This window comes from Streptosporangium vulgare, from assembly GCF_042428775.1.
GTDB lineage: Bacteria > Actinomycetota > Actinomycetes > Streptosporangiales > Streptosporangiaceae > Streptosporangium > Streptosporangium vulgare.
The window spans coordinates 1-57671 of the sequence record NZ_JBHMBS010000029.1; the positions used below are offsets into that span (position 1 = coordinate 1).

The window sequence follows — 57671 nt, forward strand, 5'->3', positions numbered from 1 at the left end:
TGGCCATCATGATCCCGGTCATGGCGATCAACACCGGGAACTTCACCACCGGCGCGTGGATCGGCTGACACCGCCCGCGCCCGGCACTCCGCCCGCGTCCACGATGGCGAGACCGTCGCCGCCGGCCCGGCCCGCCTCTCGCGGGTTCGCCGCCCGCGTACTGCGCCGACCGGAATCGAGCCGTGGAAAAACCTATGGCCAGGCGGTCAGCTGGAACCAGACGGACTTGCCGTAGGGGTTGAGGGTCCAGCCCCAGTTGTGGGAGAGGTCCTGGACGATGGCGAGACCACGGCCGGAGATCTCCAGGTCGCCGGCCCGCCTCAGGCGCGGAACCGCGATACAGGCGTCGTGGACGTCCACGGTCAGCAGTTCCCTCTCCCGGCCGACCGTGACGCGGACGGGGCTCATGGGGGAAACGTCCGACGAGCCGTACGCCAGAGCGTTGGTGACGAGCTCCGAGGCCAGGAGCTCGGCGATTTCCGGGATATCCCTCGTCGCCTTCCAGTCGGTGGCGACGTCGCGCACGAACCGGCGGGCGGACGCGACACTTCCCGGTTCGCGCGGTATCCACTTCTCCCCCAGCGGGGAAAGGCCGGGATTCATCGTGTAGCGATATTCGGTCAGCGCCGCGCTCGCCTTGAGTGCCTCTTCCATGGTTTCTCTCTCCGCCTCGGATTTCGTATGTTCAGCGTGCCGAGACGTGACTACCCTTGGTAGCCGAACGGTTACGAAATCTGCGAGCTGGAGTTCACGGGCCTTTTGTTGAACTCCGACAAGGAGGGCATCATCTCCAGTCTCTATACACCTCAGGCGATCTGGGGCAGGGAGCTGCGCCACTACCGGAAGGCGGCGGGCCTCACCCAGGGCCAGCTGGCCGAGCGGATCCACTTCAGCGAGTCCCTGATCAGCGGGGTGGAGACGGGGCAACTCCCGGCCAGCCCGGAGTTCGCCGACACCTGCGACGAAACCCTTGAGACGGGCGGCGCCCTCCGTCGGCTCCTCGACTGGAGGAAAGGGCAGGTCTTTCCCTCCTGGTTCGGGAAGTGGAGAGACAAGGAGCAGGAGACTACCGCGCTACGCGCCTATGAACCGCTCGTCTTCCCAGGGTTGCTCCAGACAGAGGCGTACGCTCGCGTGCTGCTGCGCGGGAACGAGACAGCCGTGGAAGCTCGTCTGGATCGTCAAAGCATTCTCATCCGTGAGGATCCCGATCCCCCGATCCTCCGCTGCGTGGTGGACGAAGCGGTTCTCCATCGCCCGATCGGCGACCCCAAAGTGATGAAGGAGCAACTGGAGCACCTCATCTCGGCAGTCAATCCACGGCTGAGCTTTCAAGTCATCCCCCATGGAATGCACTCAGGTTTGATGGGTGGATTCGCAATCGCCACGTTGGACGGGGGAAGCAACGTACTGTATGCGGAGACGGCCGTTCGCGGCATCACCACGAGCGACCCGGAAGACGTCACGATTGCCGTGGAGCGTTTCGAGGCCATCCGGAGCGAAGCGCTGCCGGTGAGCATGTCCATCGATCTCATCCAGAAAGTGGTGTCAGAAAAGTGGACCTGAGTAACGCCACGTGGGTCAAGTCAACTATGTCCGGCGACAACGGCGGAAACTGCGTCGAGGTCGCGAACCTCAAAGACACCAGCAGCCACCCCGTTCTGATCGCCGTACGCGACTCCAAGGACCCCGAAGGCCCCAAACTCCTCTTCACCCCCACCGCCTGGAACACCTTCCTCAACGCGGTGAAAGCCGAGGAAAAATGGACCTGAACAACGCCACGTGGGTCACGTCAACTATGTCCGGCGACAACGGCGGCGACTGTGTCGAGGTCGCGAACCTCAGGGACACCGCCGACCACCCCGCCCTGATCGCCGTACGCGACTCCAAGGACCCCGAAGGCCCCAAGCTCCTCTTCACCCCCACCGCCTGGAACACCTTCCTCGGCGGCGTGCGGGCCGGTCGGTTCGACCTCGGTTGAGGGGGGCGCTCCCGGTGGTCGTCCGGGCCGGAGTACGCCCGGCGGCCGGCTCGCGAGGGGTCATCGGGTTCACCGGCACGGGACGTCCTGCTCCGCCGCATCGGCGCCGGAGCGCTCACCATGGTGGAGGGGATCCGACGTGAGAAGCACGACCTCGTCCGGCGCGGGCGGCCGGTATTCCCGCCTGTCGGTCACCGACCGGATGATGCTGAGGGTGGAACGGCCGTCGGCGCCCCAGCATGTCGCCGGGCTCTGCGTGGTGGAGGCGGCGCCGCTGCTCGACGCGGCCGGCGAGCTGGACCTGGACGCGATCAGGGACCGCCTCGAGCGGCGCCTGGTCCGCGTCCCCGAGCTTCGGCGGATGCTGCGCCCGACGCCCCCGCTGTGCGGGCCCCCGCTCTGGGTGGACGACCCCGGCTTCTCGATCGAACACCACGTGCACACCGTGCGCGTGCCGTCGCCGGGTGATGAGGCGGCCGTCCTGGAGACCGCCGAGCGGCTGCTGCGCGACCCGCTCGACCGCTCGCGGCCGCTGTGGGACCTGCGGTTGCTGACCGGCCTGGAGAACGGCCGTGTCGGCCTGCTCGCCAGGGTCCACCACGCGCTCGTCGACGGCCTGGCGGCGATCGCGTTGATCACCGCCTTCCTGGACATCGAGGCCGGGGCCGCCGACCCGCCCGCGACCGCGTGGCGGCCCGCACCGGCGCCCTCGGACCGAACGCTCCTCCTCGACAACGCGCACGGGCGGCTGTCGGCGCTCGGCTCGGCTCTCGCGCACCCGGTACGGACCGCGCGGGCGCTCGCCTCCGTGGCGGGCTTCGCGGCGCGCCTGCTTCCCGGCGTCGACGCCGCCCCGCGGACCTCGCTCAACGCGCCGATCGGGTCCGGTCGCCGGCTGCGCGTCGTACGGCTGGACCTGGAGACCGCCGCGAAGGTGGCGCGTGCCCACGGGGCCAAGGTCAACGACCTGCTCCTCGCCGTCGTCATGGGAGGTGTCCGCGAGCTCCTGCTCGGGCGCGGCGAGTCCGTCGCCGGCCTCGATCTGGTGATCGCGATCCCGGCGTCGATACGGCAGGCGGACGAGGCCCGCGAGCTGGGCAACGCGGTGGGCGCTCTGTACTGCCGGATACCGGCCGGGGAGCCGGACGCCGCCCGGCGCCTGGACCTGGTCTCCGCCGTGACCCGCGACGCCAAGGCCACCCAGCACCTGTCCCAGGAGGGCTCGACCCTCATGTACGGCCTGCTCGGCTGGGCCGCCGCGCTCGGGCTGTCCCTGGAGGACCACCAGCGGTCGATCAACTTCCAGGTCGCGAACGTCCCGGGACCGGAGGTCCCGCTCTACCTGCTGGGTGCCCCCATAGAGGACGTGATACCGATCACGGAGCTCGCCGGCAACCTGACCGTGACGGTGGCCGCGCTCTCCTACCGCGGGCGGCTCACCCTCACGGTCACCGCCGACCGCCGAAGCTGCGCCGACGTGGACGTCCTCACCGACGGGATGCGTCGGGCATGGACGGAACTGGCGGGGGACGCCGCTTCCTTGGAGAGCTCCACGCCGGGGACCCGGCGGCCGACGTGAGACTGACGGATCGACGGGCCCCGGGCGGCCCGGCCGGACCGCCCGGGGCCCCGCACCCGCGCGTCAGGAACCGTCCGGGGGCGTGGAGCGGCGGACCAGCCTGACCACGACGCTCTTGGAGGTGGGGGTGTTGGAGGTCTCCGCGACCGAGTCGAGCGGCACGAGCACGTTGGTCTCGGGGAAGTAGGCGGCGCAGCAGCCGCGCGCGGTCGGGTAGGCGACCGCGCGGAAGGACTCCGCCCTGCGCTCCCCGTCGGGCCACTCGCTGACCAGGTCCACCATGTCGCCGTCGGCCAGACCCCGCTCGGCCAGGTCGTCGGCGTGCACGAAGACCACCCGGCGGCCGTTGCGGATGCCCCGGTAGCGGTCGTCCATGCCGTAGATCGTGGTGTTGTACTGGTCGTGACTGCGGACCGTCTGGAGCAGCAGCCGCCCCGGCGGGACCCGCAGCACCTCCAGGTGGTTGACGGTGAAGTTCGCCTTGCCCGTCGCGGTCGGGAAGCGGCGCTCGTCGCGGGGCGCGTTGGGCAGCGTGAAACCGCCCGAGAGGCGGGCGCGCAGGTTGAAGTCCTCGAAGCCGGGGACCACCCGGGAGACGCGGTCGCGGATCACGTCGTAGTCGGCGAACCGCTCCCAGGGCACGTGCGGGTCGGCGCCGAACAGCTCCGTCGCCAGGCGGCGGACGATGTCCACCTCGGAGAGCAGGTCGCCGGAGGCGGGCGGCAGGTTGCCCCGCGAGGCGTGGACCATGCCCATGGAGTCCTCGACCGTGACGAAGCGGCCCGCGCCGCCACCGGGCGCGACGTCGCGTTCGGTGCGTCCCAGCGTGGGGAGGATGAGCGCCTCCCGCCCGCACACGGCGTGGGAGCGGTTGAGCTTGGTCGAGACCTGCACCGTGAGCCGGGCCCGGCGCATCGCCTCCTCGGTCACCGCCGTGTCGGGGGTCGCGGCCACGAAGTTGCCGCCCATCGCGACGAAGACCTTCGCCCGCTCCGAGCGCAGCGCGCGGATCGCCTCCACGGTGTCGAAGCCGGGGTCGCGGGGCGGCTCGAAGCCGAACTCGGCGCGCAGCGCGTCGAGGAACCAGGCCGGCGGCCTCTCGTAGATGCCCATGGTGCGGTCGCCCTGGACGTTGGAGTGGCCGCGGACCGGGCACACCCCGGCCCCGGGGCGGCCCACGTTGCCGCGCAGCAGCAGGAAGTTGACGACCTCCCTGATGGTGGCGACGGAGTTCTTGTGCTGGGTGAGCCCCATCGCCCAGCAGACGATGACCGACTTCGCGCCGAGCACCTCCCGGACGGCGTCCTCGACGGCGGGGCGGTCCAGCCCGGTCGCCTCCTCGACCTCCGCCCAGTCCAGGGAGCGCAGGTCCTCGGCCCACTTGTCGAAGCCGTGGGTGTGGGTCTCGACGAAGTCGCGGTCGACCACGGTGCCGGGGGCGGCGTCCTCGGCTTCGAGCAGGAGCAGCGACATGGCCTGGAAGAGCGCGAGGTCGCCGTTGAGGCGGATCTGCAGGAACCGGTCGGCCAGCGTGGTGCCCTTGCCCACCAGTCCGGAGGCCTTCTGCGGGTTCTTGAAGCGGAGCAGCCCGGCCTCGGGCAGCGGGTTGACCGCGATGATCCGGGCACCGCCGCGCTTGGCCCGCTCCAGCGCCGACAGCATGCGCGGGTGGTTGGTGCCGGGGTTCTGGCCGACCACGAAGACGAGGTCGGCCTGGTACAGGTCCTCCAGCGAGACCGTGCCCTTGCCGATGCCGAGCGTCTCGTTGAGCGCCGAGCCGCTGGACTCGTGGCACATGTTGGAGCAGTCGGGCAGGTTGTTGGTGCCGAACCTGCGCACCAGGAGCTGGTACGCGAAGGCGGCCTCGTTGGAGGTGCGTCCTGAGGTGTAGAACAGCGCCTCGTCGGGGCTGTCGAGGGCGCGCAGCTCGCGGGCGATGATGGCGAACGCGTCGTCCCAGCTCACCGGCACGTAGTGGTCGGAGCCCTCGGGCCGGTGCATCGGCTCGGTGAGCCGCCCCTGCTGGCCGAGCCAGTAGTCGGTGTGCCGGGCCAGGTCGTCCACGGTGTGCCCGGCGAAGAAGTCGCGGGTGACCCTGCGGACGGTGGCCTCCTCGGCCACCGCCTTGGCGCCGTTCTCGCAGAACTCGGCCGGGCTGCGGTGCCCGCCCTCGGGCCAGGCGCAGCCGGGGCAGTCGAAGCCCTCCTTCTGGTTGACCACGGCCAGGGTGCGCAGGGTGCGGCCGACGCCCATCTGGGCGTTCGCGGCCCTCAGCGACCGGGTCACCCCAGGGATGCCGGCGGCCCACTCCTTGGGCGGGCCGACCTCGAGGCCGTCCTCGTTGACATCGTCGCGCGGGGCCTTCCTGGCCATCCTCGCGCCTCCTTCCGGACGGTGACCTTCGAAAGTGCACAATACAGGCGCTCAGCCGGGCCCGGTCCCCAGCCTGTCGAGCACCCATTCGTGGAAGGCCCCGATGTGGTGCTCGCTGGGCACCAGGACCCCACCCTCAGCGTACGCCCGGGAGTTCATCGCGGGCTGGCAGCGCTCGCATGCCTCGAAGTCCTGCACGTTGACGCGGTGGAAGAGCTCGACGGACGGGCCGAGGTCCCTGCCCGAGTCCACGACGTCGCCGAGGAAGAGCCAGTCGCACTCCACGATCGTCCGGTCGGCCGCCAGCGGGAACATCCGGTGCAGGATCACGTGGTCGGGCACGAGGTTGACGAAGACCTGCGGCTTGATGGTGATCGCGTAGTAGCGGCGGTCCTGGTCCTCGCCGACCCCGGGGATGCGGTCGACCCCTTCGGAGCCGTCGACGGTGAACCCCCGGATCTCCTCGCCGAACTCCGCGCCGTGCCCGACGAAGGACTGCGCCGCGTACCCGTCGGCGAACTCGGGCAGCACCTCGGTGAGCTCAGGGTGGATGGTGGCGCAGTGGTAGCACTCCATGAAGTTCTCGACGATGAGCTTCCAGTTCGCCTTCACGTCGTAGACGATCCTGCGGCCCACCCGGAGGTTGGCGATGTCGTAGTTCTCGATGGATCTCTCGTCGCCCAGCCTGTGCGTCGCCTCGGCGATCACGTCCGCCTCGAACGACGGGGGCTCGTCGGCGAGGCACACCCACACGTACCCGATCCACTCGCGCACGTGCACGTTGATCAGGCCGTACTCCACCCGGTCGATGTCGGGCATCCTGGTGAGGTTCGGCGCGGCGATCAGTTTGCCTTCGAGGTCGTAGGTCCACGCGTGGTACGGGCACTGGAAGGACCGCTTGACCTCGCCGGACTCCTCGGTCCGTATCCGGGCGCCCCGGTGGCGGCACACGTTGAGGAAGGCCCGGATCGAGCCGTCCCTGGCCCGGGTGACGAGGACGCTCTCGCGGCCCACCTGGACGGTCCTGAAGGCCCCCGGCCTGCCGAGGTCGGACGCGCGGGCGACGCAGAACCACATCGTCTCGAAGACGCGGGCCTGCTCCAGGGCGAAGATGTTCTCGTCGGTGTAGTAGCTGCCGGGCAGGGTGGCGATCACGCTGGGGGGCAGGCTTCTCGCGGTCACGATCGCTCCTCTTCACGCGGGTCTCGCGTCCTCGCGCGGCTCGCGTCCTCACGCGGCGCTCGCGTTTCCACGCGGCCCGTGTCGTTACGCGGGTCTCGCGTCCTCACGTGGCTCATGTCGTTACGTGGTGATCGCGTCCTCACGTGGCTCGCGTCGTTACGTGGTGATCGCGTCCTCACGTGGCTCGCGTCGTTACGTGGTGATCGCGCCCTCACGCGGTGCTCGCGCGGACGCCGGGCGGCAGGTTCGGGGGTTCCTCGGAGGGGATGACGTAGACGGTGCCGTCCTCGACCACCACCCGATGGGTGCGCAGCGGCAGCTTGGCGGGAGGAGAGCTCGGCCGTCCCGTCCGCAGGTCGAAACTCGACGAGTGCAGCGGGCACTCGATCTCGCAGCCCTCCAGCCACCCGTCGGCGAGGGAGGCGTCCTGGTGGGTGCAGGTGTCGTCGACGGCGTAGATCTCTCCGTCCTCGGTGTGGAAGACGGCGATGGGCGGGTCGACGTCGAGCCGGTGGGCCTCACCTGGTGGCAGGGACGCGAGGGGACAGGCAGGGATCATCGCAACAAACCCCAGTTTCGCAAGACGGAACGGGCAGCGCTATACGCAACAGCGTGACCCCGGGAAATCCCGATGTCAAGGGTCGGCACCGAGGTCTATCCCATGGTCACGCGGGGTGTGGTCCTCACGACCGGATGTCCCCTCAGGCGGCTCACGCGTAGGCGTCGAAGCCGAGTTTGATCGCGACGAGCAGGCCGCAGACGGCGGCGCCGAGCCGGAGCGCGCGGCCGGGCAGGCGGCGGGCGATCGGCGGCCCGAGCAGGCCGCCCAGGAAGAACCCCAGCGAGAGCGGCGCCACGGCCGACCACTCCACCGGCCCGAAGAGGGCGAAGCCGATCGTCGCCACGCCGTTCGCCATCGAGGACACCACGGACTTGATCGCGTTGACCCTGACCGGCGTCTGGTCGAGCACGGCCGAGAGCACCGCGAACATGAGGATCCCGCCCGCGGCCCCGAAGTAGCCGATGTAGACGGCGACGCCGAAGAGCGCGGCGCGCGCCGCCCACCCGTCCTCGCCGCCGAATCCCGCTCCGGCCCTGGGCGGGCGGGCCAGCAGCAGCGACGCGACCACGATCAGCCACGGCGCTATCGCCTCGAACGTGTCGGAAGGGGTCATCAGCAGCAACGCGGACCCCACCGCCCCGCCGAGCAGGGTCATCACGCCGAGTCGCAGGACCCTGCCGCCCTGCCCGGCGAGCTCGGGCCGCGACCCGAGCACCGCGCCCACCCCGTGGAAGGTCAGCGCCACCGTGTTCGTCACGTTCGCGGTCAGCGGCGGCAGGCCGAAGGCGAGCAACGCCGGGTAGGAGACGATCGACGCCAGGCTCACCACCGTGCCGACCACCCCGGCCAGTGTCCCGGCCCCGAGCAGTCCCAGCACTTGAGCGACGTCCACGGGGCCATAGCCAATCACACGCCCCCGCACGACGCGCCCCGCCCCCCGCCCCCGCCCTCGGCCTTCCGTCCGTCGCTTGAGGCTTCAGCGTCTTTCGGGGTGATCGCCAGGTGTCAGACGCCGGCCGGCGCGCCGGTACGGGGTCACGGCCCCGGTCCGGGACCGGAGCGGACTCCCGGCAGGCCGGGCACACCCCGGCCCTCCGGACGGGGCCCGTCGTCCGGGTCCCCCGGCTGCGCGGCCGGGTGGTCCGCGGTCTCCGGAAGGTACGGAGACCGCGCCATCCCGCCGGGATCCGCGGGGAGCCGGACGGTGAACACCGCCCCGGCTCCCGGGCGCCCGTCCGCGGTGACGGTCCCGCCGTGGCCGTCCACCACCTCGCGGACGAGGGCGAGACCGAGACCGAGACTCCCGCTGCGGGACCCGCCGACGAACCGGGTGAAGAGACGTTCGGCGTCGCGCGGGTGGAAGCCCACGCCGTCGTCGCGGACGTCGAGCCGCACCGTCTCCGGACCGCCGGAGAGGACTATCCAGATGTGGCCGCCCACACCGGTGTGGGCGAGCGCGTTGTCGAGGAGCGCGGAGATCACCCTGCGCAGCGCGGACTGCGCCCCGCGCACGACGTGGCCGCCCGGCTCCTGGCGCCGCACCTCGATCGTCACGCCGTGTGCCTCGGCTCGGGCCGCCTCGGCCAAGGCGAGCTCCTCGGCCAGCGCGGCGAGGTCGACCGGGCCGAACGGCCGGCGCAGCTGACCGAACTGGGCCGACAGCAGCAGGTCCTCGACCACGTCGCCCAGCTGCCGGGTGCCGTTCACCAGCCGGTCGACCTCGGTCGCGACGATGAGCGGATCGGTCCCCCGCCGCAGCCCGCGGGCGACGATCTGGGCGCGGACGTGCAGGCGGGTCAGCGGGGTGCGCAGCTCGTGGCTGACGTCCGCGGCGAACCGGCGCTGGCGGGCCAGGGCCTCGCCCAGCGGCGCGATCGCCCCCCGGGCGACGACCTGGCCGATCATCAGCGCGGCCAGCAGGCCGGTGACCTCCGCGACGGCGAGCGTGCGCAGCAGCCGGCGCCGCTCCGCGGCCTGGTAGCGCAGGTCCATCGCCGCCTGGACCACCACGTCCCCACGCCACTGGGTGCGTACGAGATAGGACTGCCCGGAGATCTCGATCCGGCCGACCCGGGAGTCGCGTCCGGCGGCGGTCTGGTGCAGCGCGGCGCGCACCGGCAGCACCGCCGGCGCGCCGGGAGAGCTCAGCACGGCGCCGTCCCGCAGTTCGAACAGCCAGACGCAGGGCGGGGGTCGCGAGAGGAGCGCGCGCTGGGCCGCGACGGCCAGGTCGCGCCGCGCGGAGGCGTCCTGGTCACTGGTGATGACGCAGTACGCCATCACCCCGACGAGCGCGAGCATCACGGAGATCGCGCCCGCCACCTGCGCGGTGATCCGGCGGCGGGCCCGGACCAGCAGGTACCGCTCCGGCTCGTGGGGCGGACGCCTCCTCACAGTCCGCCCAGGCGGTATCCCACACCCCGCACGGTGCGTACGACCTCCGCCCCCAGCTTGTTGCGCAGGTAGTAGACATAGGTGTCCACGATCGACTCCGTCCGGGCGCCGTCGAAGACGCGCTGGCGCAGCGAGGCGCGCGTGTGCACCTGCCGCGGGCGGGTCGCCAGCGCGCTCAGCAGCCGGCACTCCTGCCCCGAGAGCGTCACCTGCTCACCGGTCGGCAGCCCCACGATGTGGGAATCGGAGTCCAGCCAGCCCGCGCCGAGCGGCAGCAGCCTGGCGTGGTCGAGGTTCCTGCGGAGCAGCGCCCGCACCCTGGCCAGCAGCTCGTCGATCTCGAACGGCTTGACCAGATAGTCCTCGGCGCCCGCGTCGAGGCCGGTGACCCGGTCGGCGACCGTGCCGAAGGCGGTCAGCACGAGCACCGGCACGATGACGGCCCGGCGGCGCAGCCGTGTCAGCAGCTCGATGCCGTCGACCGCGGGGAGACCCCGGTCGACGATCATCACGTCGTACGGGCGGCTCAGGCCCAGGTGCAGGCCGCGCTGTCCCTCCGGGGCCAGGTCGACCGTGTACCCCTGCTCGGTGAACAGTTCGACCAGCATGTACCCGAGCTCGCGGTCGTCCTCGACGAGGAGCAGCCGTCGAGCGGGCGGGCCGGATGTCCCCGATGTCACAGCCACGAAACAACCGTGGCATTCCTCCAGCCGAATTACCAGAGTTCCCAGAATAATTGAAAGTTACACAGCAATGCTCACAGTGTGTTCGGCCGGCCACGAAGCGGTATTCACGCTGTTTCAGGGCGTTCGATGTATTCGAGCGGTCACGAGGAATGGGATTTCTCGGGCTGTTCCTCCAGGAAAGGTGCCTCCGGAGCGGCGGGCTCGGATTCGTGGGCGCGTTCGTAACGCTCCGGCAGCGCCAGTTTGTACAGCGGCAGGGCTCCCGCGGTGGTGACGATGGCCACGAGCACGAGGATGGCGAAGAGCTCCTGCGTGATCATGCCCTGTGCCAGGCCGATGTTGATGAAGATGAGGATCATCAGCCCCCGCGCGTTCATGAGCGCCCCCACCGCGTAGGACTCGCGCCAGCCGAATCCCAGGGCCCTCATCGACAGCGAGCAGCCGAAGTACTTCCCGCAGAAACCCGCGGCCAGGATCGCGGCGAACGCCAGGAGCATGGGACCGCCGGCGATGCCGTCGAGATGGGTGTTCAGCCCGGAGAAGGTGAAGAAGACCGGCAGCAGCAGCGTCGAGACGACGTCCATCATGCGGCCGTGCAGCGCCTTTCGGAACGCCGGGTCGCGGGGCATCGCCAGCCCGGCGACGAAGCCGCCGAAGACCGCGTAGACCCCGATCCAGTCGGTGATCCAGCCCGCCGTGAGCGGGACGAGCACGACGGCGTACATGGCGCCGGGCCCGAACCGGCCGGTCCGCGCGACGCTCTCGCCCAGGGGACGCAGCAGCGGCGCGGCCACCTTCAGCATCAGCACCGCGAACAGCGCCGTCAGGGCGATGGTGCGCACCGCGTCGCCGGGACCCGCGTCCAGGTGCATCGCCGACAGCACCGCGAGGACGCACCAGGCGAGGGCGTCGTCGACGGCGGCCGCCACCAGGGTGAGCTTCCCGAGGGGGGAGTTCTCCAGGCCCCGCTCGTACAGGATCCTGGCCAGCATGGGGAACGCGGTCAGCGACAGCGCTCCCCCGACGAACAGGGCGAACTCCCACCGGCTGACGTCGGGGCGCGAGAGCGTCTCCCACAGGAGCAGGCCGACGCAGGAGCCGAGGACCAGGGCGGGGACGATACCGGAGACCGCGAGCGGTCCCGTCCGGCGGCCCTGGCCGGGCGGCGACGCGCCGTGGTCCAGCCCGGCGCCGACCAGGAACATGTACAGCGTCAGCCCGATGGTGCTCAGCACGTACAGGACGGGCCTGACCTCGGCGGGGAACACGGCCGCCTGGGCCTCGGGGAACAACTGGCCGAACAGCGTCGGGCCGAGGAGGACGCCGGCGACCATCTCGCCGAGGACGCGCGGTTGCATCATCATCAGCGCCAGCCGGCCGCAGATCGCCGCGGCCAGCAGGATGACGACCAGGGCGGGCAGTACCTTGAGGATCAGTTCGAGGTTCGCGTCACCGGCGGTGACCTGTGCCAGGGTGGGCATGTCGTTTCTCCGCTCGTGGTCCGGACGGTCATCTGCTCGGCGCGGCGGCCCGACGGTCGGCCTCCGCGAAGTGGCGCTCGCACAGCCGCTGCCTGCGCGCGTCCCAGACCATGTAGGTGCCGAGGACGAGCTGTACGAGGCTGCGCCAGACGTCCTCCCAGCGGTCGCGGAACCGCACGAACACCAGCGTCGCCCGGTGGGCCGCCCCCCTGGGGGCACCCCGCGGGACGAGCAGGCACGGTCCCCGGTTGGGCATCGACCGGGTGTGGGAGGCGGAGGAGTCGAGGGCGTACGCGCGCAGGACCTCCCGCGCCGCGACCCGCATGGTGATCGGCGCCAGCCGCCAGGCGGGGCAGGGGCGGTTGGCGGCGACGCCGAACGGGATGTGGTTGAGCTCCCGGACCGGCGGCCGGTCCGGACGGGGGCGGTCGGAGGCGGGACAGCCGGGGGCCGGACGGTCGGAGGCGGGGCGGTCGGGGGCCGGACGGTCGGAGGCGGGGCGGTCGGAGGCGGGACCGTCCTGGCCCAGGTCGCCCCGGCCGGAACGGCCCGGCTCCGGCCGGAGCTGGCCCGGACGGAGCCGGCCCGGACGGTCCAGGTGTGAGTAGTCCGAGTGCGAGCGGTCCATGCCGAAACGGCCGGGATCGAAACGGTCGGGGTCGGGGAAGCCCTCGCGGTGGAAGGCGGGGTAGTCGAAGCACAGTACCGAGCCGGCCGGGATCGTCGTGCGCTCGTCGAGGGGGATGTCGCCGGTGGTGACGCGGTGGGCGACACCGAAGAGCGGGTAGAGCCGCAGCGTCTCGGAGATGACGCGGTCGAGGTGGCGCTCGTCACCCCGCTCGTCGCCCGCGAGGACCCCGGCCTGGGCGTCCGGGTGCTGGGCGAGGACCATCAGCAGGTGGGCCGTGGCCTCCGACATCTGGACGACCGCGGTGTTGAAGAAGGTCCCCTGCAGATAGAGGGCCTGCTCCCGGGCCGACAACCCCGCCGGGAGCCGGTCCCGCACCCGGGGCAGCAGTCCGGCGAGATGGCGGGTCAGCCGGTCGCGCCGGTCCATGTGCCGCAGCCCGCAGCACTTGAGCGCGGTGACGACGTCGTCCGCGTTGCCCACGATCAGGTCACGCGCCACCGGCGGGCACGGCTCGCCGAAGACGAGTTCGTAGTAGAACTCCGCCCAGACCGGCATCATCAGGTCGCGCAGCCGGACCAGTCCCCCCGCGTCCCGCAGCGCCCGGCCGACGCAGCGGCGGGTGAGCTCCTCGGCCTCCACGCGCGGCACGGAGAGGAAGCCGCGCGTGGCGCGGGCGACCGCGTCGTACCGCTCCCCCGCCTCAAGGTGTTCCTGGTGCAACTCGGCGCCCGGCGACAGCCAGTACCAGAACAGGTCCGACAGCGCGGCCCCCCTGCTCCGGCCGCCGGCCGCCGGGTGGGAGTAGATCTCCCTGAACCTCTCGACGCCGACCAGGTCTCCGGGGACGGTGATCCCCTCCTCCCCGTTGACCCGGGCGAAGACCCGCGTCCGCAACGCCACGATCCTGGCGGGGAGCCACCGGGGCAGGCTCAGCACGGCGGCGGCGGCGACCGCGACCGCCACCGCCCTGACCGGCGCGGTCACCGGCATGACCGTCGCACCATGTCCGGGTCGAGGTCGTGGACCGACGCGCAGCCGCACAGGGTGAGCGCGTGCTCGACCTCCGCGCGGAGCAGGTCGAGCACGCGGGTCACGCCGCGCTCGCCGTCCGCGGCCAGCCCCCAGATCACCGGGCGGCCGACCGCGACCGCGCGGGCGCCCAGCGCCAGCGCCTTCAGGACGTCGGTGCCGCGCCGGACGCCTCCGTCCATCAGCACCGGGACGGCCCCGCCGACGGCGGCCACGATCTCCGGCAGCAGGTCGACGGCGGCCGGGACCGTGTCGAGCTGGCGGCCGCCGTGGTTGGACACCAGCAACCCCGAGACACCGTGGCCGAGCGCCAGGCGCGCGTCGGCGGGGTGCGTCACGCCCTTGAGGACGATCGGGAGCCGCGTCATCTCCCGGAGCAGGCCGATGTGCTCCCAGGAGATCTCCGGCGACATGACGATCGGCCGTACCCGCCCGCCGTCGCGCAGGTTCTCGCAGGCCATCCCCTCGGGCAGGTCCTGGAGGCCGTGGTGGCGCTCCCGGTCCCGCAGGCCCCGGGCCGGTGAGTCCACCGTGACGACCAGCGCCCGGCACCCGGCCGCCTCGGCGCGCCGCACGAGCGTCTCGGTGAAGGCCATGTCCGGCTGGACGTAGAGCTGGAACCACAGGGTGGCCCCGGGCGCCGCCGCGGCCACGTCCCCGACGGCGACGGTGGAGGCCATGCTCACGATCATGATCGTCCCGGCGGCGGCCGCCGCCCGCGCGGTGGCCCGCTCGCCCTCGGGGTCGGCGAGCCGGTGGAACGCGGTCGGCGCCACCAGCACGGGCATGGCCGCCCGGCCGCCCGGCAGGGTGACGTCGGTCCGGGGTCTCCCGGCGCCGCGCAGCACCCGTGGCAGCAGGGAGAGCCTCCCGAACGCGGCCTCGTTGGCCCGTACGGTGACCTCGTCCCCGGCCCCGCCGGCGAAGTAGTCGTAGTGCTCCGGGGCGAGGCGCGCGCGGGCCGTGGCCTCGAACTCGCGCGGGGTCCGCGGCTCCGCCGGTGCGTCCGGGGCCGTCGGCGCCGCCGAGGTCGCCGGGGTCGCCGGGGCCGTTCGTGTCCTCGCGTCCGTCACGTGCGGGAAATGTTCGTCCGCCGCGTGCGGCGTCCCCGCGTCCGCCATGTGCGGGGAGCGTTCGTCCGCCGCGTGCGGCGTCCCCGCGTCCATCACGCCGGGATCGAGGCGGCCTGGCGGGCGAAGAACGCGCGGAGCGGTTCGACGTGGGTCTCCCGGGAGGTCCACTCGTTCTCCAGGTTCTCGGTGACGTGGTGAACGGCCGGCGGCGCGCCGGCCCGGTGGTGCCGCACCACCGGGTGCAGGTAGTGGCCCTCCGCGGCGCGCTCGGCGTCGTTCTGCCGGATCCGGCCCACCCCGATGTCGAAGGGATCGACCTTGTCGTGCTCCGGCCCGTACTCCAACGTGATCGTGAAGTGGCCGCCGTCGCCGATCGGCGGGCCCTCCAGGTCGACCGGGAGCTCCTCCAGGTAGCGCGCCCCGCCGTGGCCGTCGAGGACGACGACGTCGCCCAGCAACCCGAACTGCTGCCACAGCGCCGAACTGCGGTTGACCCGTTCGAGCACCGCCGCCGCGAGCGCCTCCGGATCGGCCGGGAGCTCGTGGCCGGGCCATCCGGCGCCGTGGTACCTGTTCTCCAGGATGCGGTGCAGCGCCCGGGTGCCGTACCGGAAGCCGTGGATGAACCCGCTGGTGCCGCGCTTGAAGTCACGGGACTGCGTCAGGGTCCCGGCGAAGTAGAGGTCGGGCACGTTGACCGACTCGTAGGCGGGGGTGAGCGCGGGGAACCTGTCGTTGATCGTCAGATCCGGGCGGCACTCCTCGGAGAAGATCGAGGCGTCGATCCGGAAACCGGTGCAGACGACGACCCTGTCGTACGGGATGTCCTTGGTGACCTCGTCGGCGCGGGCGAAGCTCACCGTCACCAGGTACGAGCCGTCGGCCTGGCGCTCGATCCGCCTGACGTCGCCGTCCAGCACCGCGTTCTGGGACTTGAGCTGGTAGGTGTCGAGGAAGTTGTTGTTGACCGCGCGCAGGTTCCCCACGAAGTGGGTGCGCCACGCCATCCGGATGGAGCTCGGCCCGGCGACGTGGATCACCGCGGCCGTCTCGACCAGGCTGTCGGCCGTCTCGAACGCCGAGTTGCCCTTGCCGATGACGAGCACCCGCTGGTTCACGTATCCGGACGGGTCGGTGGAGAAGGTGCCGTAGGGTTCGGCCGTCTCGATGCCCGGTATCGGCGGGATGTTGGGCCGGCTGACCCCGGTCGCGACGACCAGCCGCCTGGCCTCGTGGGTCCGGCCGCGCTCGTCGGTCACCAGGAAGTGGCCCGTGCCCGGGGCGCGGGTGACCTGGGAGACGCGGGCGTCGTAGGTGACGCGCAGGTCGCAGGCCGCGGCGAAGTCGGCGAGATAGCGGACCATGTCGTCGGCCTCGGGGAAGTAGCGGTCGCTGTAGCGGGTGAACAGCAGGGCGGGATCGTCCGACAGCAGCGAGTTCCAGTCCATCCGGAGGTTGAGCTCCGGGTCGTCCGTCCCGGTGTACCTCTTGTTGATCGAGATGAGCTGCCGGTGGCGCGGGAAGGTCCGGAAGAACGTGCCCGGCGCGGGGCCCGCCTCCAGGATCGAGTAGCTCCGCCCCGCCTTTCCGAGGAAGTACCCCAGTTGCAGGCCCGCGGGGCCGGCACCGATCACCACGTAGTCCAGGGCGTTGTCCGGCACGGACACCTCCGTCACAGCGATCTGGTCGAACGGACGTCCCCAGTGTTGGCGGGGAATTCTCAGAGCACGATCAGAGGACCGGCCGGTCGAGCAGGTCCAGCAACGCGCGCTTGTCGGGCTTGCCGCTCGCGGCGACCGGGACGGAGGGCAGCGTCGTGATCGTCCAGGGGACGCTGCCCTCACCGAGTTCGTCGCCCACCAGCGCGGCCAGCGCGTCGCGGTCCGGGTCCCTGCCCTCGGCCGGCACGACGAACGCGTGGACGGCCTCTCCCGTCAGCTCGTCCGGGGCCCCGGCCACGTACGCCTCGGCGACGTCGGGATGGCTGCTCAGCACCCGCTCGACGGCTCCCGCGTACACCACCATCGCGTTGACGATGATCACGTCGCGGGTACGGCCGGCGAGGTGCAGGAACCCCTCCTTGTCCAGGTGGCCGAGGTCCCTGGTGCGCAGCCGGCCCTCCCGCAGGGTCTCGCGGGTCTCCTCCGGATCCCCCCAGTAACCCGACATCAGGTACGGGCTGCGCACGTGGACCTCACCGGTCTCTCCGGTGGCCACCTCGCGGCCCTCCTCGTCACGCACGCTGATCTCGACGCCCGGGTACGGCCGCCCGACCGAGGACAGGGCGTCGTCGGGGAACGCGGCGATGTCCGCGGGGGTGAGCACCGAGATCAGGCCCGCCTCGGTCTGCCCGTACCCCTGGTAGACCACGGGACCGAGCCGGTCCACGGCCTCCGCCAGACGCCCAGGGCCGAGCGGCGACCCGGAGACCATCAGCGCGCGCAGGCACCCGACGTCGACCCGCTCGTCCCTGAGCAGGTCGAGCATCCGGCACAGGCGCGGCACGGTCACGATGGAGCCGGTGATCCGGTGACGTTCGAGCGCGTACGGGAACAGGGGCCGCCCGTCCTCCTCGGGGATCACCGCGGTGCCGCCGCCCAGCAGGCACAGCGCCAGGAAATCCACGATCACCATGCTCGCCAGGGTGCCGAACAGCAGGTAGCGCCCGAAGCCCGCGGCGAGCTCCTCCGTGACCGGGGACCACAGGCGGGGCTGCCACGACCAGTGCTCGCCGAGCGCGCGGTAGGTGATCGCGCACCCTTTGGGGCGGCCGGTGCTGCCGCTGGTGAAGCTCAGGGCGGCCACGTCGTCCGGGCGGCCCGCGGCGACGAGGAGCCGCCCCTCCCCGGCGCCCGCGAGCAGGTCGATCGCCGGCACCGGCGAGGGACACGGCCCCAGCGAGAGCAGCGTGACGGGTCCGGCGGCCCGAAGCAGTTCCGGCGTCACGGTGGACCGGTCGACGAGGAGGGCGTCGACCCCCATCCCGAGCACGTGGGCGAGATGCCCCGCCGGGTAGCCGGGCCGGACGCCCACGACCCGGCAGCCCAGCGCGTGGGCGGCCATGTGGGCGGCGAACGCCTCGGGGGAGACGGCCGTGCGGACGGCGACGGCCCGGCCGGGGCCCAGCCCGGCGTCGAGCATCGCCCCCGCCAACCGCGAGATGATCTCCAGTAGCTCACCTCGCGAGACGACCCTGTCCCCCTGCTCGAAGGCCGGGTCGCCGGGCGAGCTCCGCAGCGCTTCGAGAAGGGTGTGCGGGAACGGCGGCTCGGCGGGACCACCCATGGTCGGCTCCTCTGGTTTCACGCGGTTCACCGCGGCGTCTTCGCGACTCCGGATCTCTTCGGGGTCTCTTCCGGGGCGTTTCCTGGACCCTCGCGGGCCTTCGGACTCGTCCGAAGTGGCACGCCGTCGCATGACCGGCATGTCGCTCACCACGAAGCTAGACAGCGCAGATCAGAGAATCATCAGAGATCCCGCCCGGACGTCCGCCGCGTCCATGGGGCACGGCGGCCGTCAGCCGGGCGGCGGACGGTCACCCCCCCGTCATGGGCCGGCCGGTCACGGCGTGGCGTCCTCCCAGTGCGGGGTGTGCGATTCGATGTCCTCCGGCACGCGAATCCGCCCGTTCACGAGAACGAGTGGTGCGATCTCGGCGCTCTCGTGGAGGCGCAGGTAGCCGACGAAGGATTCGACACCGCCGGCATGTGCGCCGGCCGAGCACCGGCCGAGCCAGTCAAGCAGCGTCCGGAGCCGGTAGAAGTCGTCGGGATGGAGTTCCTGGCGTACCGTCAGCGCCCAGCCGTCCGGTCGCTCCCGCGCGACCAGCTCGGCGACGAGCGGCCCCCCACCCGCCAGGCAGCGCCGCGCTGCGCGAACACGGGCTCCGCCTCCGCGTCCTCCCACTCGCAATCGGGGTCGTCGGGATCACCGAGTGGATAGGTTTCCGCGTATCTGTCAGAGCCGATCGGCAGCCGCTCAGGTCGTGGCCCCTGCCCCACATGCCACCGCAGCTCGGCGAGCTCGTCGTCGGTCACGCCGGCACGGATGTCCACCGACAGCACGAGTTCGTAGACGTCCCCCATCGGCACACCGTACCGTCGCGACGCCCTGGGAGATCGTTCCGTGAGGAGTTCGCACAGGACGTGACCGTCGCGGTCGGCTCGGTCAGGATCGGCGGACAGATCGACGGTCTGCCGGTTCACCCGGGTTGGCGTCCAACGCCCCCCATGACTCGGGTCACGCATGGGCTGGTGTGAAGGCAGGTCAGGTGCCGGCGTGGGCGGGTCGTCGCCGTCGGCCGCTCGGGATGCGGGCGAGCGCAGAAGGCCGGACAGCCGTTGGACACGGACGGGCGTGCCCAACGGACCTCCTGCGGGCCGTCCGCTCAGCCGCCCGGCCGAAAACCACCCGGCGGGCCTTCCTCCGCGCGGAGCCACCTTGTGGCCCCGAAGCCTTCAGCCCGTCCGAGGATCCGAAGTCCGTCCGGCCCCGGCACGGACTCGCAGGGGATCGTCACCACGCGCCGGGCGTGGCTCCGGCCCGGAGCCGCCGGAGGTCGTCGCCTCCACGTGAAAGATCGCGACCTCAAAGTGAATCTGACCGCGCCCGGCCGATCGAATGACCGTCCATGGGGCACAGCCAACAGGTGAGCAGCGGACGGCCCGGGCGCGGGGCGGTGCGGGAGCGGCCTTCGACGGTGAGACCGCGCGCACGCGTGGCGAGCGCGCTCGGCGCGGCCTCGCTGGCCGCGATGGTCGTCGCGCAGGTCGCCTCGGGGCTGCAGCCCCGGCCGATCACGCTGACCAGCGTGGTCGTCCTGCTGCTGGCGGCGAGCGCGCTGGCGTTCGCCTGCGTGACCCACCCCCCGGCCAGGGCCGTCGCGGCGTTCGCCGCCGTGGTCGCGACCGGGTACGCCGCCGAGTGGATCGGGATCAGGACGGGCCTGCCGTTCGGCGACTACCACTACACCGGCGTCCTGTGGCCCGCGCCCGGCGGGGTGCCGGTGATCGTGGCGCTGGCGTGGGGCGGCATGGGACTGGCGGCCCACGCGGTGGCCGCCGCCGTCGCGCCGGTGAGCCGGGCGGCGCGGATCGTCACGGGGGCGCTCGCCCTCACCGCCTGGGACCTGTTCCTGGACCCGCAGATGATCCGGCTGGGCCTGTGGGTCTGGCACGACCCCGGCCCCTACCGGGGCGTTCCCCTCGTCAACTTCGCCGGCTGGCTCGTCGTCTCCCTGCTGGTGATGGCCCTGCTGGAGCGCGTACTGGCCGGGCCGACGGCGTGGAGCGCCGGGCTGGTGTCGATCTACACGGTGATGGCGGTCATGGAGACCGTCGGCTTCGCGGTCGTCTTCGTCCCGCCGGACCCGCTGGTGGCCACGGCCGGAGGGCTCTCGATGGGGGCGTTCACCCTGCTCGCCTGGCGGCGCGGACGCGGGAGACGGCCGGATCCCGAGGCGGGGCGAGCGTGATGGCGACGACTTCACCCGTCGGAGCCGTGACAGGGACCAGGCCAGGAAGCGGAACCGAGAACGGAGGGGAACGCGGATGCCGGAGGTAGCGGTGATAGGCGGCGGCGTCGGGGGCATGGTCTCCGCGCTGCTGCTGGCCCGGCAGGGACATCAGGTGCGGCTGTACGAGCGGCTCCCCCGGCTGGGCGGCAAGCTCGCCGAGCACACCAGGGACGGTTTCACCTTCTCCGTCGGCCCCTCGCTGCTCACCCTGCCCGGTGTCTTCACCGATCTCGGGCTCGAACTCGACCTGGTGGAACTCGACGAGCTGTGCCGCTACCGCTTCGCCGACGGCTCGACGCTGGCGGCGTACCGCGACCCGGCCCGGATGGCCGCCGAGGTCGACCGGCTCGCCCCCGGTGAGGGCCGCGCCTGGCTGGCCTTCCACGACTGGGCGCGGGACTGCTTCGAGGCGTCGCGCCGCACCTTCTTCACCGGCCCGCTCACCCGGCCGCCCACCGAGGCCCGCCTGTCGGACCTGCTGGCGGTGGCGCCGGGCCGTACCCTCGACGGCCTGGCCCGCCGCTTCTTCACCGACCCGCGCCTGCGCCAGTACGTCGGCCGCTACGCGACCTACGCGGGCTCCAGCCCGTACCGCGCCCCGGCCGCGCTGGGGTGCGTCCCGGCGATCGAGCACGGCGAGGGCGGCTGGTACGTCCCCGGAGGATTGCCCCGCATCGCCGACGCCCTGACCCTGATGCTGGAGAAGGCGGGGGTGGAGGTCGTCCTGGGCGCGGAGGTGGCGCGGGTGCTCGCCGACGGCGAGCGGGTCAGGGGGGTGCGGCTCGCCTCCGGGGAGCGCGAGCGCGCCGACATCGTGGTCGCCAACACCGACGCGGCGGCGCTGTACGGGCGGCTGCTGCCCGACCGGCGGCGGTTTCGGCGCATCGCCGGGCTCGGCACCTCCTCGTCGGTGTTCCTGCTGCTGGCCGGGGTGGAGGGCAGGACCGAGGGGCTGGGGCACCACTCGATCGTCTTCTCCGGCGACTACGAGCGGGAGTTCGGCGACATCTTCCGGCGGCGCAGGCCACCGGAGGACCCGACCGTCTACATCGGCCGCTCGGTCGTGGACGACCCGTCGCAGGCCCCGCCGGGCACGGAGAACTGGGTGATGCTGGTCAACGTCCCGGCCCGCGACCCCGGCCGGTGGCCGATGTCCCCCGAGGCGTACCGGGACCTGGTGCTCGACCGCCTGGCCTCCAGGGGGCACGACCTGTCGGGACGGCTGCGCTTCGTGGACCTGTTCACCCCCGCCGACCTGCGCGACCGGTACGGCGCGTGGGGCGGCTCGATCTACGGCGGCGCCTATTCCGGCAGGCTCGCTCCCTTCCGCCGCCCCGGCAACCGGGGCCCCCGGCACGGCCTGTACCTGGTGGGCGGTTCGGCGCACCCCGGCGGCGGGCTGCCGCTGGTCGCGATGGGCGCCCGCATCGTCGCCTCGCTCGTACGGGAGGACTTCCCCGGCGCTCCCTCGGGCGCGGGCGGTTCCCGGAGCCGCACGGCCGGGACCACCCGGTGAGCCGGACGGCGAGGCCGTCGCGGCACCCGGACCGCGTGGACCGTACGGACCATGCGGACCGCGTGGACCATACAGATCAGGCAGATCAGGCAGACCGGGCGGCCCGGCCTGGGGAGGCAACGCGACCCGCGCCGAAGGTACGACCTGCGAAGACACGACTCGCGGAGGCACGACGATGAGACTCCTGACCGCGCTGCAGGCCGTCGCCGCGCTGGCCGTGGCGGTGCGGCTGGCCAGGGGGCGGCGTCGCCGGCCCCCGCTGGCCCCCGTACGGGCGGCGTCGCCGCGCGTCTCGGTGGTGATCCCCGCCCGCGACGAGGAGGCCCGCCTGGGCCCGTGCCTGTCGGCGGCGCTCGCCGATCCGGACGTCGCGGAGGTCCTCGTCGTCGACGACGAGTCACGCGACGGTACGGCGCGGCTGGCCTCGGGGCTCGGCGCGAGGGTCGTCGCGGGGGCGCCGCTCCCCGAGGGCTGGGTGGGCAAGCAGTGGGCGCTGCTGCAGGGCGTCGAGGCGGCGAAAGGTGAGGTCGTGGTGACCCTGGACGCGGACACCCGGCCCGCGCCGGGGTTGTTCGGCGTGCTCGCGGCGGCCCTGGAGGAGTACGACCTGGTGAGCGCGGGCCCCCGGTTCGTCTGCGAGGGAACGGCCGAGCAGGCGTTGCACGCCTCGTTCCTGGCGACGCTGGTCTACCGCTTCGGCCCGATCGGGCCGGCCACTCCCCCGCCCCCGCACCGGGCGATGGCCAACGGCCAGTGCACGGCCTTCCGCCGCGCGGAGATGCTGGACGCCCACGGATTCGCGCGGGTGCGCGGGCACCTGACCGACGACGTGGCGCTGGCCAGGACCCTGGCCGCCGACGGCTGGGCCGTGGGGTTCCTGGACGCCGGGGGCCTGCTGGAGGTCGACATGCACGACTCGGCCGCCGGGGTGTGGCGGGAGTGGGGGCGGTCGCTGTCGCTGCGCGACGTCACCGCGCCGGGCCGGCAGGCGGCCGACCTGGCCGTGGTCTGGCTGACCGCCGCGCTGCCCGTGCTCCGGCTGGTGACCGGCCGCCCCACCCGGCTCGACCTGGGCCTGCTGGCCGTACGGCTGCTGCTGGTCGGCGCGCTGCGCGGCAGCTACACGCGGCCGGGGCCGGGCGTGCTGCTCTCCCCGCTGCTGGACCCGTTGGCGGTCCTGCGGCTGACGCAGGTCACGCTGCGCCCGGTACGCGACTGGCGGGGCCGCGCCTATCCGGCCGCCACGACGGCCTCCCGCCTCGGCTCCGGTGCGACGGGCGCGCGACCAGGTCCGGACACGATGGGCGCCCGCTCCGGCGGGGCCGCGACGGGCACGCGGCCGGGACCGGACACGCGACCAGAAACGGACACCAGCCGGGACCGGACACGCGGCCGGGAGCGGGCACGCGACCGGGACCGAGACCGGACATGACACCGGGAGCGGCCACGCGGCCGGGGCCGGACGTCCGGCCTCGGCCGGACGCGCCTCGGGGGCCGGTCACGACGGGCGGTCGGTCCGCGCCGCCTGACCGAAGCGCAGCCCGATGAGGCACATGAGCAGGCCGGTCGCGGCCACGTGCGTGACCGGCGCGAAGAGCAGCTGGAACAGCGGGATGCCGAAGACACCGGTGCGCGCCCCGATCGCGAAGGACCGCGTCACCACGGCGACCCCGACCAGGGCGGCCACCCCGAGCAGGAAACCCGGCGGGCAGATGACGGCGAAGCCGCCCACGAAGGCGAGGATCGACCGGCCGCCCCTGAACCCGGCGAAGACCGGCCAGGCGTGCCCGGCCATGGCGGCGGCCACCGCCAGATACGCCGGCAGCACGCTGTCGCCGCTCACCCCGGCGGGCCAGGTGAGGTGCGTGCCACCGGCCCACAGGCCGAGCAGCCCGGCGAGCGTGCCCTTGAGCGTGTCGCCCGCGAAGACCGGCACGGCGGCCCGCCAGCCGAGCCGCTGCCTGACGTTCCAGAAGCCGGGGTTGCGGTCGCCGACCTCGCGGGGGTCGAACCCGTGCGCGCGGGCGACCAGCACGGCGACCGGCACGGATCCGAGAAGGTAGCCGCCGATGACCGAGACGAGCAGCGGAACCATCGCTTCCTTTCATCTCATGAGATATGCGGATATAGGGGCTATGCGGTACATGGCGTTCGACCGGCCGGTGCTGGGAAGGACGCCGGGGCTGACGTTCTGGCGGCTGCTCGGCTCCGGCCGCGGGGCCTCGACGAGCATGGGCGCGGACCTGCGCCGCTGGGCCCTGCTGGCGGTGTGGCGCGACGAGCGGGACCTGGACCGCTTCCTGAGCGACTCCCCGGTGGCCGCGCGCTGGCGGAGCGAGGCGCGGGAGTCCTGGCAGGTGCGGCTGGTTCCCCTCGCCTCACGCGGCCGCTGGGACGGGGTGGACCCGTTCGGCCCTCTCCCCGCAGGCCCGTCCGCCCTTTCCCCCGCGACGGGGGACCTGTCCGCTCCTCCCCCCGGCACCGGGGGCCCGTCCGGCCCTCTTTCCCGGGACGTGCTCGGCCTTCCGCCCCGGGAAGCGCCCGGCTTTCCCTCCAGCGGCACGTCCGGCCTTCCCCCCGGAGACGCATCCGGCTTCTCTCCCGGGAGCGCGTCCGGCCTTCCCCATGACGCATCCGGCTTCTCTCCCGAGGGCGCGTCCGGCCTTCCCTTTGGGAGCACGCCGAGCTTCTCTCCCGGGGGCGCGCACGGGCCCGATCCCGGCGGTCCCGTCGCCGTGCTGACCCGCGCCTCCATCCGGCCCGCCCGCCTGGTGGCGTTCTATCGTTCGGTCCCCGGAGTGGACCGCCTCCTGGCGGAGCAGGAGGGCTGCCTGGCCTCGGTCGGCGTCGGCGAGTGGCCGCTCGCCAGGCAGGGCACGTTCTCGCTGTGGCGCGACGCCGCCGCGGTGCGCGACTTCGCGCACCGGGGGTCGGCGCACCGGCGAGTGATCGGCAGGACCCGCGCGGAGGGCTGGTACTCCGAGGAGCTGTTCGCCCGGTTCTCCCCGTACGCCAGCGAGGGCACCTGGGACGGCGCCGACCCCCTGGCCTGACCTGGCCCGGTCCGCCCGCCACCGCGGCCACGGTCCCGCTCAACTCCCGCCCCCGCTCAACGGACGGGTTCCGCGGTGAGGTGGTCCCCGAAACGGGTCGCGACCCCGCCCTCGGCGAGGTCGTGCGCCACCGCGCAGGCGCGTGCGATCGTCGCCGCCCGCGAGGAGCCGTGCGCGACGACGACGGTGCCGCTCAGCCCGAGCAGCGCCGCCCCGCCGTGGGTCTCGGGGTCGTAGCGGCGGGCCACCTCCCGCAGATCCTCGGCCCCGGCGACACCGGAACGCGCCACCAGCGTCAGCGCGGCCCGTACGGAACCCTCGACGTTCTTGAGCACCACGTTGCCGGTGAAGCCGTCGGTGACGATCACGTCGACGGCGCCCGCGAGCACGTCGTGGCCTTCCACGTTGCCGTGGAAGCGGAGCGGCAGACCGGGAAGCAGCTCACCGGCCCTGCGCGTCAGCCGGTTGCCCTTGCCCGGTTCCGAGCCGATCGACAGCAGGCCCACCGACGGGTCGGCGACGCCGAGCACGAGCTGGGCGTAGGAGACGCCGAGCAGCGCGAACTGGGCGATCATCTCCGGGGTGGGGTCGGAGGTCGCCCCCGCGTCGATCAGCACGGTGGCGCCGCCGGTGACCGAGGGCAGCGCGATGGCCAGGGCGGGCCGCAGGACACCGGCGGCGCGGCCGATGCCACGGATGGCGCACGAGACGACCGCTCCGGTGGATCCGGCCGACACGAACGCCGACGCCGCTCCGTGCCGTACGAGATCGCAGCCGACCGTCAGGCTGGTCGTGCCGGAGGAGACCGCTCCCGCGCCCCGCTCGGTCATCGGGACGACGTCCTCGGCGTGCACCACGTCGATCTCGGCGGCGGCGCCGTGCCGGTCGAGCTCGGCGCGGATGTCCCCGGCCCTGCCCACCAGCAGCACGGGGACCCCCAGCTCGCGCCGGGCCGCCACCGCCCCGGCGACCGTCTCGACCGGGCCGTGGTCTCCGCCCATCGCGTCGACGACCACAGGTTCCGACATCACGCCCTCCTGACGACGGTGGTGGACGACCCCAGGAACGAGGACGACCTCACGAACGAGGACGGCCCCGCGACAGGCGCCCTCGTGACGGTCCGCCCGGCGACAGGCGACACGACGACGGGCCGTCCGGCGGCGAACGACACCGCGACGGACGACGCTGTGACGGACGACGCTGCGACAGACGCCGCCGCGACGGACCGGACGGCGACGGCCCCGTACGGCCGGTTCACGGGATCTCGACGGTCAGGCGGCGTTCGGCGCGGTCGGCCGCGGACGCCGCGAGCAGGTGCCGCGCGAAGATCGCCGCTCTTCGCCGCCGGGGCACGGCGACCCTCATGCCGAGGACGTCGTAGCGGGCGGCCTCGATCCGGTCGAGGATGCCGCCGTACAGCTGGAAGGCCGCGCGGATGCACGGCCGGGAGGAGGGGGTCAGCATGCCGATGCCCTCCACGGCCCGCGCGTAGTGGTCCCTGGCCCGCCGGGCCTGGAAGGCCAGCAGCTCGCGCAGGGCCGGGGTGCAGCCACCGCGCCCCAGGTCGGCCACCGTCACCCCGAACCGCTCCAGGTCCTCCAGCGGGAGGTAGACCCGGCCGCGTTCCAGATCCTCGGCGACGTCGCGCAGGAAGTTGGTCAGTTGGAAGGCCAGTCCCAGCTGGCGGGCCGGTTCGCGGGCCTTGCCCTCCATGCCGGGCAGCGGTTCGAGGACGGGCAGCATCATGGTGCCGATCACCGCGGCCGAGCCCTCCATGTAGGCGAGCAGGTCGTCGTAGGTCGCGTAGCGGGTGACGGTCAGGTCGGCCCGCATCGAGCGCAGGAACGCGCCGATGTCGCCGTGGTCGACGCCGAAGGAACGCACGGTCTGCGCGAACGCGGGAAGCACCGGGTCCTCGGTGGTCCCGCCCGCCAGGGTGGTGGCCAGCCGGGCGGACAGTCCGTCGAGCGCCCGCTCCCTGTCGCCGGTCATCGTGAAGGAGTCGACGATCTCGTCGGCGTAGCGCGCGAAACCGTACAGGGCGTGCACGTGCGGGCGCTTCCAGGCGGGCAGCAGCAGGGTCGCCAGGTAGTACGAGCGGCCGTGACGGGCGTTGAGCCTGCGGCAGAACTCGTAACTCGCGGTCAGGGTCATCGGGCGCTCTCCAGTACGCGCTCCGCGGCGAGCCTGCCGGAGATCAGCACCGGGGGCACCCCCACCCCCGGCGCGGTGTACATCCCGGCGAAGTGCAGCCCGGGAACGCGCCTGGCCGCGCCCGCCGGCCGGAACCAGGCCGTCTGGCTGAAGCGGTGGTCCAGCGCGAACGGGGTGCCCGCCGAGTGGCCGAGCCGCGCCCAGGCGGGCGGGTCGAGGGTGAGCCTCGGCGCGGAGGACAGGTCGCCGTAGCCGAGGTCGGCGAGCCTGCCGAGCAGCCGGTCCTCCAGCCTCGGGGTGAGCCGGTCCCAGTCGGCGCCGCCGCGCAGGTTGGCCGTCGGCTCCAGCACGGTGAGGGTGGCGTGGCCACGCGGCGCGGCGCCGGTGTCGGACTCCGGGTAGGTGACCAGCAGGTTCGGGTCCGGCTGTGGCCGCCCGGCCCGCAACGCCTCGAAGGTGGCGTCCCACTCCCCGCCGAAGTGCAGGGTGTGGTGCGCCTGCCCGGCCAGGCGCCGGTCGAGGCCGAAGTGCAGCACCAGGCAGGAGGGCGAGTAGCGGGGACGGCGCAGCCGCCAGTCGCCCGCGCCCTTCGGGAGCAGCCCGGTGTGGGCGCGGGACAGGTCGCAGGCGACCACGACGTTGTCCGCCGCCAGGCGCTCCCCGGTGTCGAGCCTGACCCCGGAGACCCCGGAGGGTCCCGCCTCGACCTTCACGGCGCGCACCCCGTACCTGAGGCGCGCGCCCGCCTTCTCGGCCAGCGCGGCCAGGGCGCGCGGGATGGCGTGCATCCCGCCCTCGCGCGGGAAGAAGACGCCCCCGACGGTGTCCATGTGGGCGATGACCGCGTAGATCCCGAGCGCCCGCCGGGGCGGCAGGCCCACGTACAGGGCCTGGAAGGTGTGCGCCTTGACCAGTCGGTGGTCGGTGAGGTGGCTCTTGACGAGGGAGTCCAGGCTGCGGAAGCCGCCCAGCGCCGCGAGGCGGGCGAGGACGCGCGGCCGGGCGAGGTCGCGCAGCCGCGTCATGTCGCGGTCGATGAAGGCGGGCCACTCCGCGTCGAACAGCTCGCCGAGCCGGGCGCGGAAGCGCCGGTACCTCTCGGCCTCCGCGGCGCCGCTCAGCTCGCGCACCCGCTCGGTCATGGCGTCCTCGCCGGCCACCACGTCCAGGTGGGAGCCGTCGTGGTAGCGCAGCCGGTAGTACGGGTCCAGCCGCCGCAGCGGGAGCGCGCTCTCCATGTCCTCCCCCGCGGCGGCGAAGACGTCGGCCAGCACCTCCGGCATGGTCAGCACCGAGGGGCCGGTGTCGAAGCGGTACTCGCCGAGGGTCGCCGTACCGCAGCAGCCTCCCGGCACGTCGTTCGCCTCCACGATCGTGACGTCCCGCCCGGCGGCGGCCAGCCGGACGGCGGCGGCCAGCCCGCCCAGACCGGCGCCGATCACCACCACCTGGCTCACGCGTTCCTCCTCGTCGCCAGGTCTCCGTGACCGGCCGGCGGGGCCGTGCCTCGCCCGGCACGGGTGCGCGTCCGCTCACCGGGCCGATCGGTCCCACACGTGACAGCGGCCATGGGCATCACTCCTTAGCGTCCATGGAGGACTTCGCGAGCGATACCGCGTCCGGATGCGTCCGTCCGGCGTCATGCCCACGGCCCATGACCGATGGCATCGGGCGACCCATCCCCGGGCGGGGCTACCGGTAAATCAACCCGTCGCGCAAGAAGGTGCAAAGGAAGCCACGAGGAACGCGCGGAGGAGCGGACAAAAAAGCGGATAAGAGATCGAACAGGTGAAGAAGGCGCGAAAGACCGAATCAGCGGCCGAGCAGCCGCACCGCGTCCTCGCGCATCTCGACCTTGCGGATCTTGCCCGTCACCGTCATCGGGAACCCGTCCACCAGGTGGACGTAGCGGGGGATCTTGTAGTGGGCGATCCTGCCCGCGCAGAACTCCCTGACCGCCTCCGCGGTCAGCGGGACCGCCCCGGGCCGCATGACGATCCAGGCCATCAGCTCCTCGCCGTACCGGGGGTCGGGAACGCCGATCACCTGGACGTCGTCGATGTCCGGGTGGCCGTGCAGGAACTCCTCCAGCTCGCGGGGGTAGACGTTCTCGCCGCCCCTGATCACCATGTCCTTGATGCGCCCGACGACGTTGACGTAACCGTCGTCGTCCATGGTCGCCAGGTCGCCGGTGTGCATCCAGCGAGCGGCGTCGATCGCCTCGGCCGTCCTGTCGGGCTCGTCCCAGTAGCCGAGCATCACCGAGTAGCCCCGGGTGCACAGCTCGCCGGGCTCGCCGCGCGGCACGGTCAGGCCGCTCTCCGGATGGACGATCTTGACCTCGATGTGCGGCATCGCCCGGCCGACCGTCTCGGTCCTGCGGGCCAGGTCGTCGTCGGTCCTGGTCATCGTGGACACCGGGGAGGTCTCCGTCATCCCGTAGCAGATGGCCACCTCGCGCATGTTCATCTCGCCGACCACCCGCTTCATGATCTCCACCGGGCAGGGCGAGCCCGCCATGATCCCGGTGCGCAGGCTCGACAGGTCGTACCCGCCGCCGGCCAGCTCGGCCAGCTCGGCGATGAACATGGTCGGCACGCCGTACAGGGAGGTGCAGCGCTCGCTCTCGACGGCCCGCAGGGTGGCGGCGGGGTCGAAGCCCGGCGCGGGGATGACGACGCAGGCCCCGTGGGAGGTCGCGCCCAGGTTGCCCATGACCATCCCGAAGCAGTGGTAGAAGGGCACCGGCAGGCAGACCCGGTCGTTCTCGTCGTAGCGGACCAGCTCGCCGACGAAGTAGCCGTTGTTGAGGATGTTGTGGTGCGACAGGGTCGCGCCCTTGGGGAAGCCGGTGGTGCCCGAGGTGTACTGGATGTTGATCGGGTCGTCGAAGGTGAGCGAGGCCATGCGCTCGCGCAGGCGCTCGGGGCGCACCGCCTCGGCCCCGGCCAGCAGTCGGCGCCAGCTGTCCTCGCCGATGTAGACGACGTCGGCGAACCCGATCTCGTCGACCATGGCGCGGTAGTCGCTCGTCTTGTGGCTCACCGCGCTGACCAGCAGCCGCATGCCGGACTGGCGGACGACGTAGTCCAGCTCGTGGCTCCGGTAGGCGGGGTTGACGTTGACCAGGATCGCGCCGATCTTCGCGGTGGCGTACTGGACGATCACCCACTCGGCGCGGTTGGGCGCCCAGATGCCGACCCGGTCCCCCTTGGCGACGCCCCGGGCCATCAGGGCGCGGGCCAGCAGGTCGACGTCGGCGTCCAGCTCGGCGTACGTCCAGCGGCGGCCGTCCGGCACGTCGACCAGGGCCTCCCGGTCGCCGAAACGGGCCACGGTCCGTTCGAAGTTCTCGCCGATCGTCTCACCGAGCAGGGGAGCGCCGGAGACGGCGCACGAGTAGGACAGCATGAGGGATACCTCCGGGTCGTTGAGACAGCCTGAACAACCTGAGCAACCAGACAACAAGGTGCACGCCGCTCACGCCTCGTGCAACAGGCGCCGCTGCGTCCGCAGCGGATCGTCGGCCACACCGGACGCGGCGTCGAAGACCATCACCTGCCTGCGGGCGCGTTCGTAGGGGGGCCAGCCCGGGTCGCCGTCGCGGGCGAACCGCACCCAGGCGCCGTGCATCGCCCCGGCCAGCGCCCTCGGCGGTTCCTTCCCCGCCGTACGCTCCACGCCCGGCGCGTCCAGCAGGTCGAAGGCGAAGGGCAGGTCGATGTTGTGCGCGGCGCCGACCACGCCGATCCCCAGGGGAGAGGGCACCGGCGACTCCCAGCGGAACTCGTAGGCGTGGGTCGGGGCGGCGGCGGTGGCCGCGCGGGCCTCCTCGATCCAGATCGTCTCCCTGCGGAACAGGTGGTCGCCCGCCGCCCTGCCGACGAGGTCCCCGGGTGACAGCCCGGGGTGAGCGTCCCGGTAGCCGGGCGGCAGGCCCATGTGCGCGAGCACGGTCGCGGCCGTCGCCTCGTCGATCCCCCCGGCCATCGCGCGCACGAAGACGCCGGCCTCGTCCGAGGTGCAGCCGACCAGCAGCGGGAGGTGGCCGCCGGCGCCCGCGCGCAGCGCGTCCAGCGGCACGCGGGGCACCAGGTCCCCGTCCACGACGGGCTGGATCGGCACCGTCCCGCCCAGCGTGCCGGAGGCCCCGGCCGCCATCGGCGGCGGCTGCCCGGCCACCAGCGCGGCCGGGGGGATCGCCGCGAAGTCCTCCGCGCGGGGCCGGACACCGAGGCGCGCGGCAAGGCCGGCGGCGTGCGCGCGGGCCTCCTCCTCCGGTACGGCCAGGCTCGCCGACCCGCTCATCACGATCGCCCGGCGGAACAGGCCCGCCGCGCGGGGCATCGTCAGCAGGGTGGCGCACGCCGCGCCGCCCGCGGACTGCCCGGCGATCGTCACGTTGCCCGGATCGCCGCCGAACGCGGCGATCGCGGAGCGCACCCACTCCAGCGCGGCGAGCCAGTCGAGCACGCCCCGGTTGAGCGGTGCCCCCTCCAGGGCGAGGAACCCCTCGAAGCCCAGCCGGTAGTTGACGGCGACGCACACCACGCCGTCGCGGGCGAAGCGGTGGCCGCGGTGCCAGGCGGCCCCGTTGCCGCCGATGGCGAAGGCCCCGCCGTGGAACCAGACGAGCACCGGCAGGCCGGTCGCGCCGGTGCCGGGGACGTGGACGTCGAGGTTGAGGCAGTCCTCGCCGGTGACGAACACCTCGGGGGCGTACAGCCCGACGTCGTCGCCCGCGGGCTGCGGCGCCGCCGCGCCCGGCAGGAGCGCGGGCCGCACCCCGTCCCAGGCGGGCGGGGGCACGGGCGCGCGGAAACGGTGCTCCCCGAAGGGCGGCGCGGCGTACGGGACGCCGAGGAAGGACGCGACCGTCCCGTCGAAGCGGCCCTCGACGAGGCCGGAGGGGGTGCGCACGATCATCTGAAGCTCCGGTCCCTGGTTCCCTCGACGATGCGGATCGCCGCGCGGGTCAGCGGCACCAGGCTCACCTCGTCGACCATGTCAAGGGTGTCGGCGGAGTCGAAGACGGCGGGCACGGGCCGGCGCACCGCGTCGTAGGGGACGTAGTAGTCGCGCGTCTCCCACGGCACGCCGGTCAGCGCCCCGGCGTACCCGGCCACCCCCGAGGCCACCGCGCCGTCGAGGTCCTCCAGGTAGCCGGGCGCGAACGACAGCGTCCGCACCAGCTCGTCGAAGGCCCCCTCGGGGTCGTGGACGGCGGTGGCGAGCTCCCGTACGAAGGTCTGGGGCAGCTCGGCGAAGGTGTGCTCGCGCACGGCGATGCGGCCGGACCCGGCCGGCCGGTCGAGCGGCGCGGTCACCGTGGCTCGCGGGGTCGTGTACGGCAGCGCGAACGTCTCCACCTCGGCGGAGCGGGCCGGGTCGGCGTCCAGGTGGGCGCGGAGCGTGGCGGAGACCGGGTGCCAGGTGGGCACCTCGACCGGCGCGAGCCGCACGTCGAGCCCGAACCCGGCGAGCAGGCCGGCCGCCCACCGTTCCGTCCACGCGTCGGCGGGGTATCCGGGACGCCTGATCCCCCTGGCGGTGATCGTCTCGATCCACGCCATGATCTCGGCGGTCTCCGGGACGGTCGCCCGCCACTCCCGGCCGGCGGCGCCGGGAGTGCCGGGGGCGCCGGGGGCGGTCGTCCGGCGGCTCCGGCCGGTGTCGCCGGGAACGGTCACTTGACGCCTCCGAAGGTCAGCCCGGCCACGTAGTAGCGCTGCAGCCCGGCCATCAGCAGGAACGGCGGGACGGCGGTGACCAGCGCGGCGGCGGTCATGAGGTGGTAGTTGAACCCGTGCTCGCTCTGGAAGTTGGCCAGTCCCACCGGCAGCGACCACAGGGAGGGGTCGTTGGCGACGATGAGCGGCCAGAGCAGGTTGTCCCACTGCGCGAGGAAGTGGATGAGGAAGAGGGTCACGAGCGCGGGCCGCAGCAGCGGGAGCGCCACCCGCGCGAAGATGCGCAGCTCCCCCGCCCCGTCGACGCGCGCCGCGAGGATGAGTTCCTTGGGGAGGCCCAGCGCGGCCTGGCGGACCAGGAAGACCCCGAAGGCGCTGATCATGCCCGGGACGATCACCCCCTGGAAGGTGTTTACCCAGCCCAGCTCCTTGACGATCAGGAACACCGGAATGATCATGACCATCGGGGCGAGCGCGAGCGTGCCGACCACGAGCGCGAACAGTGCGCGACGGCCCGGGAAGGACAGCTGGGCCAGGGCGTAGCCGGCGGCCGAGGAGAACAGCACGTCCAGCGCGCCGCTGCCGGCGCAGTAGAGCACGCTGTTGCGGAAGTAGACGGGAAAGCCCTCCCCCGAGAACAGCTCGGCGATGTTGCCCGGCAGGTGGAAGCCGTTGAACGCCAGGCCGCCCAGGTCGGTGTCGTCGGCGGCGGAGGCGACCACGATCATCACGTAGACCGGCAGCAGCATCGCGGACACCACGCCCAGCAGCCAGGCGGTGCGCAGCACCCTCATCCGTCCCCACCTCGCAGGAAGCCGAACTGGACGATCGAGACGACCAGCATCGCGACCAGCAGCATCATGGCCAGCGCGGAGGCGTAGCCCATGTGCTCGTACGGGAAGGCGTTGGCCCAGATGTAGTAGGGCAGCACCTGGGTGGCGTCCGCGGGGCCTCCCCCGGTGAGCAGGAAGGCCGGAACGAAGGCCTGCATCGACCCGGCGACGGAGATGACCAGCACGAACAGCAGGGTCCTGCGCAGCAGCGGGACGGTGATCCTGCGGAACGTGGTGACCGGCCCGGCCCCGTCGATCGCCGCGGCCTCGTAGACCTCCCGGGGCAGCGCCTGCAGCCCGGCCGTCAGGATGATGACGAACAGTCCGAGGCTCTTCCAGACGACCATCACGACCAGCGCCCAGATCGCCAGCTCCGAGCCGGTCAGCCACGGCTGCGGGTCGACGCCGACGACGCCGAGCAGCGTGTTCGCCAGGCCGCGGTCGGAGTAGATGATGACCCACACCATCGACGTCGCGGCCAGCGGCATCACCGCGGGCACCATGACCAGCGAGCGGAGCACGCGGTTGAGCCGGCCGGGCGCGCTGAGCGGCACCGCGACGAGCAGCGCGAGCAGGACGGTCGGCAGGACGGTGAAGACCGTGTAGACGACGGTGATCCACGCCGAGTTCCAGACCCCGGGGTCCTGGAACATCCGCGCGTAGTTGTCCAGCCCGACCCAGCGTGGCGCACCGGCCATCTCGTAGTCGGTGAAGCTGAGGTACACGGCGCCGCAGAAGGGCACGAGCCAGAAGACGGCGAAGAAGACCGCCACCGGGATCGTCAGCACGATCCCGGCCCCCGCCTCCCGGCGCGACCTGCCGCGCCCGCCCCTCCCCGGTCGCGGCGCGGGCGCGGGTGCCGCGACGCTCTCCGCGGTCAGGGTCACAGGACGAGCCGGACGGCCGCGTCGAAGTCCCTGGCCGCCTGGGCGGGCTTGGCGCGGCCGTGGGCCACGGCGTCGCAGGCGCTGGAGGCGGCCTTGGCCAGCTCCAGCGCGGCGGGGACGGCCGGGCCGAAGTCGGCGTCGGGGAGGCCGGAGGCCGCGATCCTCATCAGCTCGGACCTGCCGCGTGGCCCGGCGTCCCGCCAGCCGGTGGCCGGGATGATGATCCCGTTGTCCAGGTTGGCGGTGACCGACTCCTGTCCCTGGAGGTAGTTGATCAGGTGCCAGGCGGTGAAGGCGTTCTTCGAGGCGGCGGAGACGCCCCAGCCCCACGTGTAGGCGGGTACGACGGCCTTGCCGCCCTCCCAGCGGGGCATCGGCGCCACGCCGTAGTCCTTGCCCGGTTTGAGGGGGTGCTCGCCGAGTTTCTCCAGCGCGGGGCCGAGGAACGCGCCGCTGACGACCATGGCGGCCTCGCCCGAGTAGAACAGGCCGAGCGCGCCGAGCGGGTTGGAGAGCCTGGGGTTGCCGATCCCGGCGAAGTACTCCAGCGCCCGGACGCCGTGCTCGGTGTCGAGCGAGGCCCGGGTGCCGCCCGCGTCGACCAGCTCGCCGCCGGCTCCCCCGATCAGCGCGGTCAGCGTCATCAGGGCCCACTGCGGGTCGCCGTACGACCACTGCAGGCCCACCCGCCTGCCGTCGGCCGAGGTGAGTCTCGCGCTGTGGCGGGCGAGCTCCTCCCAGGTCGTGGGGGGCTTGTCGGGGTCGAGCCCGGCCTGCTCGAAGCGGTCCCTGCGGTAGTACAGCATCGCGGGGTTGAGGTCGATCGGCACACCGTACGCCTGGTCGCGGTAGCTCAGCGGGGAGACCGTCCCCGGCTCGTAGCGCGACAGGACGGCCGCCGCGTCCGGCACGCCGAACGCGCGCGGGTCGATGGGCGCCAGCCGCTCCTTCTTCGCATGGGAGGGGAAGCTCCAGTGCCCGATCTTGAAGACGTCGGGCGGGGTACCGCCGCCGAAGGCGGTCAGCAGCTTGGCGTCCAGCTGGGCGACGGGCAGGTAGAGAAGCTTGACGTCCACCTGGAAGTCGGCGATGTAGCGGTGCACCAGTTTCTGGAACTGCGGGCCGGTCTCCTGCGAGCCGTGCAGCCACACGCTGACCTCACCGTGTGGCTTCCCGTCCTGGGCCGGCGGCGCGGGCCGGTCCTCGCCGCAGGCCGCCAGCAGGCTCGGCGCGGTCAGGGAGAGCGCGCCGGCCGCGAGCAGCCGGCGTCGTGTCAGATCCGCCATCGCGGTTCTCCTGGGGGGGTGGTCCCGTACGGCGGGTACCGCGCGGGACGGGGTGGTCACGGGGGCCGTCGCCGCGAAGCGGCGCCGGCGAAGGGGGCGCGGGAGGCTCCGGTGAGCAGGTGAGCAGGTGCGGCACGAGGCACAGGGCACAAGGCAAAGGCACGAGCCGCGCGTCGCCGGCGGGGTGGTCAGGGGAGGTTCTTCGCCGCCTGGTTCTGCCAGGCGGCGTTGCCGGTGAACTCGGGGGCGCTCCCGGCGAAGGCGCCCCGGGCGTAGGCGTCCCCCTGGAGGTGGTACATCAGCCAGGCCGTCAGGTAGCCGAGGAAGCCGCCGCCGGTGCCCTGGACGTCGTTGTGGCCCGCGCCCTTCAGCACCGCCATGGCCGCCGCCCCGGGCACCTGGTCGTAGTAGCCCCGCAGCGCCGCGGCCGGGGAGATCAGCCAGTCGTCGCCCCCGCTCACGAACAGGACGGGGCAGGACAGCTCGGCGGCCTGGAACCGGTCTCCGGCGCCCACCCAGAGCGGCGCGGGCAGCGCGATCGGCACCGCCGCGGTGACGAGCCCGGCGGAGAGGTTGGCCGCGTTGACCGTGCCGCCCGCGCCCTGGGAGTGCCCGGCGGCGCCGACCCGGGTCGTGTCGAGCCTCTGGTGGAACGGGCTCGCGGGGTCGGCGTCCCTGTCCACCAGGTAGTGGGCGGCGGCGAGCATCTCCGTGCCGGTCCCGGTGGTCGTGTCGGTGGACGCGACCACGGCGAAGCCCCAGGAGGCGAGCTGGTCGAGCACGCCGGGATAGAGGGCGGGGGTGGCGTACGAGCCGTTCCCCCACGTGACGATCGGGTGCCGGAAGCCGCCCGCGCCCAGGTTGACCGGGTGGTGCAGCCGGTAGGCGCCCGAGGCGTCGCTCGCGTCGGAGGCGGTGACCGCCCAGGGGCCCCTGACCGCGTAGTGCGACTCGATCGCGCTCGCCGCCACCGCGGGGGTGGTCCGTGACACCAGGCCCGCCGACAGCAGCCCGACGGCCGCCACGCGCAGTACCCGCCGCCGTGACATGCCCTTGTCTTCCATGGTCACCTCACTGATTTTTGGAGACATGAACGTCTCCCAACAGAGGAGAGTACGATCTGTGACTGATGTCAAGACAGAATCAGAAGAAAATTCCGGAGGGTGAGCCCCTCCCCCGCGGCCGTCACGGGCTGTCGCCCGAGGTGGTCCGCACCTCGCAGCGCGACCGCCTGATCCAGGCCATGCTGCTGCTGGTCGCGACCCGGGGGTACGCCGCCACGACCGTGCCCGACGTGATCGCCGCCGCGCGGGTCTCGCGCAACGCCTTCTACGCCAACTTCCACGACAAGGAGGCCTGCTTCCTCGCCCTGTGCGAGCGGGACCTGCCCGACGTGGTGGGGACGATCCTGGCCGCGGCCGACGGCACCGGCCACGACTGGGTCGCCGCCACCCGCGGCGGCCTGCGCGCCTACCTCCGGTGGTGGCAGGACCGGCCCGAGTACGCCCGCGCCTACTTCGTCGAGCTGCCCGGGGCGGGCCCGCGCGCCGTGGAGCAGCGCGACCACGCCTACCTTCCCTTCCTGGAGATGCTGCGGGCCCTCGCGGCGCGGGCCAGGGCGGACGACCCGGCGCTGGGGCCGGTCAGGGAGAGCGTGCCCTCCCTGATCGTCTTCGGTGTCACCGAGTTCATCGCCGCCGAGGTACGCGCGGGCAACGCGGCACGCCTGTCGTCGCTGGAGGACGACGTGCTGCACTACACGATCACGCTCCTCGCCGACCACGCGACGGCCGACGCGGCACTCGGCTGAACCGGCGCCCGGCTTGAGGTGGTGCCCGGCTTGGCACAGTGCGCTGCCGTGGCACAGTGCGCTGCCGGCCCGGCCGGCACGGCACCGGGCCCGGCACGCCGCTCCGCCGACACGGCACCGGGCCGGCGCGGTGCCCGGTCGGATCAGGGCATCGCCCGCACCCCCTCCACCTGGACCTCCCAGCCCTCGGGGAAGCCGGGCGCGGGCCGGCCGGGCCCGCCGTCCCAGCCCGCCGCCATCAGCGCGACGGCCGCCAGCAGGCCGCCGTTGCCCGGCAGGTAGAGCGGCAGGATGCCGGGCCACTGCCGGTTGTGCCCCGAGACCAGGTGCGCGTTCTTGGGCGCGTCCATCAGCAGCGCGTCGACGGCCCTGCCCGGCTCGTCCAGCCTGGCCGCGCACATGGCGAGCATCGGGTAGTCCCAGCCCCAGGTGCTCGGCAGGTCCCACGTCTCCAGCACGTCGTCGAGGGTGGCCCGCATGGTCTCCGGGTCGATCAGCGGCGTGGCCGGGACGAGGCCCAGGGCACCGGTCATCGAGGGATGGTCGGTCCTGAGCGTGTACGGCTCCACCTCGATGGCCGCGTAGACGCCGTCGCGCACGCACGGCGCGGCCAGCCCGTCGCGTACCCTCTCCCACTCCGGGTGGCGCCCGAGCCCGAGGCGCTCGCGCCAGAGCTGCGCGGTCTCCAGCCCCCACCACCAGTAGGCCAGCTCGAACGTGGGGTTCCTGACCGTCGTCCGGGTCTTCTCGTACGACTCCTGCGCCGGGATCAGCGGCGGCCCGAGCACGTGGCGGCCGTCCTCCTCCACCGGGAAGGACGCCATGAACTCGGCGGTCTCGAAGACCAGGTCGCGGTAGTCGAGCAGCACCCCGGGCCGTACCCGGTAGAGCAGCTCGGCGAAGTAGATCGGGTGCGGCTGCTGCCAGATCAGGAACGGCCCGATCGTGCTGGGGCTCTCCCCGCCGTCGGGGCCGGTCTGCTTGGGCCAGCGGGCACCCCGGTATCCCTGCCGGGCGGCCGTGGCCCGCGCCCGGGGAAGGACGCGCCGGTACCACGGCAGGCTCCGCTCCAGCAGTTCCGGCCTCCCCCACAGGGCGAAGTGCGCCGCGTGCCACCAGTGCATCTCCAGATGGAACTTGCCGCTCCAGGAGTTGCAGACCAGGCCCGTCTCCTGCGGCGGCAGCGAGCCCGCGCAGTTGACGGCGGTCAGGTACTGGGACAGCACCACGCGCCGTTCCAGTTCGGGGGCGCGCGGGTCCCGGCTGCCCTCGAAGGCCACCGCGCCGCCGCCCGTCCAGAAGCCCTCCCAGTGCCGGGCGGCGGCGGTACGGACCTCCTCGAACCCGGGCAGGTCCGGCCCCGCGGGGCCGAGCCCGAAGGCCACGACGAACTCGGCGGCCCCCTCCAGCCGGTAGCGGTGCTCCCCCAGCGACGTCAGCCGCGCCTCCCCCGGCTCCGCCCTCGCCCCCGGCCCGCGCCACGCGACGGTGACGTGGTGGCGGTCGCCGTCCAGCACCCGGGTGAAGTCGCAGCGTGAGGCGCCGAGGACGTGCTCGGTGGTGTGCCGCTCCGGGCGGTCCCAGTCGGCCGCCCGGTTCCAGGCCTCGCAGGCGTACGGGAAGGAGATCGTCACCGCCGCGCCGCCGGTGACGCGCACGGCGAGCAGGTCGCGCACGGGGTGGCAGACCGTCTCCACCTCGTACGGCGCGCCACCGAGCGCGAACGCGCTGCGCAGCAGCCCGCTCCACAGGTCGAGGCTCTGGCGGACCCCGGTGAGGTCGGTGACCTCCACGCCCTCGCCGAGGTCGAGCCCGATCCTGCCCAGGTCGAGCCGCTGGGGATTGGCGTGCAGCCAGGCCCCCGCCTCGAACTCCGGCGGCACCGGGCCGCCGAGGGTCATCAGGTGGCGGTCGGGATAGCGGGCCCGGCCGTAGGAGGTGGTCGCGTCCTCCAGGGTGAAGCCCCGGGGGTTGGGCATCGTGTGCCAGCCCCACTGCGACTGGGTGCCCAGCGGCATGCCCCCGGCGTGGAAACCGGGGAAGGTCTGCAGGCCGGTGACGTCGGCGGTGAAGGCGAACTCGCCGTTGCCGACGGTGAGCGGGGACTCCGCGTCCGGCCCGGACAGCACCACGGTGTGCCGCCGGACCAGCGCCTCGCGGTCGATGCTCACACGCAGCCCGGCGTGCCCGAGGCACGCTGGGAGCGCATGAACGTGACGTCACCCGCCACGTCTGCCTGCGGCATCGGGCCGAGGCCGAGCACGACGTCGGTGAAGGCCAGCGACGCCCGGCGCATCGCCGCCACGTCGAGCGCCTCCGCCCCGAAGGCGGACGAAAAAAGCGTCTTGGGAGCCGAGATCGGCGAGATGGTCGGCAGCAGATGCTGGTTGTATGGCGTCCCCTCGCCCCCGAAGCCGCAGTGGTGCGGCACCGTGCCCAGGTCGGCCGCCGACAGGCCCTTCAGCACGGCGGTGCGCCGCACGTCCCGATACTGGACGTGGCCCTTGACCAGCTCGCGCAAGGGTGTGCTCTCGCTGACGGGCACCCACAGCAGCTCGGTCAGCGTGGGGTCGGGCACGAGCTCCAGCCCCGGCAGGCCCCCGGCACGGGCGACCGCGTTGTAACGCCGCGCGCCCAGGTGCTCCAGGACGACGACCGAGGAGACCTTGCCCTGGTCGTACTCGGCGTCCAGGAGGGCCGCCAGCTGTCCCGCGCCGCCCTCGCGGACGGCGGGCCCGGTGAGGTGCTGGTAGAGGTGGCCGGTGACGAAGGCGAACTGGACGGTGCGCGGACGGCAGCTCACCGGCAGCGACGCCAGGTAGCGGGCCATCTCCAGCATCGTGAGCGGGCCGTTGTCCCACACCGGGCTCATGCCGTCGGTGTGGCTCTCCACGACGATCTTCTGCTCGCTCACCCCGGGGAGGGTCGCGAGGACGGTACGGGTCGTCGTGGGCGTCCACGCCGCGTCGACGGTCAGCGCGGCCTGGACCGGCTGCCCGGCGGCGAGCGCCTGCTTGATCCGCTCGCCCTGGTCGACACCGAGGTAGGCGCCCGGCACCTCGTACGGCAATCCCTCGTAGGGCGCGTACATCCCCTCGATCTGGGCGTGCGGCAGGCGGCTGACCTCCAGCACCCCCGCCGCGCCCGCCGCCGCGGCGGCCTTGAGGTCGGCGTCGGCCCCGGCCGGGGCCTCCGAGGAGTCGGAGCCGAGCATGTTGATCGTGTGGGCGGGGTCGTGCATGTGGTAGCCGAGCAGCGGCGGGTAGAACAGCAGGTTCGGCACCGTCGCCCAGGGCAGGTCCCTGACGACGATCTTGCCCGCCGCGTTGGCCGCGGTGATGGCGGTGCTCGCGGGCAGGTAGACGAGCGGCGCGGTGACACCGCCGGGGCCGGTGGAGGAGGAGAACGGCACGGGCGCGGCGACCTGCACAGCCTGGCCGGCGACGGTCAGGCCGGTGCCGAGGTCGTCCCAGCGGTCGATCTCGTAGGGCAGCGAGGAGAGCTGGACGCCGGGCACCGCGCCGATCTCGTCCTCCAGCCAGCCGATGTAGTCCTCGTGGGCGGGCGAGCCGGTGGGCCGGCGTCCGAAGTCCTCCTGCCTCTCGGCGAGTTCGAGCAGGCGGGCCTCGCTCGCGAACAGCGCCGGGTCGGCGCGTACGGGACAGGTCGTCGTCGCCGTCTCGGCGGCGAGCGCGGGCGCGGGGAGGGAGGCGGGGACCGCGAGCGCGAGGAGCAGCGGTCCGATGAGGACGAGACGTTTCACGGGGGGGTTCCTTCGCTGGTGGAACGTTGGAGGCACGGGGACACGGGGGACACGGGGACACGGCGGCCGTGCGCGGGGACGCTCGTGGAGCCGTGGTGACACGGCGTCGGCACGGTGGGCCGCGGGGTGGTCGCGCGACGGCCGTGAGGTGGCGGCCTCGCGCGGGAACGCCTCGCACCGGCGGCGCCCCGGTCGGGAGCGCTCCGGACGGAGGACGCTTCGGATACCTCGGATGTCCCAGGTACTTCGGACGCTTCGGATACTTCAGGCGGGGAGCACTCCGGACCGGGGCCGGGAGTGGTGAGGGTCAGGGGGAGGCAGGCGGCTTCCGGCCGGCATCGGGCCGACGCCGGCCGGTCACCCCCCTCCGGCCGGTGGGCCGGAGGTGCCGCGGACGACGAGGGTGGGCGAGACCGACAACAGGACGGAACGCCCGCGGCCCTCGATGCGCTCGACGAGCAGGCGCGCCGCGGTGGCCCCGATGACGTGGCCGTCCTGGTCGACGCTGGTCAGGGAGATGGGTTCGAGGGAGGCGATGCCGATGTTGTCGTATCCGGCGACCGACAGGTCACCGGGGACCGACAGCCCGGCCTCGTAGGCGGCGCGCAGGACCCCGAGCGCCGCGACGTCCGCGCCGGCGAAGATGGCGGTGGGCCTGACCGGCCGGTCGAGCAGCTGCCGCGCCCCTTCGTAGCCGCCCTCCTCGGTGAAGGAGGTGGCCACCAGATCGATCCCCTCCCCCAGGTCCCTGGCCAGCATCGCCCGGCGGTAGCCCTCGGCCCGGACGGCCTGCGGCGAGTCGGCCTCGGAGGCGCGGCCCCGGTCGAGGTGGGTGATGTGGGCGATCCGCCGGTGACCGAGGTCGGCCAGGTGGTCGACCACCAGGCGAGCGCCCGCGTCGTCGTCGTCGACCACCGAGTCGTACTCGGCGGCGCTTCCGTGACGGCCGATCACCACGATCGGTGTGGTCGTCGCGATGGCGGCCAGTTCCGCAGCCGGCATGACCGGAGATATCAGGATGATTCCATCCATGCTCCGGTCGATCATCGCGTGGGTCATCCTGGCCTGGCTCTTGGGCTCGGCTCCACCGGGGCCGAGCAGCACCTGGTACTCGGTGTCGCCGAGTTGCCCGGTGACGCCCTCGATGATGTCGGGGAAGAACGGGTTCCTGGTGTCGGAGAGCATCACGCCGAGGGTGTACGTGCGGCCCCGCATGGCCCTGGCCGCGGCGTGCGGCCGGTAGCCGAGCTCGTTCATGGCCTCCTGGACCTTGGCCCGCATGCCGGGGCTGACCCCGTAGGCCCCGCGCAGCACCTTGGACACGGCGGCGGTGGAGACACCGGCCCGCCCGGCCACGTCGGCGATGGTCACCCGACGCGGTGCTGCTCCTGTGGTCACGCGATTCCTTCGGTGGGGATCAGTGGAGATCGGTGGAGATCGGTAGGGAAAGGTAGGGGAACGATAGGACGGACCGCGGACGAACCGCCGTGAAACCGCGGGAAAGCCAGGGCATCCCCGCGGGACGAGCACGGCACGGACGCGGCGCCAGAGTGTAGAACGAAATACACTTTGCCAATGCAGAGGTGACGGTACCCCGTCGAAGGCGTCCCCGCCAGACCTGATTTTACCGCTCCTTAACGAGTTGGTCACCTCGAACCTGACCCTTGACGCCACAAACGCCCCTGGTCTAACAATGGAGAACGTTCTACGAAACATGACGGAAACCCGCGTGTCTCGTGGCCCGGAGGCGCGTAGGGAACCGCCCGGGCATCCGGCTGGCTCCGGCTATCACCAACCCCGTGACGAACAGGAATACGAGCATGAGGGCATCGAAACGACTGCTGGGAGCCGCGGCCTGCGCCGCCCTCACCCTCGCCGCGGCGGGCTGCGGCGGCGCCGCGGGACCGGGCGGGGACGGCGGGGACGGCGGGGACGGCGGGAAGGTCACGCTGACGCTCTGGCACAACACCGCCGACCCCGCCCCGCTGGTGGAGATGTACAAGCGGTTCGAGAAGGAGTCCGGCAACAGGATCGAGCTGGTCCCGATCCCCTCGGACGGGTTCGAGGACAGCACGCAGACCAAGTGGGCGACCGGCGAGCGGCCGGACATCCTCGAATACCACGCCACGGTGAGCAACCTGCTCGCCCTGAACCCGGCGGAGAACCTGAGGGACCTGTCCGGCGAGGCGTACGTCGCCAAGTCCGGCGACCTCTACAAGAGCGCGGGCGCCACCGGCGGGAAGGTCTACGCGGCCATCACCGGCTTCCCCCAGGTCTTCGGCCTCTACTACAACAAGAAGGTCCTCGCCGACGCGGGCGTCGAGCCCCCGGGCACGTTCGAGGAGCTCTCGGCGGCCTGCCGCGCGCTCTCCGCCAAGGGCGTGACGCCGGTGTTCGAGTCGGGCGGCTCCATCTGGCCGGTGCAGATCCTGCCGCTGCTGTACGTCAGCGCCAGCAACGAGGGCAACGCCTACGGCAAGGCCCTGGCGGGCCACACCTCGTCTCTCGCCGACCCGGGCTCGCCGTTCGTGGCAGGGCTCACCGCCTACCGCAAGCTGCAGGACGACGGCTGTTTCAACAAGGACATCACCACCGCCACGTTCGAGAACTCGATGAAGGCCCTGGTGACCGGGGAGGCCGCCATGGTCGCCCAGCACTCCGACATGCTGCCGGCCATGCTCGCCGCCGCCGGGGGCGACCAGAAGAAGGTCGACGACGCCGTGGGGTTCACCGGCCTGTCGAGCACCAAGGCCGTGGTGACCTACGCGCCGGGCCCGATCGGCACCTTCTACCTGCCCAAGACCGGTGACGCCGCGCGGGAGAAGGCCGCGCTGGACTTCGTCCGCTTCATGACCGGCCCCGCCTACGCCGACTACGTGAAGTCCGCCAAGACCTTCCCCGTGCTCCAGGGCGTGACCGGTCCGCCGGACGTCTCCCCCGTACTCCAGGACGTCAAGAAGGCCTACGACAACGGCGCCGTCATCGCCTTCAACTCCGACGTCCCCGGCATGGCGGGGCTGGCGCCGCTGATGTCGGAGCTGATCGCCGGGCAGAAGGACCCGCAGAAGGCCGCGACGCAGCTGCAGGGCCAGATCGAGCAGGCGGCGAAGGCCGCCGGGCTGCCCGGATGGTGACCTCGGTGCCCCCGCGCGGACATCCCTCCGAACCCGAACCCGGCCCCGATCCTCGTCCCACCGTCACCGTCACCGCCACCGCCACGGATCCGGACACCGACGCCGCTCCCGGCCCCCCGTCCCCCACCCCGCTCCCGCTTCCGCTCCCCGTGAGCAGGGGCGAGGGCGAGGGCCTCGAAGGGGACGGGGAGGGAGGCGAGCGCGGGAACAGAGGCGGGCCTGCCGGGACCGGGGACCGCTCCGGGCGGCGCTGGCTGCCCTGGGCGCTGCCCGCCGTGCTGCTGGTGGCGGTCTTCTTCGTCCTGCCGTTCGCGCTCAACGCCCGTTTCGCCTTCTCCTCCTGGACCGGGTTCCGCTCGGAGATCACCTGGAACGGCCTGGACAACTTCCGCACGCTCGTCGAGCAGGGCCTGCTGACGAACGCCGTCACGGTGACCGTGCTCTACGCGATCCTGTGCATGGCCATCCAGAACACCGTCAGCCTGAGTCTCGCGCTCGCCCTGCAGCGGACGGACCGGGTCAACACCGTGTTCAGGTCGCTGTTCTTCCTGCCGACGCTCGTCTCGCCGCTGGCCGCGGGCTACATCTGGCGCGGCATCCTCGACCCGGCGGGTCCGGTCGACTCCTTTCTCGGCATCGACTGGGCCTGGCTGGGCGAGCCGGCGACCGCGCTGGTCACGGTCGCGTTCGTGGACGCCTGGAAGTGGAGCGGGCTCATCACCCTCGTCTACATCGCGGGCCTGAACTCGGTGCCCAGGGAGCTCCTGGAGTCGGCCACGGTCGACGGCGCGGGCCCCTGGACCCGCTTCGCGCGGGTGAGGTTCCCGCTGCTGGCCCCGGCCGTCACCTTCAACGTCGCGGTCACCCTGGTCGGCGCGCTCAGCGCCTACGACGTGATCGCGGCCACCACCGGCGGCGGGCCCGGCGACCACACCAGGGCACTGAACGTCGTCATGCGCCAGCAGTGGGGCCAGGGCTTCTTCGGCTCCGCCAGCGCGCTCGGTTTCACGGTGACGCTGCTCGTGATCGCGACGGCGGTCCCCCTCGTCTGGTGGCTGCGCCGCCGGGAGGTGACGGGATGAGAATCGTCAAGTACACGCTCCTGTCGTTGTTCGCGATCCCCTGGGTGATCGTGCCGTTCTGGCTGGTCGTGGTGAACTCCTTCAAACCCGCCGGAGAGGCGGCCGAGCTGGGCCTCGGCCTGCCCCGGGAGTGGGCGATCGTCGAGAACTACACGACCGTCATCGACACCGGCGACTACCTGGCCGGGCTCGCCAACAGCCTCAAGATCGCGGTGCCGGTCGTGCTCGCCGTACTGCTGGTCGGCGCGGCGGCGGCCTGGGCCTACGGCCGGAGCGGCTCGCGGTGGCTGCAGGCGAGCTACTTCGTCCTCAGCCTGTCGATCCTCATCCCGCCGTCGATCATCCCGACCGTCCACGTGCTGCGCGGGCTCGGCCTGGACGGCACGCCGTCCGGTTACGCGCTGGTCCTGATCGGCACCCGGCTGGGCATCGTGGTCTTCCTGGCCACCGGGTTCGTCAGGGCCTTCCCGCCCGACCTGGAGGACGCCGCCTCCATCGACGGGGCGTCCCGCCCGCAGATCTTCGCGCGCATCCTGCTGCCGCTGCTGCGCCCGGTGCTGTTCGTGGGGAGCGTCATCCTGGTCATCAACGTCTGGAACGACTTCTTCTTCGGGCTCTTCCTCCTCAAGGGCCAGGACAACGCGACCCTGCCCCTCACCCTCTTCCAGTTCGCCTCCGGCACGCTGCAGACCCTGCAGTGGAACCTCGTCTTCGCCCACGTCCTGCTGACGACGCTGCCCCTGGTGGCGGTGTACGTGATCGCGCAGAAGCACGTCCTCGCCGGCCTCACAGAAGGAGCACTCAAGGGATGACCGACCAACCGTTCGCGCTCGCCGTCGACTGGGTGAGGCGCATGGTCCGCGAGGGGAGACTCCCCTGCGCGGTGCTCGGGGCGGCCACCTCCGAGGGCACGGTGCTGCTGGAGTCCTTCGGCGAGCACGACGGGCGCGCGACCCGGGTGGACGACCACTTCGCGCTGTTCTCGGTGACCAAGCCGCTGGTCGGGCTGCTGGCGATGCGCCAGGTGGAACGGGGCCTGCTGTCGCTGCGCCGCCCGCTGCGGGACGCGGTGCCCGGCTTCGGCGGGCTGCGCCAGGACGAGGTCACGCTCTGGCACCTGCTCACCCACACCAGCGGCATCGCCGAGCGGACGCTCACCCCGGACGACCTGGTGGAGCACCTGATCGCCGCCCCCGCGCTGTTCGAGGCGGGCACGCTCAGCCAGTACTGCAACATCGGCTTCGCCGGCGTCTCGGAGATGATCAGAGACGTCACCGGCCGGGACCTGGCCGACGTGATCGACACCGACCTGAACGCGCTGGTGCCCGGCGGCGGCCGGATCACCTTCGACCCCGCCTGCGACCCGGCCGAGGTCGAGGCCGTCGAGCTGCTCGGCGTCGACTACGACAGGTTCGTCCGGCTCCGGCATCCGGCCGGGGGGCTGTTCTCCCGGGCGGAGGACCTGCTCGCCCTGGGTACCTCCCTGCTGCGCGGCGACCGGCGCGTGGTGCACCCGATCACGCTGGCCGCCATGACGGAACCGCAGACCACGGGCCTGGTCAAGCTGCAACCCGACCCGGTCAACGCGGGCCAGGACTGGGGGCTGACCTGGAACCTGCGCAACGCCGCGCCCGGCCTGCTGGAGCGGCGGCTCTACGGGCACGGCGGCGCCTCGGGGTGCCAGTGGTGGATGTATCCCGACCACGATGCCTGTTTCGTGTTGCTCATCAACGTGATGGCACCCAGCCTTCGCGGGGTCGACATCGACGGGCTGCACAACGCCTTCACCACCGGGCTCGGCGCATGATCCGCACCTCGGGGACCCCCGGCGCGATACGGCTCGTCCCCGGCGGGCAGCTGCCGCGCGGCTCCTCCCCTCCCGCCGGGGCGGTCACCTGCCACACCTGCGGGCTCGCCGACCCGGTCGGCGTCGACGACCCCTCCCCGCGCCTGTCGTGGTCGGCGAGGCCGGTCCGCTCCGAGCGGCTGTCGGTGTCCACCGGCGGGCGCGAGGTGTGGGCGCGCGACCTGCCCGCGGGGACGAGCTGGGCCGACGTGCCCGAGGACGTGCTGGAGCCGCTCACCTCGTACACCTGGTCGGTCGCCGGGCACCTCGGCGGCACCTTCGTGACGGGCCTGCGCGCGGCCGGCGCCTGGGACGCCCCCTGGATCGGGGACGGCGGCCACGACCCCGACCGGCGCTCGCGCGAACCCGGCGAGGACGAGGGCTGCGGGCGCGCGTACGGGACGGACGAGGACGACGGCGGGAGCGGGAGGGACGGCGAGGGCGCCGTCCGGCTGAGGGGGACGTTCGGCTGGCGGCCCCGGCCGGGGCGAGCCTGGCTCGCGACCACCGCGCTCGGTGTCTACCGGGTGCTGCTGAACGGCGAGCGGCTCGGCGACGAGGAGTTCGCCCCCGGCTGGACCGACTACGGCCACCGGGTCCGCTACCGGCTGGCCGACGTCACCGCGCTGCTGCGCGAGGGAGAGAACCTGCTGGAGTTCTGGCTCGCCCCCGGCTGGTACGCCGGGCATGTCGCGGCGGGCGGGCCGCGCCGGTACGGCGACCGTCCCGCCGCCAGCGCGCGGCTGCTCCTGCGCGACCAGGACGGCCTGCACCCGCTCGCGGCCACCGGCCCCGGCTGGACGGCCGCCGACCTGGGCAGACCCCGTGCCGACCTGGTGATGGGCGAGACCGTCCACCTCACGCCCCCGCCCGGCGCGGGCGAGACAAACCGGCACGAACCCCCCTCCGGCGCGGGTGGAACGGACCGGCTCGGGCCCCTGACCGGCCCGGACGGGATTGTCCGGGCCGGTCAGGGCGCACCCTCCTGCGCGGACCGGGCCGTGGCCGTGGTGGAGCCGCCGGGCCTGCTGGTGGAGGCCGACCCCGCCCCGCCCGTGCGGGAGATCGCCACCCTGGCGGCGGTGTCGGTCACCGAGCCGGTCCCCGGCGTCCAGGTGCTCGACTTCGGCCGCAACGTGGTGGGGCGGCTCAGGCTGCGGGTGGACGCGCCGGAACCGGTCCGCCTTGTGGTGCGCCACGGTGAGGAGCTGGCCGCGACCGGCCGCCTCTACGACGCCAACCTGCGCACCGCCGAGCAGCGCGACGAGTTCGTCCTGCCGGCGGGCCGTCACGTGGCCGAGCCCGCGTTCACCTTCCACGGGTTCCGCTACGCGGAGGTCACCGGCTGGCCCGGCGGCATGTCCGCGGGCGACGCCGAGGCGGTGCTGTTGTCCTCGGCGCTGCCCGTCACCGGCACCCTGACCGCCTCCGACCCGGCGGTCAGGCAGCTGGTCTCCAACATCGTCGCCTCTGCCGAGGGCAACCTCCTCAGCGTGCCCACGGACTGCCCGCAGCGCGACGAGCGGACGGGCTGGACGGCCGACATCTCGGTGTTCGCCTCGACGCTGAGCTTCCTGCGCCACACCCAGGCCTTCCTGTCCGGCTGGGTGACGACGCTGATCGACGGCCAGCGTGCGGACGGGGCCGTCCCGCACGTGGCACCGGTGCTGCCCGAGTACGGGTTCGACTCGCCGGTCTGGTCCGACGCGATCGTGGAGGTGCCCTGGCTGCTGTGGCGGCGCTACGGCGACGACCGGACCCTGCGCCGGGCGTACGGGCCGATGCGGCGCTGGGCCGACTACTGCCTGGCGCAGTGCGACGACGGGCTCCGTCCCGGGCGAGCGCTGGGCGACTGGCTGGCGCCCGGGAGCGTGGAGACGCCGAAGAGCCTGATCGCCACCGCCGCCCTCGCGCGCAGCCTGCGCCTGATCGCCGACGTCGCCGGCGTGCTCGGCGAGCCGCACGCCCGGGAGTACGGGGAGGCCTCGACCGTCGTCTCCGGCGCCTTCCAGCGGGCCTTCCTGTCGGGTCACCGGCTGCGCACCGAGACCCAGACCGGCTACGCCCTCGCCCTGGCCTGGGACCTCGTACCCCCGGAGAACCGCGCCGGGACGGCGGAGGCGCTCGCGGAGCTGGTCGGGGCGGACGGCCACCGGCTCATGACCGGCTTCGTCGGCACGCCGCTGCTCCTGCCGGCGCTCTCGGAGACGGGCCACCACGACGTCGCCTGCCGGATCTTCAACCAGGAGGGACACCCGTCCTGGCGCTACCAGCTCCGGGCGGGCGCGACCAGCATGTGGGAGCGGTGGGACGCCTGGCACCACCGGCAGGGGATGCACACCCCGACGATGAACTCCTTCAACCACTACGCCTACGGCTGCGTCGGCGACTGGCTCTTCCGCCACGTCGCCGGGATCGGCGACGACCCCCGCGGGGTGAACGGCGGGTTCACCGAGCCGCTGCTGCGCCCGGGGCCCGTCCCGCTGCTGCGGGAGGCGCACGCCAGGTACGACAGCCCCGCGGGCACCGTCGAGTCGGGGTGGCACGCCGGGCCCGACGGCCTGCGGTTCGTCTTCTCCGTGCCGCCCGGCGTGACCGCCCGCGCGGTGCTGCCCGTCAACGGCACCTGGGACGGCATGACCGTCAACGGCACCTTTCTGATGGGGCTGGCCGGGGAGCTGCCCACCCGGCGCCTCGCCGACGGTTCGTGCTCGATGGACCTGCCGTCCGGCCGCTGGTCCATCACGGCCCCGGCCGCCGCCGCCGAACCGCTGCTCCAGGCGTGGGACGACCTGTGACACCGGCCCCCTCCCCGTACGGGGAGGGGGCCGGGTTCCCGGTCCGGGTCAGCGGACCGCCCTGAGGGCGTCGACGATCCCGTAGCCGTAGAAACCGTTGTGCGGGGCGCTCCGCTCGCAGGTGTGCGTCGAGGTCGCCGTGGTGCCGTCCGGCAGGTGCCTGGTGTAGGTGTGGGCGGGCGGGGTGGGGCAGGCCGTCCTGGTCGCGGCGCCCTTGAGGACCATCTCCACGACGGCCGGGTGCAGCCTCTTGCCCCCGTGCACCGGGTCACGCCGGCCGTACCTGCCGACGATCAGCGCGGCGACCCCGGCGGCGCGCGGGGAGGCCATCGAGGTGCCCTGGAGATACACGTAGTAGCCGCAGACGGTGCCCTTGCAGCTGCGGACCACGTTGGTGACGTTGGGGGTGCCGTCGGGGTCGAGCTGGCCGCGCGCCTCGGCCACGGACCTGGGGTAGGCCGCCAGCGTCGCCCTGGTGACGTCGCGGTCGCCACCGGCGGTGTCGTAGACGTCGCCGCCCGGGGCGGCGACGTCCACGTAACCGTCGCCGTAGTCGGAGTAGTACGCCTTGCGGCCGCTGACGCCGGTCGAGGAGACCGAGATCACGTGCTCGCCCTCGCTCGGCATGGAGACGCAGCTCGTGGGTATCGTGCGCGGGTAGGGCTTCTCGCCGGGCACGCCGGCGAAGTCGGGGCTGGAGACGTCGAGGAGCTCCTTGGTGTAGTCGAAGGCGCTGTTGCCCGCCGCGGACACCAGGGTCACCCCCCTGTTGTACGCGTAGGTGAGCGCCCGCTGCATGGCCTTGACGACCGTGGCCTGCTCCTGCCGGTCGGCCGGGGAGTCGGCCGGGTTGCCGGCGCAGTTGAACAGCCACGGGTCGATGTAGTAACTCATGTTGACCACGTCGATGCCGATGTCACCGGCGTAGGTCAGCGCGTCGACGCTGGGCTGCAGGAAGAAGAAGCCGGAGTCCTGGCCGGCCCGCAGGTTCACGATCGAGACCCTGGGCGCCACGCCCGCCATGCCGAGCCCGTTGAGGGGCGAGCCGATCGACGACGCCACGTGCGTGCCGTGCTCGTTCTCGTCGACGTCCGCCGGGTCCTCGCAGGAGCGGTCGGGCTCGGCCTCGCACGGGCCGTCGACCGCCTTGCCGTCGGCGTCGACGGGGATGTCGACGGTGAAGTTGCGGCTCAGCTCACGGTTGAAGTTGGGGGCGATGTCGGGGTGGGAGCCGTCGACACCGGTGTCGATGACACCGACCAGCACCCCCGGGTCGCCCTGCTGGTGGCGGTAGGAGCCGTCCACGGTCGCGTGGATCTGCTTCATGTCCCACTGGAGTTCCGACAGCGGCTCCGCGGCGGGCGCGGGCCTGCCGAAGGTGGAGGCGGCGGGCGCCCCGTCACCGGCCTTCTCCACCGCCCTCGACTGCACGGTCGCACGGCCGGCGGCCCCTCGCCTGACGGTGGGCACGCCGCCGATGGACCGGTTGTGGGCGATGTCGTCGATCGGGGCGGCGTCGCGCACCGCCTCGGCGAAGCGGGCGTTCGTCGTCTTGACGGTGGCGACGCCGACCGCGGCGTTCTCCTTGAGGATGCTCCCGCCCGCCGCCCTGATGGCCCGCTGGGCGTCCGCGGGACGCGCGCCTTCCGTGTAGAGGACGACGTACTCGGTTTCCGCACCCGGTTCGGCGATCGTCCGCCGGGCCTGTGCCGAGGGCACCGGCACGGCTGCCGTGAGGACGGTGACAGCGGCGGCGATGATGACGCGTTTCACATATACCTCCGTGTATCCGAAGAGCTCCCCGCAAATGTGATTTCACGCGCACCAACCAATCAGCCGTGTCCACATTCGCCGCCGAGGCGTAATAGGGCCGACAGGTGCCGGGAAATCCCACCACTCCTGTGACCTGCACACATCGGCGAATCATGTCAGCGGGGAACCGTTGCCTGGAAATTCTCGCGCCAAAGTCGAGGCGGCGTGGAGTTTCGCACGGTCAACCCCGCTTTTAAACAGGCGGGCAGCAGAACAAAAGGATTGAGAAGGGGCGGAAAGGGTGGGAAGGAGCTCAGCCGGGCGGGCCGACCCGCTCCTGCCGCTCCGGCAGCGAGGTCACGTACGAGATGAGGGCGCGGAGCGGGCCGGGGAGGTCGCCCTCGCGGGCGCGCGTCGTGAGCACCCGGCCGCCGTCCTGGACGGTCAGCTCGTAGTCGAAGCGGTCGGGCCGCCCCTCCGGGGGCCCCGGCCGCTCCGGCGTGCCGGACAGCCCGGCCCGCTCCACCCTGGCGCGCAGCTCGGCGGCGGCCTCCGGCGTCAGCGACGCGGAGTCGACCGTGGTGACCGTGACGAGGCCGGCGATGCCGCCTCCCCTGACGATCGAGACCTTCATGGGGACGATCCTAGACCGGCCCGCGCGGCCCGGCCGGTGGCGTGCCGCGACCGTTCACGTCCGCGCCCATACCCGGACCCGTACTCGACCCCGGTCGCGCTCGCCCGTCACGCCCTCCGCGACCGGCGGCGGCGGGTCGGCGGGCCCGCGACGCGTTCGTCCAGGGGGCCGCGTCACCGCCGGATCCGCGACGGCCGGGACGGCCGGCCGGGCGCTCACGGGCGGGCCGGGCACTCACGGCCGGGCCGGGCGCTCACGGCCGGGCCGGGCGCTCACGGGCGAGGGGTGAGGGGCGCGGGCATCCCGTCGGTGAACAGCCGCGCGTCGATCTGGTCGAGGGCGACGCGCAGGGCGCCGAGGGCGACGCTGTCCGCGCCGAGGTTGGACGCCCTGATCTCGGGGACGCGCAGGCACAGGCGGCGCAGCTCCTGCGCGAGCGGTTCGATGATGAGGTCCGCGGAGCGGGAGTAGCCGCCGCCGAGGATGACGACCTGCGGGTCGAGGGTGAGGACGAGGGCCGCGGCGCCGACGGCGAGGTCCTTGACGTAGCGGCGGAGCGCGGTCCTGGCGTCGCGGTCGCCTTCGCGGGCGTGGTTGAAGACCCAGGCGGCCTTGTCGTTGGGATGGACGTCGACGGGAACCGCGGGGCAGTTCTCGATGTGGGAGGGGGCCGAGAGCCAGCGGACCGCCTTGAGCGCGCCGATCTCGCCCGCCGCTCCGCCGTAGCCGCGCCGCAGGGTGCCGTCGAGGATGAGACCGGCGCCGGTGCGCATGCCCGCCAGCAGGTAGACGATGTCGTCGGCGTCCTGGGCGGCGCCCTGCCAGCGTTCGGCGACGGCGGCGAGCTTGCAGTCGTTCTCGACCAGGATCGGGCAGGTGAACCGGGCCGCGAGGTGCTCGGCCGGTGAGACGCTCGCCCAGCCCGGCAGCGGGGTGAACAGGGTGGTCCTGCCGGTGGCGTCGACGGGGCCGGTCACCCCGACCGTCACCGCCCAGATCTGGTCCGGCCGCATCCCGGCGGCGGCCAGGCACTGGGTGATGGCGGTGTCGACGGCCTCGAGCCGCGCGGCCGGGTCGGCGTCGGGTTCGACCGGCAGCCGGTGGCTGCGCAGGACCTTTCCCTCGAGGTCGGCGAGCAGGACGAGTATCTTGTGGCCGCCGACGTCGACGCCGAGCACGTGCCCGGCGTCGGCGTTGAAGCGGTAGCGGCGGGCCGGGCGGCCGACGCTGCTGCCGTCGGGTTCGACGACCTTCACCCATCCGTCGGTGACCAGCCCGCGGACCACGACGTCGGTTCCCGGCCGGGACAGGCCGGTGCGGGTGGCGAGTTCGGTGACGGTCGCGGGTGGCTGGCCCCGCATCGCCCGGACGATGCTGAGCGAGTTGAGCTCTCGGAGCCTGCTGACGTCGACCCCGGCCGCGTCGGTCACCACTACCCCCAGTTCTGTGCCACAGACGTCCCCCAATTATGCTTCATCAAAGCGAAATTCTAGCGGCACGTCACGAGATCGGATACCGCTGTCCCTGGTTCAGCGCGGCGGTGAAGTCGACCGGGCGGCCGTCGACGGTGAAACGGTACCTGTCCTCCTGGGTGATCTCGGGCTGCCGTCCGAGATAGGCGATCATGCGTTCGAGCTCGTCGGGGTTGAGCCAGGACGGCGGGTCGGAGACGGCCTTGAAGCCGCAGATCGCGGCGAGGTCGTGCAGCCAGCCCATCTGGGTGTCGGTGAGCAGGTTGAGGCGGCTGCGGAAGTACACGATGTCGGGGTCGACCTGGGCGAGCGGTGACTGCCACAGCCGGTGCAGGGTGTTCACGACGGCGTTGAAGGCCATCGCGTCCGAGGGGTCGTCGCTGGCGTAGTTGGTCCACAGCGGGGCGACGTCGGGGCCGCTGCGCATCCCGTCGACCAGCCCGAGGGAGGGCAGCAGCAGGCCGCCGCTGCCGAGCAGGTAGACCTCCGGGCCGGCGACCCGGCGGATCAGGGCGAGCGCGTCCCGGTAGGCCCGCTCGCGGGCCGCCCCGGAGTGGCGGACGCCGGGGACGGCGCCGGCGTTGATAAAGTCGATCTTGAGATAGGTGAACCCCCATTCGTGGACCACCCGGTGGATCAGCTCGGTGAGGTACGCCTGGACGCCGGGGTGGGTGAGGTCGAGGGCCCAGTAGCCGGTGCCCCAGTTGTGACCGGCGACGACCGGCTCCCCTTCCGCGTCGCGCAGCAGGAACTCGGGGTGTTCGCGCGCGGTCGCCGAGGTGGGCAGCACGATGAACGGCGCGAGCCACAGGCCCGCGCTCATCCCGGACGCGGTGATCCGCTCGGCCAGGGCTCGCATGCCGGAGGGGAACTTCTCGTTGGGCCCCCAGTCCCCGACGGCCCGCTGCCAGCCGTCGTCGACCTGGACGACGTCGAACGGCAGGCCGGCCAGCGCGGCGACGTCCTTGTTCAGCAGCTGTTCGGTGATGCCCTCGTAGTAGGCGTACCACGTGCACCACACGTTGCCCGCGCGCCGGTCGCTGCTGCCCAGCCGCTCGGCCAACTGCTCGGTGTAGCGGGCGAAGACCTCCCGCTCGGGGCCGTAGGCGATGAACCAGGGCGCGCCGTCGTCCTCGCACCAGCCGGCGAGGGTGTCGTGGTCGGCGGAGAGGCGGGGGGTGCCGAGCCCGAGCGAGCCCAGCAGCAGCACCCGGCCGTCGGGGCCCTGCAGCGCGGCCACGGCCGAGGAGTGGTGGCGGGCCGGGTCGTCCCAGACGGTGTCGTCGGCGGTGAGGCGCCGCTGGGGGTTGGCGATGCGCAGCGGGGCCTCGCTGAGGCGCCGCCATCCGCACGGGCTCCAGGAGTTCTGGCCGTGCCGGTAGAACAGGGCGTCGGCGAGGCCGTGCAGAACCGCGACCCGGCCCGGCGGCAGGATCAGACCGCCGGGCACGGGCTCGGGGGGCTCGGAACCGGTCAGTTCGACCGCGAACTCGCGGCCGGCCAGGTCGACGAGCAGGGGCATGGCTCTCCTTCAAGCGGTGGCCGTCCGGCGGGATCCCGGTGCGGGTCCCGCCGGACGGGGCAGGGAATGGAACGGTCAGCCGAACAGGGCGTTGACCTGCTGGTTGGCCTTCTTCAGCGCCTCGGCGGGGTCGGACTGGCCGAGGATGACCGACTGCAGGGCGTCCTGCACGATCTGGCTGATCTCGGTGCCGTGCTCGGTGATCGGCAGCAGGAAGGTGCCGCCGGGGGTCTTGGTGCAGTCGACGTAGACCTGCACGTCACGGCCCTTGGCCTTGTGGGCGGCGAGCGCCTTCTCGGTCGAGGTCTTGATCGCGGGGAACACCGCGGCGTTACCGCCGACCACGTCCTGGCAGGCGGCCGACCCGAGGTACTTCACCCACTTCCAGGCGGCGTCCTTGTGCTCGGTGCCCGCCCAGATCGCGTCCGACAGGCCGTTGATGGCGCTCTTGCGCACTCCGGACGGGCCGACGGGCAGCGGCGCGAGCGCGAACTTCTGCTTGGCGTCGGCGCCCAGGTAGGTGTTGATGGTCCAGGAGCCCGCGATCGTCAGCGCGGCCCTGCCCGAGTTCATCACCGCGTCGATGCCGAGCGTCGACTGCTTGTCGAACGCGGGCGCGTACCCCTTGTCGGTCAGCGCCTTGTACCAGCCGATCGTCTCGATCAGCTTGGGGTCGTCGTACTTGTACCGGGTGCCCCACGGGTTCTTGTCCAGGTAGGTGAAACCGTTGGCGGCGGCGAGCTCGCCCCATCCGTTCTGGCCCTGGGAGCCGTCGTTCCACTCCGGCTGGTACCCGTAGACCTTGACGTTGTCCTTGTCGAAGGCCGGGTCCAGGCCGTCGCGACCCTTGTCGTCGACGGTGAGCTTGGCGATGACCCGCTCGAAGCCGCCGCCGTCGGCGGGGTTCCAGGTGAGGTCGGCCAGCTCGTCGGCCTTGACACCGGCCTTGTCGAGCATCTCGCTGTTGTAGACGATCGCCTCGGTGTCCCAGTCCTTGGGCAGCCCGTACCGCTTGCCCTCCTTGACCCACAGGTCCGCCAGGCCGTCCTGGTACTGGCCCAGGTCGACCTTGTCGGCGTCGACGTAGGGCTGGATGTCGAGGAGCTGCCGGCTGGACACGAACTGCGGGTAGTAGGAGACCTGGTTGGTCCACACGTCGGGGGCGTCGCCGGCGGCCAGCTGGGTGGTCAGGTTCTGCCAGTACTGCGCCCACGCCGTCTGGGTGATCTTGACCGTGATGGTGGGGTTCGCGGCGTGGAAGGCGTCGGCGCAGGCCTGGTACGAGGCCTGCTGGTTGTCGTCCCACAGCCAGTAGTCGAGCGTGACCGGGCTGTTCGCCGAACCGTTCTCCGAATCGCCGCTCTCGGAGCCGCTGCACGCGGTGAGCGCCGTGCCTGCCAAGAGGCCGCACAGCAGCGCCGCGCCGACCCGCTTCCTGTTGATCATCGAGGTGCCTCTTCCTGGGGGGACCGAGGGCCGGAAAGTTCCCTCTTGCCATGTCGGCCCTCTCGAATAATGATGTGGCTCATCGAAAATTTGTCAAGGGCAGCTCATAAAGGGCCTTGACGAACGTCCCACGGAGGCTTCGATGACCTGTTCGCCGATCTCCCGAGCGGCCCGGATGGCGGTCCTCGCCACCCTGGCCGCGCTGGTGGTGGCGCTGCCGACCGCGACGCCCGCGGCAGCGGCGGCCCCGCAAGGTCCACCCCCCAGACCCGCGGTGCCCACCACTCCCGACCCGTCCCTGCCCGTCCACACACTCACCGCGGCCGACGGCCCGGTGGACAACCCGCTGAAGGGGTTCGCCCGCTTCTACTCCCCCGGCGGCAACCAGAACCTGGGATACCCCCACTCGCTCACCTGGACCTACTTCGGGCTCTCCGAGGTCATGACCAACGCCTCCAACTGCGGCTCCTACGACTGGTCGCTGGTCGACAGCGCCCTCGACGAGAG

The 57671-nt window shown here is 72.7% G+C and carries 47 protein-coding genes (1 of these 47 running past the window's edge); 15 read left to right on the top strand and 32 right to left on the bottom strand.

The genetic code is table 11. The features are described from left to right. Window positions 1-192: 192 nt before the first annotated feature. Window positions 193-654, bottom strand: coding sequence for an ATP-binding protein (locus tag ACFFRH_RS36500; protein ID WP_344749388.1), 462 nt, complete (start codon window positions 652-654; stop codon window positions 193-195). A 108-nt stretch (window positions 655-762) separates the two neighbouring features. Between ACFFRH_RS36500 and ACFFRH_RS36505 the strand changes: the two genes are divergently transcribed. The 4 genes from ACFFRH_RS36505 (at window position 763) to ACFFRH_RS36520 (ending at window position 3560) form a co-directional block, all read left to right on the top strand. Further along, the gene (locus ACFFRH_RS36505) at window positions 763-1566 is read left to right on the top strand and encodes a helix-turn-helix domain-containing protein (RefSeq protein WP_344749389.1); all 804 of its coding nucleotides are present in this window, start codon (window positions 763-765) and stop codon (window positions 1564-1566) included. After that, window positions 1557-1772 (top strand): DUF397 domain-containing protein, encoded by a 216-nt coding sequence (locus ACFFRH_RS36510; RefSeq protein ID WP_344749390.1) that lies wholly within the window; start codon window positions 1557-1559, stop codon window positions 1770-1772. Before ACFFRH_RS36505 ends, ACFFRH_RS36510 begins: the two co-directional genes overlap by 10 nt. After that, entirely contained in the window at window positions 1763-1981 is a 219-nt protein-coding gene (locus ACFFRH_RS36515) for a DUF397 domain-containing protein (protein ID WP_344749391.1), read from the top strand. Before ACFFRH_RS36510 ends, ACFFRH_RS36515 begins: the two co-directional genes overlap by 10 nt. Before the next feature lie 139 nt (window positions 1982-2120). Further along, window positions 2121-3560 carry a wax ester/triacylglycerol synthase family O-acyltransferase gene (locus tag ACFFRH_RS36520; RefSeq protein WP_344749392.1) on the top strand — a complete coding sequence of 480 codons (1440 nt, stop codon included), beginning with the start codon at window positions 2121-2123 and terminating at the stop codon, window positions 3558-3560. Between the two features lie 63 nt (window positions 3561-3623). Here the strand turns inward: ACFFRH_RS36520 and ACFFRH_RS36525 are convergent, their stop codons facing one another. The 12 genes from ACFFRH_RS36525 to ACFFRH_RS36580 all read right to left on the bottom strand — a co-directional run bounded on the left by ACFFRH_RS36525 (window position 3624) and on the right by ACFFRH_RS36580 (window position 18877). Further along, the gene (locus tag ACFFRH_RS36525) at window positions 3624-5933 is read right to left on the bottom strand and encodes an FdhF/YdeP family oxidoreductase (protein WP_344749393.1); all 2310 of its coding nucleotides are present in this window, start codon (window positions 5931-5933) and stop codon (window positions 3624-3626) included. Window positions 5934-5984: 51 nt separating this feature from the next. Continuing rightward, entirely contained in the window at window positions 5985-7115 is a 1131-nt protein-coding gene (locus ACFFRH_RS36530; protein WP_344749394.1) for an aromatic ring-hydroxylating oxygenase subunit alpha, read from the bottom strand. Window positions 7116-7326: 211 nt separating this feature from the next. Continuing rightward, window positions 7327-7674 (bottom strand): bifunctional 3-phenylpropionate/cinnamic acid dioxygenase ferredoxin subunit, encoded by a 348-nt coding sequence (locus ACFFRH_RS36535; RefSeq protein WP_344749395.1) that lies wholly within the window; start codon window positions 7672-7674, stop codon window positions 7327-7329. 151 nt (window positions 7675-7825) lie between these two features. After that, window positions 7826-8569, bottom strand: coding sequence for a sulfite exporter TauE/SafE family protein (locus ACFFRH_RS36540; protein WP_344749396.1), 744 nt, complete (start codon window positions 8567-8569; stop codon window positions 7826-7828). 143 nt (window positions 8570-8712) lie between these two features. Beyond that, complete coding sequence (locus ACFFRH_RS36545) at window positions 8713-10071, bottom strand: sensor histidine kinase (RefSeq protein ID WP_344749397.1); 1359 nt, start codon at window positions 10069-10071, stop codon at window positions 8713-8715. After that, window positions 10068-10757, bottom strand: a complete 690-nt coding sequence (locus tag ACFFRH_RS36550; RefSeq protein ID WP_344749398.1) for a response regulator transcription factor — start codon at window positions 10755-10757, stop codon at window positions 10068-10070. Before ACFFRH_RS36550 ends, ACFFRH_RS36545 begins: the two co-directional genes overlap by 4 nt. 140 nt (window positions 10758-10897) lie before the next feature. After that, the gene (locus tag ACFFRH_RS36555; protein WP_386162063.1) at window positions 10898-12238 is read right to left on the bottom strand and encodes a cation:proton antiporter; all 1341 of its coding nucleotides are present in this window, start codon (window positions 12236-12238) and stop codon (window positions 10898-10900) included. Between the two features lie 28 nt (window positions 12239-12266). Further along, entirely contained in the window at window positions 12267-13859 is a 1593-nt protein-coding gene (locus tag ACFFRH_RS36560; protein WP_344749400.1) for a cytochrome P450, read from the bottom strand. After that, window positions 13850-15064 (bottom strand): alpha-hydroxy acid oxidase, encoded by a 1215-nt coding sequence (locus ACFFRH_RS36565; protein ID WP_386162065.1) that lies wholly within the window; start codon window positions 15062-15064, stop codon window positions 13850-13852. Before ACFFRH_RS36565 ends, ACFFRH_RS36560 begins: the two co-directional genes overlap by 10 nt. Continuing rightward, window positions 15064-16632 (bottom strand): NAD(P)-binding domain-containing protein, encoded by a 1569-nt coding sequence (locus ACFFRH_RS36570; protein WP_386162066.1) that lies wholly within the window; start codon window positions 16630-16632, stop codon window positions 15064-15066. The genes ACFFRH_RS36565 and ACFFRH_RS36570 overlap by 1 nt, the downstream gene beginning before the upstream one ends. Window positions 16633-16702: 70 nt before the next feature. Continuing rightward, on the bottom strand, window positions 16703-18256 hold the full coding sequence (locus ACFFRH_RS36575; protein ID WP_386162067.1) for a class I adenylate-forming enzyme family protein: 1554 nt from the start codon (window positions 18254-18256) through the stop codon (window positions 16703-16705). 276 nt (window positions 18257-18532) lie between these two features. Continuing rightward, window positions 18533-18877, bottom strand: coding sequence for a hypothetical protein (locus ACFFRH_RS36580; RefSeq protein WP_386162069.1), 345 nt, complete (start codon window positions 18875-18877; stop codon window positions 18533-18535). A gap of 793 nt (window positions 18878-19670) precedes the next feature. Here ACFFRH_RS36580 and ACFFRH_RS36585 point away from each other — a divergent pair. From ACFFRH_RS36585 to ACFFRH_RS36595, 3 genes are all read left to right on the top strand, one after another. After that, window positions 19671-20444 carry a carotenoid biosynthesis protein gene (locus ACFFRH_RS36585; protein WP_386162070.1) on the top strand — a complete coding sequence of 258 codons (774 nt, stop codon included), beginning with the start codon at window positions 19671-19673 and terminating at the stop codon, window positions 20442-20444. Window positions 20445-20520: 76 nt separating this feature from the next. Then, a complete protein-coding gene (locus tag ACFFRH_RS36590; RefSeq protein ID WP_386162072.1) occupies window positions 20521-22002 on the top strand; it encodes a phytoene desaturase family protein in 1482 nt (493 codons plus the stop codon). A gap of 175 nt (window positions 22003-22177) precedes the next feature. Further along, a complete protein-coding gene (locus tag ACFFRH_RS36595) occupies window positions 22178-23434 on the top strand; it encodes a glycosyltransferase family 2 protein (RefSeq protein ID WP_344749409.1) in 1257 nt (418 codons plus the stop codon). Window positions 23435-23500: 66 nt separating this feature from the next. On the opposite strand, the gene ACFFRH_RS36600 is transcribed toward ACFFRH_RS36595, so the two are convergent. Beyond that, complete coding sequence (locus tag ACFFRH_RS36600) at window positions 23501-24097, bottom strand: glycerol-3-phosphate acyltransferase (RefSeq protein WP_344749410.1); 597 nt, start codon at window positions 24095-24097, stop codon at window positions 23501-23503. Between the two features lie 40 nt (window positions 24098-24137). Between ACFFRH_RS36600 and ACFFRH_RS36605 the strand changes: the two genes are divergently transcribed. After that, the gene (locus ACFFRH_RS36605; protein WP_344749411.1) at window positions 24138-25055 is read left to right on the top strand and encodes a hypothetical protein; all 918 of its coding nucleotides are present in this window, start codon (window positions 24138-24140) and stop codon (window positions 25053-25055) included. Window positions 25056-25111: 56 nt separating this feature from the next. Here ACFFRH_RS36605 and plsX read toward each other — a convergent pair whose 3' ends face one another. From plsX to ACFFRH_RS36655, 10 genes are all read right to left on the bottom strand, one after another. Further along, window positions 25112-26083, bottom strand: a complete 972-nt coding sequence (plsX, locus tag ACFFRH_RS36610) for a phosphate acyltransferase PlsX (protein ID WP_386162075.1) — start codon at window positions 26081-26083, stop codon at window positions 25112-25114. Window positions 26084-26309: 226 nt separating this feature from the next. Next, the gene (locus tag ACFFRH_RS36615) at window positions 26310-27209 is read right to left on the bottom strand and encodes a phytoene/squalene synthase family protein (RefSeq protein ID WP_386162076.1); all 900 of its coding nucleotides are present in this window, start codon (window positions 27207-27209) and stop codon (window positions 26310-26312) included. Further along, on the bottom strand, window positions 27206-28666 hold the full coding sequence (gene crtI, locus ACFFRH_RS36620) for a phytoene desaturase family protein (protein WP_386162078.1): 1461 nt from the start codon (window positions 28664-28666) through the stop codon (window positions 27206-27208). Before crtI ends, ACFFRH_RS36615 begins: the two co-directional genes overlap by 4 nt. A gap of 355 nt (window positions 28667-29021) precedes the next feature. Further along, the gene (locus tag ACFFRH_RS36625) at window positions 29022-30620 is read right to left on the bottom strand and encodes an AMP-binding protein (RefSeq protein WP_386162080.1); all 1599 of its coding nucleotides are present in this window, start codon (window positions 30618-30620) and stop codon (window positions 29022-29024) included. 69 nt (window positions 30621-30689) lie between these two features. Continuing rightward, window positions 30690-32135 (bottom strand): carboxylesterase/lipase family protein, encoded by a 1446-nt coding sequence (locus ACFFRH_RS36630; RefSeq protein ID WP_386162082.1) that lies wholly within the window; start codon window positions 32133-32135, stop codon window positions 30690-30692. Further along, complete coding sequence (locus ACFFRH_RS36635; protein ID WP_386162084.1) at window positions 32132-32899, bottom strand: hypothetical protein; 768 nt, start codon at window positions 32897-32899, stop codon at window positions 32132-32134. Before ACFFRH_RS36635 ends, ACFFRH_RS36630 begins: the two co-directional genes overlap by 4 nt. Next, on the bottom strand, window positions 32896-33693 hold the full coding sequence (locus ACFFRH_RS36640; protein ID WP_386162086.1) for a carbohydrate ABC transporter permease: 798 nt from the start codon (window positions 33691-33693) through the stop codon (window positions 32896-32898). The genes ACFFRH_RS36635 and ACFFRH_RS36640 overlap by 4 nt, the downstream gene beginning before the upstream one ends. After that, on the bottom strand, window positions 33690-34619 hold the full coding sequence (locus ACFFRH_RS36645; protein ID WP_386162088.1) for a carbohydrate ABC transporter permease: 930 nt from the start codon (window positions 34617-34619) through the stop codon (window positions 33690-33692). The genes ACFFRH_RS36640 and ACFFRH_RS36645 overlap by 4 nt, the downstream gene beginning before the upstream one ends. Next, window positions 34616-35905 (bottom strand): extracellular solute-binding protein, encoded by a 1290-nt coding sequence (locus tag ACFFRH_RS36650; RefSeq protein ID WP_386162090.1) that lies wholly within the window; start codon window positions 35903-35905, stop codon window positions 34616-34618. The genes ACFFRH_RS36645 and ACFFRH_RS36650 overlap by 4 nt, the downstream gene beginning before the upstream one ends. A gap of 188 nt (window positions 35906-36093) precedes the next feature. Next, the gene (locus ACFFRH_RS36655; protein WP_386162185.1) at window positions 36094-36969 is read right to left on the bottom strand and encodes an alpha/beta hydrolase family protein; all 876 of its coding nucleotides are present in this window, start codon (window positions 36967-36969) and stop codon (window positions 36094-36096) included. Between the two features lie 65 nt (window positions 36970-37034). Between ACFFRH_RS36655 and ACFFRH_RS36660 the strand changes: the two genes are divergently transcribed. Next, the gene (locus ACFFRH_RS36660; RefSeq protein ID WP_386162092.1) at window positions 37035-37715 is read left to right on the top strand and encodes a TetR/AcrR family transcriptional regulator; all 681 of its coding nucleotides are present in this window, start codon (window positions 37035-37037) and stop codon (window positions 37713-37715) included. A gap of 143 nt (window positions 37716-37858) precedes the next feature. Here ACFFRH_RS36660 and ACFFRH_RS36665 read toward each other — a convergent pair whose 3' ends face one another. The 3 genes from ACFFRH_RS36665 to ACFFRH_RS36675 form a co-directional block, all read right to left on the bottom strand. Beyond that, a complete protein-coding gene (locus ACFFRH_RS36665; RefSeq protein WP_386162094.1) occupies window positions 37859-39886 on the bottom strand; it encodes a hypothetical protein in 2028 nt (675 codons plus the stop codon). Then, entirely contained in the window at window positions 39883-41478 is a 1596-nt protein-coding gene (locus ACFFRH_RS36670; protein WP_386162096.1) for a hypothetical protein, read from the bottom strand. The genes ACFFRH_RS36665 and ACFFRH_RS36670 overlap by 4 nt, the downstream gene beginning before the upstream one ends. A 357-nt stretch (window positions 41479-41835) precedes the next feature. Beyond that, entirely contained in the window at window positions 41836-42876 is a 1041-nt protein-coding gene (locus ACFFRH_RS36675; protein WP_386162098.1) for a LacI family DNA-binding transcriptional regulator, read from the bottom strand. Window positions 42877-43298: 422 nt separating this feature from the next. Here ACFFRH_RS36675 and ACFFRH_RS36680 point away from each other — a divergent pair, with 422 nt between their 5' ends. From ACFFRH_RS36680 to ACFFRH_RS36700, 5 genes are read left to right on the top strand one after another with little or no spacing between them, the layout of a single operon-like run. After that, a complete protein-coding gene (locus ACFFRH_RS36680; RefSeq protein WP_386162099.1) occupies window positions 43299-44612 on the top strand; it encodes an ABC transporter substrate-binding protein in 1314 nt (437 codons plus the stop codon). A gap of 5 nt (window positions 44613-44617) precedes the next feature. Continuing rightward, complete coding sequence (locus ACFFRH_RS36685; RefSeq protein WP_386162101.1) at window positions 44618-45694, top strand: carbohydrate ABC transporter permease; 1077 nt, start codon at window positions 44618-44620, stop codon at window positions 45692-45694. Continuing rightward, the gene (locus ACFFRH_RS36690; RefSeq protein WP_386162103.1) at window positions 45691-46506 is read left to right on the top strand and encodes a carbohydrate ABC transporter permease; all 816 of its coding nucleotides are present in this window, start codon (window positions 45691-45693) and stop codon (window positions 46504-46506) included. The genes ACFFRH_RS36685 and ACFFRH_RS36690 overlap by 4 nt, the downstream gene beginning before the upstream one ends. Beyond that, window positions 46503-47501: a serine hydrolase domain-containing protein gene (locus ACFFRH_RS36695; RefSeq protein ID WP_386162105.1), complete on the top strand. Its 999-nt coding sequence runs from the start codon at window positions 46503-46505 to the stop codon at window positions 47499-47501. Before ACFFRH_RS36690 ends, ACFFRH_RS36695 begins: the two co-directional genes overlap by 4 nt. Next, window positions 47498-50338: a family 78 glycoside hydrolase catalytic domain gene (locus tag ACFFRH_RS36700; protein ID WP_386162107.1), complete on the top strand. Its 2841-nt coding sequence runs from the start codon at window positions 47498-47500 to the stop codon at window positions 50336-50338. The genes ACFFRH_RS36695 and ACFFRH_RS36700 overlap by 4 nt, the downstream gene beginning before the upstream one ends. A 48-nt stretch (window positions 50339-50386) precedes the next feature. Here the strand turns inward: ACFFRH_RS36700 and ACFFRH_RS36705 are convergent, their stop codons facing one another. From ACFFRH_RS36705 to ACFFRH_RS36725, 5 genes are all read right to left on the bottom strand, one after another. Further along, on the bottom strand, window positions 50387-52111 hold the full coding sequence (locus ACFFRH_RS36705) for a S8 family serine peptidase (RefSeq protein ID WP_386162109.1): 1725 nt from the start codon (window positions 52109-52111) through the stop codon (window positions 50387-50389). 292 nt (window positions 52112-52403) lie between these two features. Then, the gene (locus tag ACFFRH_RS36710; RefSeq protein WP_386162110.1) at window positions 52404-52724 is read right to left on the bottom strand and encodes a protealysin inhibitor emfourin; all 321 of its coding nucleotides are present in this window, start codon (window positions 52722-52724) and stop codon (window positions 52404-52406) included. Between the two features lie 272 nt (window positions 52725-52996). Further along, window positions 52997-54154 (bottom strand): ROK family transcriptional regulator, encoded by a 1158-nt coding sequence (locus ACFFRH_RS36715; RefSeq protein ID WP_386162112.1) that lies wholly within the window; start codon window positions 54152-54154, stop codon window positions 52997-52999. Between the two features lie 70 nt (window positions 54155-54224). Next, a complete protein-coding gene (locus ACFFRH_RS36720; protein ID WP_386162114.1) occupies window positions 54225-55718 on the bottom strand; it encodes a glycoside hydrolase family 36 protein in 1494 nt (497 codons plus the stop codon). Between the two features lie 75 nt (window positions 55719-55793). Further along, window positions 55794-57164: an ABC transporter substrate-binding protein gene (locus ACFFRH_RS36725; protein WP_386162116.1), complete on the bottom strand. Its 1371-nt coding sequence runs from the start codon at window positions 57162-57164 to the stop codon at window positions 55794-55796. A 142-nt stretch (window positions 57165-57306) separates the two neighbouring features. On the opposite strand from ACFFRH_RS36725, the gene ACFFRH_RS36730 reads away from it, so the two are divergent. Continuing rightward, on the top strand, window positions 57307-57671 hold the 5' end (the start) of the coding sequence (locus tag ACFFRH_RS36730) for a carbohydrate-binding protein (protein WP_386162118.1). It continues 1885 nt past the right edge of the window; only the first 365 of its 2250 coding nucleotides appear in the window; the start codon lies at window positions 57307-57309; its stop codon lies beyond the right edge, outside the window.

Coding starts and splice junctions, on each gene's coding strand:
- ACFFRH_RS36590 (WP_386162072.1), top strand. CDS start 20,521: ATGCCGGAGGTAGCGGTGATAGGCGGCGGCGTCGGGGGCATGGTCTCC.
- ACFFRH_RS36555 (WP_386162063.1), bottom strand. CDS start 12,238: ATGCCCACCCTGGCACAGGTCACCGCCGGTGACGCGAACCTCGAACTG.
- ACFFRH_RS36605 (WP_344749411.1), top strand. CDS start 24,138: ATGCGGTACATGGCGTTCGACCGGCCGGTGCTGGGAAGGACGCCGGGG.
- ACFFRH_RS36560 (WP_344749400.1), bottom strand. CDS start 13,859: ATGCCGGTGACCGCGCCGGTCAGGGCGGTGGCGGTCGCGGTCGCCGCC.
- ACFFRH_RS36680 (WP_386162099.1), top strand. CDS start 43,299: ATGAGGGCATCGAAACGACTGCTGGGAGCCGCGGCCTGCGCCGCCCTC.
- ACFFRH_RS36625 (WP_386162080.1), bottom strand. CDS start 30,620: ATGCTGTCCTACTCGTGCGCCGTCTCCGGCGCTCCCCTGCTCGGTGAG.
- ACFFRH_RS36575 (WP_386162067.1), bottom strand. CDS start 18,256: ATGGGTGGTCCCGCCGAGCCGCCGTTCCCGCACACCCTTCTCGAAGCG.
- ACFFRH_RS36650 (WP_386162090.1), bottom strand. CDS start 35,905: ATGGCGGATCTGACACGACGCCGGCTGCTCGCGGCCGGCGCGCTCTCC.
- ACFFRH_RS36515 (WP_344749391.1), top strand. CDS start 1,763: ATGGACCTGAACAACGCCACGTGGGTCACGTCAACTATGTCCGGCGAC.
- ACFFRH_RS36565 (WP_386162065.1), bottom strand. CDS start 15,064: ATGGACGCGGGGACGCCGCACGCGGCGGACGAACGCTCCCCGCACATG.
- ACFFRH_RS36720 (WP_386162114.1), bottom strand. CDS start 55,718: ATGCCCCTGCTCGTCGACCTGGCCGGCCGCGAGTTCGCGGTCGAACTG.
- ACFFRH_RS36630 (WP_386162082.1), bottom strand. CDS start 32,135: ATGATCGTGCGCACCCCCTCCGGCCTCGTCGAGGGCCGCTTCGACGGG.
- ACFFRH_RS36525 (WP_344749393.1), bottom strand. CDS start 5,933: ATGGCCAGGAAGGCCCCGCGCGACGATGTCAACGAGGACGGCCTCGAG.
- ACFFRH_RS36660 (WP_386162092.1), top strand. CDS start 37,035: ATGTCAAGACAGAATCAGAAGAAAATTCCGGAGGGTGAGCCCCTCCCC.
- ACFFRH_RS36500 (WP_344749388.1), bottom strand. CDS start 654: ATGGAAGAGGCACTCAAGGCGAGCGCGGCGCTGACCGAATATCGCTAC.
- ACFFRH_RS36700 (WP_386162107.1), top strand. CDS start 47,498: ATGATCCGCACCTCGGGGACCCCCGGCGCGATACGGCTCGTCCCCGGC.
- ACFFRH_RS36695 (WP_386162105.1), top strand. CDS start 46,503: ATGACCGACCAACCGTTCGCGCTCGCCGTCGACTGGGTGAGGCGCATG.
- ACFFRH_RS36640 (WP_386162086.1), bottom strand. CDS start 33,693: ATGAGGGTGCTGCGCACCGCCTGGCTGCTGGGCGTGGTGTCCGCGATG.
- ACFFRH_RS36535 (WP_344749395.1), bottom strand. CDS start 7,674: ATGATCCCTGCCTGTCCCCTCGCGTCCCTGCCACCAGGTGAGGCCCAC.
- ACFFRH_RS36600 (WP_344749410.1), bottom strand. CDS start 24,097: ATGGTTCCGCTGCTCGTCTCGGTCATCGGCGGCTACCTTCTCGGATCC.
- ACFFRH_RS36595 (WP_344749409.1), top strand. CDS start 22,178: ATGAGACTCCTGACCGCGCTGCAGGCCGTCGCCGCGCTGGCCGTGGCG.
- ACFFRH_RS36615 (WP_386162076.1), bottom strand. CDS start 27,209: ATGACCCTGACCGCGAGTTACGAGTTCTGCCGCAGGCTCAACGCCCGT.
- plsX (WP_386162075.1), bottom strand. CDS start 26,083: ATGTCGGAACCTGTGGTCGTCGACGCGATGGGCGGAGACCACGGCCCG.
- ACFFRH_RS36690 (WP_386162103.1), top strand. CDS start 45,691: ATGAGAATCGTCAAGTACACGCTCCTGTCGTTGTTCGCGATCCCCTGG.
- ACFFRH_RS36710 (WP_386162110.1), bottom strand. CDS start 52,724: ATGAAGGTCTCGATCGTCAGGGGAGGCGGCATCGCCGGCCTCGTCACG.
- ACFFRH_RS36655 (WP_386162185.1), bottom strand. CDS start 36,969: ATGGAAGACAAGGGCATGTCACGGCGGCGGGTACTGCGCGTGGCGGCC.
- ACFFRH_RS36725 (WP_386162116.1), bottom strand. CDS start 57,164: ATGATCAACAGGAAGCGGGTCGGCGCGGCGCTGCTGTGCGGCCTCTTG.